Source organism: Bariatricus sp. HCP28S3_A4 (assembly GCF_052066395.1).
Classification (GTDB): domain Bacteria; phylum Bacillota; class Clostridia; order Lachnospirales; family Lachnospiraceae; genus Allocoprococcus.
Genome location: NZ_JBQHSE010000002.1, coordinates 57,672 through 115,140 on the forward strand (window position 1 = coordinate 57,672; position 57,469 = coordinate 115,140).

The following is a 57,469-nucleotide window of genomic DNA, read 5'->3' on the forward strand; positions in this document are numbered from 1 at the left end:
AAAAGCTATCTATGATGAAATCTCAGGAGAGCTTTTCCCGACGATGTGTTCACGCCTTCTTGCACGGGCAAAGGAGAATCTGAATGAAAGCAATTATGCAGATGCAGTCACGAATCTGGAGAAGGTCGTCAGAATGGAGGCAGGTTATAGCGATGGTGAGGCTATGAAACTTCTGGGAGATGCATACGCCGGCAGCGGTGATGCTGATAAGGCGAAAGAAGCATATGGGAAGGTCGTATCAGATTATTCAGGAACACAGGCTGCGACAGATGCCCAGAGTGCTCTGGATGCAATGAATACAGCATCGTCACAGAATGACGGACAAAATACAGCAGATGGCAGCCAGACGGGAAATACAGGAACAGAATAGAGGAAAATCATTATCATAATATACGAGAGAGAAGGATATGCGGATGTGCATATCCTTTTTCTTTTGGTTCTGTGGTAAGGCATATGACAAAAGCGTCCGTTGGGCGTGAATTAATAAAAGGAGGAGTATCTATGCAGTATCAGGTTGAAGAAAATTGTCTGACGATTTTTCTGCCAAAGGAGGTGGATCATCACAATGCGGAAGAAATCAGAAAAGAGGCCGATCAGGTCATTGCAAAGAAGCATATTAAGCATGTGATATTTGATTTTAGCAGTACGAATTTTATGGACAGCTCCGGGATTGGAGTCATTATGGGAAGATATAGGCAGATCTATCTTCTCGGAGGTGAAGTCTGGGCAGTTCATGTGGGAGAACGCATGAAGAAAATCCTGAATATGTCAGGGGTAACCAAAATTATGCAGCTTTATGAGGAGGATATGGAGTAATGGAATATGCAGCAGAGGGAAAGAAAAATGAGATGGAGCTGGTATTTGACAGCCTGTCAGAAAACGAAGGATTTGCAAGAGTTGCCGTGGCGGCATTTATGACACAGATGAATCCGATTCTGGAGGAAGTGTCCGATGTGAAAACAGCAGTTTCCGAAGCCGTTACAAATTCGATTATTCACGGCTATGAGAAGGAAAAAGGCAAAATACGAATTTATTGTTGTGTTTCAGGAAGGGAACTTTACTTAGAAGTGGAAGATTATGGAATCGGAATTGAAGATGTTCAAAGAGCGATGGAGCCACTTTATACTTCGAAACCGGAGCAGGATCGTTCCGGTATGGGGTTTGCATTTATGGAAGCGTTTATGGACAAAGTAGAAGTAGAATCCATTCCCGGCGAAGGGACGATCGTTAAAATGAAAAAAACAACAGGAGACAGTAATCAAATATGGAACACACGCTCGCTTTAATCCAAAAATCTCACGAAGGAGATGAAGAAGCGAGAGCACAATTGGTGGAAGAGAATACCGGACTAATCTGGTGTGTGGTAAAACGATTTTATGGAAGAGGCGCAGAAGCGGAGGATCTGTTTCAGATTGGAAGTATCGGTCTTTTAAAAGCAATTGATAAATTTGATCTGTCTTATGATGTGAAATTTTCAACTTATGCAGTTCCAATGATTTCAGGAGAGATCAAACGTTTCTTGAGAGATGACGGAATGCTCAAAGTAAGCAGGTCTCTAAAAGAGCTGGCATACAAGGCTTTTGCATGTCAGGAGGAATTACAGAGAAAATGGGGAAGAGAGCCAATGCTCCATGAACTTGCAGAGTGTATGGGGGTAGAAAAGGAAGATCTGGTCATGGCTATGGAAGCAAATGCAGAAGTGGAATCGATTCACAAAACGGTTTATCAGAAAGATGGGCAGGAGATTCAACTTCTGGACAAGCTGAAAGAGCGGGAATCTGGAGAAGACCGGGTACTGGAACGAATTTTGCTCAGAGAACTGCTAGAGCAGCTCGGAAAGGAGGAAAGACAATTGATCTATCTTCGATATTTTGCGGACAAGACTCAGACAGAAGTTGGAGAACAACTGGGAATTTCTCAGGTTCAGGTGTCAAGAATGGAGAAAAAGATATTGGAAGAACTCAGGAGACAACTATAAAAAAATAAGAAAACTGCATATTTTACAAAAAAGATGACATACTACCAGCAGAAAGAGAGGTGTGTGGATTATGGAAAAAACAAAAAGAAGGATCCGCATCTTACTGCTGGCAGTTTTGATGTTTGCGGTCATTATCGGAGCAGTTTACTATTTTCAGACCATGGAATACTCGGACGATCGGACAGAGGGGACTCTGGTTGCAAAAATGTATGGATGGGAAGGGGACAACTGCTATGGCATCCGGAAATGATATTTTGTATATAAAAGGGGAAAAAAACACAGAGGTATCAAAGCTGGAAGTGACGTTGGGAGATTTACTTTCTATGGAATGCAGTAATCAGAATGTGCTGAATAAGGTCAAAACTCTGCGGATTCTGAAAATTCCCGAAAAAGGGCAGCATCGTTTTGTTATATCGGTTCTGAAAGTGATTGAATGCATTCATAAGGAATATCCGAACCTGACGATTCAGAATGAAGGAGAGATCGATCTTATCATCACATATGAAAACCCGAAAAAGCAAAACCGGTTGTATCATCTGGCCAAAGTCTGCGTTATTTCGGGGATTACATTTCTGGGAGCTGCTTTTTCCATCATGTCGTTTAATAATGATGTCGGAATAACGAAAATGTTCGGTCAGATCTACAGTCAGGTAATGGGGCATCCGTCAGACGGCTTTTCTCTGCTGGAACTCACATACAGTATTGGCCTGATTATAGGGATACTGGTATTTTTCAATCATTTTGGAGGAAAGAGGTTCTCTGTAGATCCGACGCCTATGGAAGTGGAAATGCGGCTCTATGAAAACGATATACAGTCAACTCTGATCGAGGCATACTCCAGAAAGAAGATGGAGCTGGATGTGGGGAAAACAGATTCTTCTGGGAATACTGGGGCTTAGTGCCGGAATGGGAACGGCAGCAGGACTGTTCTCATTTATCATCGGATTAGGAGTTGTTTCGGATTTTGCCGATCGAACCCATACAGGAGAAAAGATTCTGTGGTATGAGGACTGTATAGCAGCCGGAGGAATTCTGGGAAATCTCTTCTGGGTCTATCAGATCTGGATTCCGGGGGGAAGATGGCTGCTGTCTGTGTTCGGATTATTCTCCGGAATCTTCGTGGGCTGCTGGTCTATGGCACTGGCGGAGGTGCTGAATATTTTTCCTATTTTTGTGCGAAGAATAAAATTGATAAAGTGTATTCCGTTTCTGATTCTGGGGATGGCACTCGGAAAAGGAATCGGAGCAATCTGGTATTTCTACATGAGATGGTAAAAAAGAATGTGGTTGGAGGATGCAAATGAAACAGAATGGTTATGAAAAGTATGTAAAAGAAAGAACTCCAGTAAGAAAGCTGGGACCGGATATGGCAAAAGCTTTTGTGACAGGAGGAGTGATCTGCGTGATAGGGCAGGGGATTCTGAACTATTGTGAAATGCTGGGATTGGATCAAGATACGAGTGGAGGGTGGTGCTCTATGATTTTGGTGCTTTTGAGTGTGATCCTCACCGGAATCGGAGTGTATCCGAAGATTGCAGACTGGGGAGGAGCAGGTGCGCTTGTGCCGATTACGGGATTTGCCAACTCAGTAGCTGCACCGGCAATCGAGTATAAGAAAGAAGGACAGGTCATGGGAATCGGATGTAAGATCTTTACGATAGCCGGACCGGTCATTCTATATGGAATCTTTACAAGCTGGGTATTAGGAATCATATATTGGATCGGAACAGTGACCGGAGTGGTGTAAGCCACTCCTTTATTAGTTTCGTGTGTAAAAATGGAAAAAGTGCTCATGTTTATCTAGTAAAACACAGCATATTTTGGTGAAATGAAACATATAGCGGCATTTTGGGCAATCATGCTGCTGAAAGGAGTATTGTATCAAAGATATGAAAGGACAAAAGATCGGGGAGGGGTACTGTGAAAACGGGAAATAGAATGCAAAGTGAAAGAACGCATAACAATGAGTGCGATCATCTTACCGGGCTTTGCAGCAGAGAAGCGTTTTACTTGCAGGTCTCAGACATTCTGGAGAAAGATCCGGATACGCAGTATGATATGGTCGTAGCAGACGTAGAGAACTTTAAAGTGGTCAATGAACGTTTTGGAATCAAAAATGGAGATAAAGTGCTTTGCTACCTGGCGGATAAGTATCAGAGACTTCTGAATGGAGAAGGAATCTGTACCCGTATGCATGGAGATGTATTTGCTATGCCGATCCGGCATGGTGACGGAAGCTGGAAGGAACGGATTCTATGGCAGTTTGGAGAAAATGAGAATGAGATGGAATTTCGAAATCTGGTGATCAAATATGGAATATATGAGCATGTAGATCGCAGAATCGTACCGTCCGGGATGTGCGACAGAGCTGTACTGGCGCTGAACCGTATCAAAAAGATGTACGGTAAAAATGTAGCTATGTACGATGACTCTCTTCGTGCAACACTTCTTCGTGAATAGCAAATCCTTGATACGATGGAAAGAGCGTTAAAAGAACGCCAGTTTCAGGTTTATTATCAGGCAAAATATGATATCAATACAGAGAATATCATCGGAGCAGAGGCATTGGTGCGATGGATCCATCCGGAAATGGGATTTATGTCTCCGGGGGAGTTCATTCCGTTATTTGAAAAAAATGGATTTATTGTAAAAGTAGATTATTATGTGTGGGAGGAAGCATGTAAAATACTGAGAAAATGGAAAGAGGAAAACAGAACGATGATTCCAATCTCTGTCAATGTTTCTCGGGTGGATTTTGAATTGCCGGGACTCGTAGAAAGGATCACCCATCTTGCAGATCAGTATGAGATTGAACGAAAATATCTGCATCTGGAAATCACGGAATCGGTTTACACCGATGAACCGCAGCAGATCATACAGATGGTGAACAAACTTCGCGAGAATGGATTTAAGATTGAGATGGATGACTTTGGATCAGGATATTCTTCGTTAAACATGCTCAGTGAACTCTCTGTTGATACTTTGAAGCTGGATATGAAGTTCATACAAAAGAACTCCAATGACCGGAAAAATATTCTTGGGTTTATCATTAGCTTGTCAAAATGGCTGAATCTGTCTACGATTGCAGAAGGCGTGGAGACGAAAGAGCAGATTGAAAAGCTGAAAAGTTTCGGCTGCGATTATGTGCAGGGATATTACTACGCAAAACCTGTACCGTATGAGGAGTTTGAACAGCTGTTGGATAAAAAGACAGAAAGCAAAGCATCGGTTGATGTGATTGCGAAGGAAGAAGAAATATTGAAAATATGTAGTGGAGAAAAATATTCGATTCTGATTGTTGATGATAATGAAATGAACAGAGAACTACTGAAATCAATGCTGGAAGAGTATTACACTGTGCATGAGGTTTGCAATGGTCAGGAGGCAATGGACTATCTTTTGGAGCATCCTGGAAAGATTTCCCTGATAGTTCTGTATGGTGAAATTCCGCTGGATGATATGGAACTGTTTAATCAGATTCTGGAGGAGAAACAGGCTAAATATTTATTCCTGCTGGACAGCGATGGTAATTATATCGTCAGATATGGAATTACACTAAAAGAAAAGAGTTTGATAGAAACGTTGGATATGGTCCGATTTGATAAGGACAATCCACAAGTACATAACAGCACACAGGTGCTGGAAAAAATGAAGAAAAAGGAAGAGATTCTGTATGCAATCAACCGTGGCCAGAACGAGGAGATTGGAGTGCTCACGCCGATTCCTGACAGCTCCTCGGTCGGAGTGGCGCTGATGCCGGATCATGGAATAGATTGGATAATGTTTCCAGCTTAGAAACGAAAGATATGAGTTATACTATGCAGGTAAGAAAATCATTTTAGAAGATGACTTAAAAGATTATCTGATTTATCAGGATGAAATGACAGGAGAAAGAAGTATGGAAGAAAGAAATGTAAGAGAATTGCCGATCGGTTTTACAATGAATCTGGCAATGAATGAGAAGGCGATGAAAGCATTTTCCAATATGGATGAAATGCAGAAAAGGAGTGTAGAAGAAGAAAGCAGACGAGTGAAATCTAAAAATGAAATGGAGAATCTTGTGAACCGTCTGGCACAGGAAGAAATGGGGTGCCGGCAATGAATCACATGAAAGGGATGCAGAGCATTTTATTTGGAGAATCTCCGTTTCTTACCAGCAGCGGCTCGGTAGTTGGAAAGAAAGAGAGTGAAGGTCCGCTGGGAAAAAAATTTGATATTGCGTCAGACGACGATCTGTTTGGAGAGCAGACATGGGAAGCGGCGGAAAGCACGATGCAGACTATGGCCTGTCAGCTTGCGATGAAAAAGGCAGGAGTTATGCCGGAAGAGATTCGGTATCTCTTTGGCGGTGATCTGCTTCGCCAGGGAATTGCAACTTCAATGGGTGTGGAGGAGCTGAAAATACCCATGTTCGGACTTTTTGGAGCTTGTTCTACCTCCGGGGAGGCGATTGCACTTGCGTCAATGACGGTAGCAGGAGGTTACGCAGAGCAGGTTCTGGCAGTAACCTCCAGTCATTTCGGGAGTGCGGAAAAAGAGTTCCGGTTTCCGCTTGGATATGCGAATCAGAGGCCGCTTTCCGCGTCTTGGACTGTGACCGGAAGCGGGGCATTTCTTGTGGGCAAAAAGAAGAGTCATGTGCGAATCGGTGGTGTGACAATTGGAAAAATAGTGGATTACGGTATGAAGGATTCACAAAATATGGGAGCCTGTATGGCGCCTGCGGCCTGTGATACGATTTTGCAGAATCTTGCGGATTTCGGATATCAGACAAGTGATTATGACCGGATTATAACCGGAGATCTGGGATATGTAGGACAGACGATATTATTTGACCTGATCCGTAAAAACGGAGAAGATATCAAAGAAAATCATATGGACTGCGGAATGCTGATCTTTGACCAGAAAACACAGAACACCAATGCCGGAGGAAGCGGCTGCGGATGTGCGGCGGCAACACTGTCTGCATATATTCTTCCAAAACTGGAAAAGGGTGAGTGGAAGCGAATCTTATTTGTACCGACCGGCGCACTGATGTCTACCGTCAGCTATAACGAAGGAGAAAGCGTACCGGGAATCGCACATGGAATCATTCTGGAACACTGTTAGAAGGAAAAAGCAGATTGGATGAGGCATAAGAAAATGTAACAGAGACAGGAGGAGAGACAAATGGATTATGTGAATGCATTCTGGGTAGGCGGGCTGCTCTGTGCACTGGCACAGATTCTGCTGGATCGTACGAAGATGATGCCCGGAAGGGTTATGGTGTTTTTGGTTGTGACAGGCTGTATTCTGGGATTTACCCAGATTTTCAAACCCTTGCAGGAATATGCGGGTGCCGGTGTGAGCGTGCCGCTTCTGGGATTTGGAAATACATTGTGGAAGGGCGTAAAAGAGGCAGTCGATCAAAACGGATTTATCGGAATCTTCATGGGAGGATTTAAGGCCAGCGCGGTAGGAATCTGTGCTGCTCTTGTATTCGGATATCTGGCATCCTGGATTTTTGAGCCGAAGATGAAGAAATAAAAAACTTCATTGTGTTCTCGTATAAAGAATGATACAATCAAAATTGACGGAAAATGTCTGAAATGAGGACGGAACAATGGTATTAACAACACTATGCTATATTGAAAATGAAGATTCTTATCTGATGCTTCATCGTGTCAAAAAGAAAAATGATGTAAATAAAGATAAATGGATTGGAGTCGGTGGAAAGTTTGAGCCGGATGAAAGTCCGGAAGAATGTCTGCTGCGGGAGGTATGGGAAGAGACGGGACTGCGTCTTACTTCCTACCGCCTGCGCGGTGTCCTGACTTTTTTGAGTGAAGGATGGGAATCAGAGTATATTTTTTTGTACACGGCAGATGGTTATACCGGTGAGATCGGTGAGTGTCGGGAAGGTACACTGAAGTGGGTGAAAAAGCAGGATGTTGAAAAACTGAATCTGTGGGAAGGAGATAAGATTTTCTTCCGGCTTTTGAATGAAAATGCTCCGTTCTTCTCTATGAAGCTCTGTTATTGTGGTGACGTATTAAAAGAGGTTATCCTGAACGGACACCGAATCATACCGGAATGTACGGAAACAGGGCAGTCTGACATTTCAAACAATCATACATAAGAGGAGAAAAAGCATGGATTATGTAAGTATTATCATCCCCTTTGTCGGGGGACTGGGAATGTTTATCTATGGAATGCAGATCATGGCACAGGGACTGGAGAATGCTGCCGGGGACCGCATGAAATCACTGTTGGGAGTCTTGACGAAAAATAAGTTTTTCGGTGTGCTTCTAGGAGCATTTATCACGGCAGTAATCCAGAGTTCTTCCGCCACAACGGTCATGGTGGTCGGTTTTGTCAATGCCGGAATCATGAATCTGCAGCAGGCCATGGGTGTTATCATGGGAGCCAATGTAGGTACAACGATCACCGGCTGGCTGGTGTCCAGTGTGGAATGGGCCGAGTTCCTGAGTCCGTCTACGCTTGCGCCGCTTGCGATCATGCTTGGTGTTATCATTATGCTGACCGGAAAGCGGCGTTCATCAAAAGATGTTTCCAGTATCGTGATCGGGTTTGGACTTCTGTTTGTCGGAATCTCAACGATGTCCGCATCCGTTGCACCACTTAAGGATTCAGAGGCGTTCTGCAGTATTTTTGTGAAATTGGGACACAATCCGATACTTGGTATTATTGCAGGCGCGGTTGTGACGGCTGTCATCCAGAGTTCTTCTGCATCGGTCGGAATCCTGCAGAGTCTTGCTGCAGCGGGACTGGTACCTTTCGGTGCTGCAATCTATATCATCATGGGTCAGAATATCGGTACATGTGTGACTGCGATCCTTTCAAGTATGGGAGCGAAGAAGAATGCCAAGACAGCAGCGCTGATGCATCTTCTGTTTAATATTATAGGAACCGTCTTATTCAGTATTGTGGCAATCATTTACTTGAAAACAGTAAACCCCGCATGGGCAACAGGAACAATAACGCAGACACAGATCAGTATGGTGCATACGATATTCAATATTGCGACAACTGTAATGCTTTTCCCACTTTCCGATTATATTATTAAACTTGCGAAGAAGATCGGTAAAGTCGAGGATGGTGAAAAAGATGACAGTATGGTACTCCTTGATGAACGTATGATGGAGACGCCGAGTCTTGCACTTCAGTCTCTGTTTTCAGAAGTTATCAGAATGGGACATATTGTTGAAAAGTCACTACAGGTGGCCAAAGATGTCTTGTTCTCATTGAATGAAGACGAAATTCAGCTTCTTAGGGAGGATGAAGAGACTGTCGATAAGCTGAGTGCCGGAATTACATCTTATGCGATCAAATTGACTTCACTGCAGATCAGTCAGAGAGAACATCAGGATGTTGCCCACATCCTTCAGGTCGTATCTGATATGGAACGTATCAGCGATTACTGTGAGAATATTTCCGAATTTGCAGAAGCTCTGGCTGAGAAAAAGGTGATGTTCTCAGAAGTGGGAAGAGAACATCTGACAGAGATGATAGAGGTTTGTACAGATAGTTATCTGAACGCGTTGAAGGCGTTTGAAGAAAACGACAAGGACAGCGCACTTAAGACAATTGAGAAAGAGACGGAAGCGGATGGAATGGAGATCTCGCTTCGCGCAAAACATATCGAAAGGCTGACGAACAACCAGTGCAATACAGAAGCAGGTATTGTATTTCTGGATACGCTTGTATGCATGGAACGTATTTCCGATCATGCAAGAAATATTGCGGAAGAAGTGTTGGAAGCACATAATTAATCGATCAGACTTTGTAAAACAGGCGGGATTTCTTTGAGAAAAGCTGTCTGTTTTTTCTTCTCGTGATTGCGGCAAAAGATAGAATATTGTATAATATAATCAACTATTTTCAGATAAAATGGGAGGCGGTCAGTATGAAAAAAAATGTGATTATTACTATTGGAAGGCAATTCGGAAGCGGTGGACACGAAGTCGGGAAGCGTTTGTCCGACAGACTCGGCATACCCCTTTATGACCGCAACCTGATTCAGATGGCAACCAAAGAAATGGGGCTTTTGCCGGATCAGTCCGATGAAGGGCAGCTCAGTAAAGAAGTCTTTCAGATACAATCTGATCTGATCCGTAAGCTGGCAGATAAAGAGCCCTGTATCATTATCGGGCGATGTGCGGATTACATTCTGGAAGGGCGGCATACCTGCCTGAATGCTTTTGTTTATGCGGAGATCAGGGACAGAATTCACAGAATCATGAGAATCTATAATCTGAATGAAGAAGAAGCATGGGAAAAAATCAAGAAAACCGATGCGGAACGAAAAGAATACTATGAGAAGCATACCGGAAATACATGGGGGAGCATTGAATCTCACCAGATGTTATTTAATGTTAGTCTCATGGATATTCAGGACGTGGTGGATACGCTGGCAGCTATGTATCGGGCAAGAAGATAGTCTCTCTGTTCCTTCTGCGGAAAATTAAGATAATCTTAACTAATTTCACCGTTTTTATGTAGAATTATCCGATATACTGAGTACATAACTTTGTGAGAGGAGGAGTTTCATGGAGAATGTTATCGAAGTACATAATCTGTATAAACTCTACCGCGTCGGAGACAGTGTGGTTCGTGCGCTGAATGGTGTTGACTTTGAGATCCATCAAGGTGAATTCTGTGCGATAGTCGGGACATCCGGATCCGGAAAATCCACACTTCTGAATATGCTGGCAGGACTTGAAAAGCCCACAAAGGGAGAAATCATCATAGGCGGTCAGCATATTGAAAAGCTAAAGGAAGACGAACTGGTCAGTTTCCGGCGGGATAATGTAGGATTTATCTTCCAGTCTTTTCACCTCATCGGTACAATGAATGCTCTGGAAAATGTGGCGCTGCCACTTACTTTCAGAGGGGAGGGAAGGACGAGTAGATTGAAAAAGGCAGATCAAATGCTGGAGCTGGTCAATCTGAAGAAACATAAGAAACATCTTCCGAACCAGATGTCGGGCGGACAGCAGCAAAGAGTCGGGGTCGCCAGAGCACTGGTCGTGAACCCGAAGATCATATTTGCGGATGAACCGACAGGCAATCTGGATTCGCACACCTCCGAAGAGGTGATGAAGCTGATGCAGGATGTGGTACGCAAACAGAACAAAACCCTGGTTATGGTTACGCATGACGATCATCTTGCCACTTATGCGGACAGAGTCTTTCACATTATTGATGGAGAAATTGTACGAATCGAGGATAACAGAGGCAGGAAAGAGGCACTTCAGACGCTGAAGGAAGAGAAGAAAGAGAAAAAAGCAGAAAACAAGGAGCAGAGAGTATGAAAAAATTGAGAAAACTGGGAGCAATCATGATTTGCCTGGCAGTTCTGATGGGAGTGGTGCCGGCAATTCCGGCAAGAGCGGAAGAAACTTCTGTGGGGATTCCCATGCTGAGCGTGCAGGCAGCCGATAATACGATTTTAAGTTATAAGTATTCGGAAACGAAGAAACTGAAACTGACTGCCCAGAATACGGGAGGTGTGAATCTGAAAAATATACGGATTACACCAAGGGTCAGTGAAAAGATTGAAGAATGGCCGTTTGAGATTGAGAACAAAGATTATACTTATGGTATCGATCATATGGAACCGGGTGAGAAACTGACGGTAGAATTTGAGTTCACTGCCCGTGAAAATGTCAGCCTTACATATTACAAACTTCCGTTTGATTTTACGGCAGAAGCGGATGATGAATCCGGAAGAAAAATTGACGGCGAATATGGAATTTATGTAAAGACGATTGCGAAGGAAGAAGAAAAATCACAGGACAATCAGTCCGGTCAGAATAATCAGGGCGGACAGACGACACAGGAACCGTCCGGAAATACTGGAACGAGCGTTGACGACCTTCCAACAAACTATGGGGATGCAGGCGGTATCACAAATATAGACGGAGGATCCTCCGGAGGCGGAAACGTATCAACTCCGCGTGTGATCGTGACCGGATTTTCAACGAATCCGGCAGAAGTGAAGGCAGGAAGCGATTTCCGCCTGACGATTCATTTGAAAAATACTTCCAAGAAGACGGCGGTCAGTAATATGCTGTTTGATCTGAGTTCGCCTACAGAGGGAAGTGATGAGACGGCTTCCCCGGCATTTCTCCCATCTTCCGGTTCCAGTTCCATTTATCTGGAGAAGATCAAGGCAAACGGAACACAGGATATTTCGATTGAACTGAATGCAAAATCAGATCTGGTACAGAAACCGTATAGTGTGGAAATATCGATGAAATATGAAGATTCGGAAGGCGGACAGTACGAGAGTATGTCTTCGGTTTCTATTCCGGTCAAGCAGGATGCAAGATTTGAATTCAGTGAGTTCGAGATCAATCCGGCAACGATTTCTGTCGGGGAAGAAGCCAACATTATGTGTGAGCTGTATAACCTCGGAAGAGTCAAATTATACAACGTGAAAGCAAGGTTTGAAGGAAACGGTATTAAGACGGAAGAAATTTTTGTGGGAAATGTAGAATCCGGAGCAACGGCGAGCATCGACGGAATGCTGCTGGCGGAAGAGGCGACAGCCGGTTCGGAGACGATGAAAATGATACTGAGCTATGAAGATGAATCCGGAAATGTGACGGAATCCGAGAAAGAGTTTCAGCTTGAGATTATGGAAGCAATCATGGATGATATGAATATGGACGATACCATGATGGAAGAATCGAAATCATCTCTTCCAATCATACCGATTATTGTAGGACTTTTGATCATTGCGGCGGTGGTTGTAGGAATAATGATCATGAAAAAGAAGAAAAAACGCAGACTGGAAGAAGAGGAGGAAGGCTTAGTCGATGAGTATCATAGACTTATTGAGGATGAGCATCGGGAATCTTAAGAGACGGAAGCTCCGGACATTTCTGACAGTTCTGGGCGTGATTATCGGTACAGCCTCTATTGTTGTTATGATTTCTCTGGGAATGGGACTTCAGCGTTCGCTGTATGAAGAGGTGGAACAGTCGGGTGGTCTTACGATGCTCACGGTTACCGGAAAAAGCGCCGGTGATGCCATGACGTATTATGGCGGTGAAGAAGATGATACGACCAAGTACATTACCGATGATACAATCAAGGAAATTGCGGGTGTGGAACATGTAACCCTTGCTGCGCCGGTCTATGAGATGAGTGCCTATGCGTTAAAGGGAAAATACATGGGCTATATCAATCTGATCGGAACCACCAAAGAAGCAATGGAAGCACAGAATATGCCTCTGAAGGAAGGCGGAAGCTTTCCGAAGGAGGGAGGCAATGTATTGGAGCTGGTCTATGGAAACGGTGTACTGATGCAGTTTTATGACAAAAACGGAGGAAGCGGATACTGGGAAACAGGTGAGCTTCCGGATATTGATCTGGAGAAGGATTCACTGTTCCTGATTCTGGATGTGCAGTCATATGATGATATGAGGTACGGTGATGGTTCGTCCGGAACTACGCATACTGCAAAAAAGCATGTCGTCAAGGCAAGTGGTGTGGTGGATGGAGACGTGGAAACATATACACCATTTTACTATAGTGCTTATTGTGATGTGACAACGTTGAAAAATATGTTGAAAAAAGAGTTTTCCGGAAGAGTGATTCCGGGGCAGCCATCAACAAAGACGGGTAAGCCATATAAATTCTTTGCTTACTCTTCTGCCAGAGTGAAAGTGGATGATCTGGATCATGTAGAAGAGGTTTCCAATACGCTTCGGGAACTGGGATACAATGTAGACAGCAACATCGAATATATGGAGAGTATGAAGAAACAGTTCGCTATTGTTCAGGCGGTTCTTGGGGGAATCGGAGCGGTATCTCTGCTGGTCGCAGCAATCGGAATTGCCAATACAATGATGATGTCTATCTACGAACGCACAAAAGAAATCGGTGTATTTAAGGTTCTGGGCTGCAGCTTAAAGAATATCAAGCAGCTCTTCCTTCTGGAGGCAGCATTCATCGGTTTCCTTGGAGGAGTGATCGGAAATATCTTAAGCTTCGCAATATCCGGTGTGATCAACTTTGTTGTAGGAAGTGCCGGAGATGCGATGGGAATGAGTAGCGGAATCTCTTATATTCCGCCCTGGCTGGCACTTGCATCTATAGGATTTGCGGTACTGGTCGGAATGGTAGCGGGGTATTTCCCTGCACTAAGGGCAATGCGGTTAAGCCCGCTGGCGGCTATTAGAAATGAGTAAATAAGAGGGCATCGATCAATCATCAAATTAGATGATTGATCGATGCCCTCGCTCTATATGTGCAAAAATCCGGAAGGAATCTCTTGATTGGTTGTTTCATTATATCCCATATTTTCACGTTTGCTGATATCCTGCTTGAAACTGCGTTTTTCCATTTTTCATAGGTCTGAGGTTTAATATACGGTTTTTGTTTCTGCTCCCGCAGGTATGTATAACCCTCTTCGCTTTCATAACCGGAATCCGCTGCAACAATATATTCGCTGTCTACACCGATCTGCACGTTATATCCCGGTTTTAACTGGGCGTTTCTCATGTGATTGTCTTTCATATGCATGAACGTAGCATCCGGGTCTGTTTTACAACGGCCCCCTTATTCTTCAATCACATGAATCTCCAAATAATCAAAATCAATAGAATCCACAAAATTATCCTGATAAAATCGTGCCTTTGCATGCCGCTTAAATTCATTTATCGTAGAATCCAGCCAGATCGGCTTGCTGAGATCAAATTCATAACAGACCTCGTCCAATGCACGAAAAATCTTATGTGTTCTTGTATCATCGCTGTCGTCACAGATGGTAGTATCTCTTAACATACGGTTATCTTTAAATTCTTTCGCCCATAATCGGAACATCACTTACACTCCTTATCAATCAATCTTTTCTCAGTATATCGAATTCAAAAGAGAAAGTAAATCCTTTCATAATGGAAATATTTTGTGTAAAATAGAATAGTTATAAAGTAAGAAAGCGCGGTGGACAAATTGCATGAGACAGATTATAAATAGGCTGGAAAAAAGATTAGGCAAAAAGAATGTACAGATATTGATCGCAATACTGGTGATGGCATTGGTATGCGGAGCTATGCTTTTAGAACAGAAGATTCTGAATAGGTTCGACAACAAAGTGAAAATACAGCAGACAGAAAAGTTTGAATGTACGCCGGAGAAAGAAGACGAAAGGGTTGGAACAGAAGAAAACAGTGTGGCAGAGACGGGGGGCAGTGAGGCGGAAGCGATAGAGGCGTCGATTGTTCCCGGACAGTATCCGATCATGGGGGAAAGCAGCATCCAGACCTGGCAGATGGTGGAATACTTTGAAGAGAGTGGAGAAAGCTATCCGGCGGATGCGCTTGCCAAGGGAGGAGCTCCCGATATCGAGACGTTTTGCCGGATATATTATGAAGAAGCGGTTCAGGAAGGAGTAAGGCCAGAGGTTGCATTTGCACAGACAATGAAAGAGACAGGATGGCTTCAATATGGTGGTGATGCGAAGATCACGCAATATAATTTTGCAGGGATCGGTACAACAGGCGGAGGCGTTCCGGGAAATAGTTATCCGGATGTGCGTACGGGAGTCAGAGCCCAGATCCAGCATTTGAAAGCATATGCGACAACAGAAGCGTTGGCTGAAGAATGTGTCGATGATCGTTATGATTATGTGACGAAGGGATGTGCGCCTTATGTAGAATGGCTGGGGCAAAAAGAGAATCCGCAGGGATATGGATGGGCGACCGGTGAAAACTATGGTTACGATATTGTGGAAATGATCCATGATATGTGGAATACGAAAATTTTTATTAAATAACTCTCAAAGCAATGCAGAGGGAAGTCAGAGTATGATACAATATGTATAGAGATGTCTCGCACGTTAAATATTCATGATGATAGGCGAAAGGACGCTCTCGAATAAAAGAATTATGTGTTAAGGGGGCTAAGTGAAGATGAAGAAATTACTGGTTGTCGTTGATATGCAGAAGGATTTCGTTGATGGCAGTCTCGGGACACCGGAGGCCGTGGAAATCGTACCGGGCGTAGTGGAAAAAGTGAAAGATGCGAAAGAAGAAGAGACGGATATCGTATTTACCAGAGATACACACGGAGAAGATTATCTAAAGACACAGGAAGGAAGAAAGCTTCCGGTTGTACATTGTGTAGAAGGAACTCCGGGATGGGAGATCCTTGGGGCTTTGAAACCATATGCCGAGAAGGTAATCGACAAGCCTACATTTGGAAGTACACAGCTTGCACATTTTGCAGCACAGAGAAAATATACGGACATCGAATTGGTAGGGCTTTGCACGGATATTTGTGTTGTGTCCAATGCGTTGCTCTTGAAAGCAGCATTGCCGGAGGCAAATATCAGCGTAGATGCATCCTGCTGTGCAGGGGTTACACCGGAAAGTCATAAGGCAGCTTTAGAAACGATGAAAATGTGTCAGATTGATATTCTATAATGTATTTTGGATTTCGGGGTTATATGAAAAGAGGGGAAATCCGCATGCATTATAGCAGAAAGAAGTATAAGAAGTAAAGGAGAGAACTACATGCAAGCAGCACTTAAGAATTATGACGATGTGGACAGTTGGAAGACCGTCATGTTTCTTTATAATGCCGCACTGAAGGAAGTTGGAACGAAGCTGGAAATATTGAATGACGAATTCCAGCATGTTCACAGCTACAATCCGATCGAACATATTAAGACCAGAATCAAGACACCGGAAAGTATTGTCAAGAAGCTGAAGCGGAACGGGCACGAGACTTCCATTGAGAATATGGTGCGATATGTCAATGATATTGCGGGAGTAAGGCTGATCTGTTCGTTCACATCGGATATTTACCGCCTCGCGGAGATGATTGGGAAACAAAGTGACCTGAAAGTTTTATCCATTAAGGATTATATTAAGAATCCGAAGGAAAGCGGTTATAAAAGTTATCACATGCTGGTGTCTGTGCCGATTTTTCTTTCGGACAGTGTGGTGGATACGAAGGTTGAGATCCAGATCCGGACCATAGCTATGGATTTCTGGGCAAGTCTGGAGCACAAAATCTACTATAAATTTGAAGGAAAGGCACCGGACTATATCAGTCAGGAATTACGGGAATGTGCGGATATGGTATCTGCACTGGATGATAAGATGCTTTCGCTGAATGAAGCAATCACCGCATTGGCTGGAGAACGCTATACTACCTGAAATGAATAAGAAATCTGCAGAGAGTTTTCCCGCAGAGTTATATATAGAAAGACATCCGACTAAAATACGGCCGGATGTCTTTTTGTGCTGCCATGCATACGTCTAAAAAGATCCGGAGACGCTTTTAAATCCCGGAAAACTTTACAAACACTTTACATACTCTCCGTTTTGGATTTTACATTACTCCTATATGATATCACCTGTAAAGAAAAAACAGGAATAACCAAATGGAGGAAAGTGGTAATTATGAAACTGAGAAAGTTATTAGCAATGACATTAGTAGTGGCAATGACCGGAGCTCTTGCAGCCGGATGTGGAAGCAAATCAGAAGAGACTGGAGCAGAAGGGGAAGGAGAACAGCAGACAGCAGAATGGGATGCTTCCAATGATATTACGGTAGTTTCCAGAGAAGACGGATCCGGTACAAGAGGAGCATTTATCGAACTTTTCGGAATCGAGCAGAAAGATGAAAACGGAAATAAGGTAGACCATACAACAGAGGATGCCAATATTACAAACAGTACAGAAGTTATGATGTCAACCGTAGCAGGCAATGAATATGCAATCGGATATGTTTCACTGGGATCTCTCGGAGACAGCGTGAAAGCGGTGAAGATCGACGGTGCGGAAGCAACAGAGGAAAACATCAAAGCCGGTACATACAAAGTATCAAGACCGTTTAACATTGCAACAAAAGATGAGATTTCAGACATCGCACAGGATTTCATCAATTTCATTCTGAGCGAAGAAGGACAGAAGGTTGTGTCTGAGAACGGATACATTTCACTTGATGATGTAAAACCATATGAATCAAACGGAGCAACCGGTAAAGTAGTTGTGGCAGGATCTTCTTCTGTAACACCGGTTATGGAGAAATTAAAAGAAGCATATCAGAAAGTAAATTCCGGAGCTGAAATTGAAATCAACCAGAGTGATTCTACAACCGGTATGACTTCCGCAATGAGCGGCATCTGCGACATCGGAATGGCATCCCGCGAACTGAAGGATGAAGAAGCACAGGAACTTACTTCTATCGTAATTGCGACAGACGGTATTGCAGTAATCGTAAATAATGACAGTCCGGTAGAGGAACTGACAAGTGATCAGGTGAAAGCAATCTTTACCGGTGAAACAGTTGCCTGGGATGAAATCGTTAAATAAATAATATGAGGTACTTCATATGAATGCATGGAAAGAAAAACTCATGCAGGGTGTGTTCTTTATTGCCGCCTGCACTTCGGTGCTGGCGGTAGCACTCATTTGTGTATTTTTATTCATAAATGGTGTCCCTGCAATGAAAGAAATAGGATTTGTAAAATTCCTGACAGGTACGGTATGGCGTCCGAATAATGACATATACGGAATTTTCCCGATGATCATGGGTAGCATTTACGTCACAGCCGGTGCAATCCTGATCGGTGTACCGATTGGAATTCTTACATCCGTGTTTATGGCAAAATATTGTCCGAAACAGATCTACCCGGTGTTGAAAGGCGCAACAGAACTTCTGGCAGGAATCCCTTCGGTCATTTATGGATTTTTTGGGCTTGTGGTCATGGTTCCGGCAATTCGGGAATTCGGGAAAACACTCAGACAGGCAGGAATTTTGCATAAGGGTGGAGACGGGAATTCGATCCTGACGGCATCTCTTCTGCTTGGAATGATGATTCTTCCGACGATTATCGGTGTGACGGAATCCAACATCCGCGCGGTTCCGTCACAGTATTATGAAGGCTCTCTGGCGCTGGGAGCAACACACGAACAGAGCATTTTCAAGGTTGTGCTTCCGGCTGCGAAATCCGGTGTGATTGCCGGTGTAGTTCTGGGAATCGGACGCGCAATCGGTGAGACGATGGCAGTAATCATGATAGCCGGAAACCAGGCGCGTCTTCCGGAAAGTATTTTCGAAGGAGTACGAACCATGACTGCAAATATCGTCCTGGAAATGGGATATGCGTCAGGACTTCACAGAGAAGCGCTGATTGCTACAGGCGTCGTGCTCTTTGTATTCATTCTGATCATTAACTTCAGTGTAGCGTTATTGAACAGGAGGGGTGAGAATGAGTAAAAAAAAGATCAAACAAAAATTGATTTCTTACAAGAATGCACCCGGCTCCGCAGTGCTCGCACTTCTGGTTCTGCTTAGCGCGTTCCTGACTTTTGCGGTACTGTTATTTCTGATCGCGTATATTTTGATTCATGGAATCCCTTATATTTCCGCAGATTTATTTGCGCTGGAATACAATTCGGATAATGTTTCCTTATTCCCGGCGCTGGTCAACACGGTTGCAATGACGCTGCTTTCGCTGATCATTGCGGTACCTTTGGGAATTTTCTCTGCCATTTTCCTTGTGGAATATGCAAAAAGAGGCAACCGGTTTATCGGAGTTATCCGTCTTACTACAGAGACCTTATCGGGAATTCCGTCAATCGTATACGGACTTTTCGGTATGTTGTTTTTTGTGACGACATTAAAATGGGGATTATCGCTGCTTGCCGGAGCATTTACCATGGCGATCATGATTCTTCCGCTTGTCATGCGTACGACGGAAGAGGCATTGAAATCTGTCCCGGATTCCTATAGAGAAGGAAGCTTCGGACTCGGAGCAGGAAAACTGCGTACGATTTTCCGAATCGTACTTCCGAGTGCGGTACCGGGGATTCTTGCAGGTGTGATCCTGGCAATCGGACGTATCGTCGGTGAGACGGCAGCGCTCATGTATACATCAGGAACCGTTGCACAGGTACCAAAGAATGTAATGGGATCCGGACGTACCCTGGCACTTCACATGTATGTGCTTGCAAATGAAGGCCTTCATACGGATAAGGCTTATGCTACGGCAGTGATTCTGCTGATTCTGGTTATTGGTATTAACATGTTATCCGGAGTGATTGCGAAAAAGATTACGAAAGGAAATGGAAATGGCGAAAATTAGTGTGAAAAATCTGGATTTATATTACAGCGATTTTAAAGCGCTGAAAAATGTAAATCTGGACATAGAAGAAAATAAAATCACAGCATTTATCGGACCCAGCGGTTGTGGAAAATCTACTTTATTGAAATCTCTGAACCGAATGAATGATCTGGTGGAAGGCTGCCGCATTGAAGGAGAGATCCTTCTGGATGGCGAAGACATTTACGGGGATATCGATGTGAATCATTTGAGAAAGCGGGTCGGAATGGTATTCCAGAAACCGAATCCGTTCCCGATGAGCATCTATGATAATATAGCTTACGGACCGAGAACGCATGGAATCCGTTCCAAGGCAAAACTAGATGAAATTGTGGAAAAATCCCTTCGGGATGCGGCAATCTGGGAGGAATGCAAGGACAGACTGAAAAAGAGCGCACTGGGAATGTCAGGCGGACAGCAGCAGAGACTCTGTATCGCGAGAGCACTTGCGGTACAGCCGGAGGTTCTGCTGATGGATGAGCCGACGTCGGCACTGGATCCGATCTCGACATCAAAGATAGAAGACCTTGCGATGGAACTCAAAAAAGATTATACTATTGTCATGGTCACGCATAATATGCAGCAGGCGGTCCGCGTGTCCGACAATACGGCATTTTTCCTCCTGGGTGAAGTAATTGAATATAATGATACAGAGAAGTTGTTCTCAATTCCTGCTGACAAACGGACAGAAGATTATATTACAGGGAGGTTTGGTTAAAATGCGGAACAGATTTGACAGACAGCTTGAAATGCTGAACCAGATGCTGATACATATGGGAGAGCTTTGTGAGACAGCGATCGAAGAGGTTACCGGAGCACTGGAAGAGAATGATATGGGCCGTGCGAAAGCGGTGATCACAGCAGATGAGGAAATCGACCAGATGGAAAAAGACATTGAGAATCTTTGCCTGAAACTGCTTCTTCAGCAGCAGCCGGTTGCGAGAGATCTGCGGCAGATATCGGCGGCGCTCAAGATGATTACGGATATGGAGCGAATCGGAGATCAAACGGCAGATATTGCAGATATTGTTACTTCAGCGGAGTTTAATGGAGATGAAAACCTGAAAGATATCGGGCGTATGGCAGAAGCAACGATGAAGATGGTGAGAAACAGTGTATCCGCTTACGTGCAGAAAGATCTGGAACTGGCAAGGAAAGTCATGGATGCGGATGATGTGGTGGATGAACTGTTTGACAGAATCAAAAAAGAGCTTGTAGATACCATTGCGGAACAGAAAGGCTGCGGCGGTGATACAGCGATCGATCTGATCATGATCACGAAATATCTGGAGCGAATCGGTGACCATGCGACGAATATTGCAGAGTGGGTTGAATTTTCCATCACAGGTATTCATGCGGGAAATGTCCGTATCTGACATGGAATGAAAGCGGCATGTCCGGAAAAATGGATCTGGGAGCCTTTGATCTGTAAAGAAGGAGAAAACAAAATGATTTTTTGTGTGGAGGATGAGGCAAACATCCGTGATTTAGTAGTGTATACACTGGAAACTACAGGAATGGAAGCAAGAGGCTTCGAAGATGGTCCCGCTTTTTTTAAAGCTTTGGCAGAGAATCTGCCAGAGCTTGTTCTGCTTGATATCATGCTTCCAGGTGAGGATGGAATGTCCATTCTGAAAAAACTGAAAGCGGCGCCGGAAACAAGGCATATTCCGGTCATCATGCTGACTGCCAAAGGCGCAGAATATGATAAAGTGCTGGGACTGGATTCGGGAGCAGATGATTACGTAACCAAACCCTTCGGCATGATGGAGTTGGTGTCAAGAATCAAGGCAGTACTTCGAAGAAGCGGTGTGAAGACCGAAGAGGCGGAAGAACTTGTTGTCGGACAGATCCGGCTGAACAAGAAGAAACATGAGGTGTATGCCGCAGGAGTGGATGTGACGCTGACCTTGAAAGAATTTGAATTGCTTAGAATGCTCATGGAGAACCGGAATATCGTTCTCACAAGGGATCGCCTTCTGGAGGAGATCTGGGGATATGAATTTGGCGGTGAGACCCGGACCGTGGATGTCCATGTAAGAACTCTGCGCCAGAAGCTTGGAGAAGAAGGCGAACGGATTGAGACGGTACGCGGAGTCGGATATAGGATACGGGGAGAGAAAGATGAAAAATAAAATTCAGCGAAGTATGATCCTGATCGTGACGCTGGCACTGCTCTGTTCTTATAGTCTGATGACGATTGTTATCTATCGGCAGACACTTGGCATCATGGAAACGGAACTGGCGCAGGAGGCAGATTATATCCGGACAGCTATCCGTATTTCGGGCGAACAGTATATGAAGGATATGGATGAGGCGCGCAAGGAGACCCGCGTGACCTGGATCAGTGCAGAAGGCAAGGTCCTTTACGATTCGACAGGAGAACAGAACGCACTGGAGAATCACAGCAGCAGAAAAGAAATTAAAGAGGCAAAAAAGAGCGGAACCGGGCAGGACATCCGCCTGTCGGATACAGTCGGAAAGGAAATGCTGTATTATGCAGTGAGACTGGATGACGGAACGATTCTGCGTGTGGCGAAGAATATGGACACAGTATGGCGGACGGCTCTTAAAGTTCTTCCGTATATGATCCTGATCGGGATCGCAATGGCTCTGATTTCCTGGTTTGTGACGAACATACAAGTCGGATGTCTGATTCGGCCGATCAATACACTGGATCTGGAAAAACCGTTGGAAAATGATGTATATGAAGAAATCTCGCCGCTTTTGGAGAGGATCGACAGGCAGAACAGAGAAAAGGAAAAGATGGAACAAATGCGAAGAGAATTCTCTGCCAATGTGTCGCATGAACTGAAGACACCGTTGACTTCAATCTCCGGATATGCGGAGATCATGATGGACGGTCTTGTACGTCAGGAGGATATGAGAGAGTTTTCGCGCCGGATCTATAATGAAGCCAGTCGTATGATCACATTGATCGGCGATATCATCCGGCTTTCCAAGCTCGATGAGGGAACAATTGAACTGGAAAAAGAAGATGTAGATCTGTATCGGCTGGTCCGTGATATTGTAAGCCGGCTTTCCGTACAGGCCGAGAAACAAAATGTGCGGATCGAGGTAGTGGGAGAGCATGTGACCTGCCACGGAATCAGGCAGGTTCTGGATGAGATGATCTATAATATGATTGAAAATGCAATCAAATATAATGTACCAAACGGAAAAGTCAGTGTATGGGTCGGAAATACGCTGAATGGAAAAAAAGTGATCGTGAATGATACCGGAATCGGAATTCCGAAAGAACACCAGGACAGAATCTTTGAAAGGTTTTACCGGGTGGATAAGAGTCACTCACGGGAAACCGGCGGAACCGGGCTTGGACTTTCTATCGTGAAGCATGGAGCGCTCCTGCATGGGGCGGATATACATGTGGAGAGTGAAGTCGGCAAAGGAACCAGGATGGAGTTGATCTTCCATGAAGAACAAAACACGTCGGAATGTACATAATTCTATTCATAAATAAAGAAAATTCGTTTATTATTAATATGAATTGACTGAAAGCTAAATGAGTACTAGAATAGCCGTTAGATAAAGAAAAAATAAAGCATTAACTCGGAGGTAACTATTATGACATCATTGGCGATTGCAGAAATCTTATCAACTTGTGCCGCTTTTGTTCTTCTCGGAGGAGTTTCGTACTGGTATAAATATGGAAAGAAGAGAGATAAGGCAGAACGGAAGGAAATGAAAGAAAAGTTCGAAAAATCTGTTACTTTGCATAATCCGGCATATATTATTTATGAAAGATAAGACAAAATAGTAAGAGGGGGCACGGCGATGAAAGCCGTGCTCCCTCTTTGTTGCTATGCAAATGAGAAAATGATTTTGGAGTCGATAAAAAATTCACAAGAATATAAGTTTTGTTTGCACTTTTTGATAAAGGCGTACATAATGTTATTACGGTGTTTGAAAATAAAAGGAATCGGATGGTGCTGAAGAAAGAAGAGAATAATGAGATGAGGATATTGATAAAAGGTGCAGGAGATCTGGCAACAGGGATTGCATATGAATTATGGGAAGCAGGACATGAGGTCGTGATGACGGAAATCCCGATTCCGCTTGCAGTTAGAAGGATGGTGTCATTTTCGCGTGCGGTATACGAAGGGGAAGCACAGGTTGAAAAGGCGAAAGCAGTTCTGGTCAGCAATCTGGAAGAGATCGACTTGGAAGTGGAGAATGGGAATATTCCTGTTCTTGTAGATAAAAAAGCTAAAATAATTGGTGAGTACCTTCCAGATGTGTTGGTGGATGCAATTATGGCAAAAAGAAATCTGGGCACTTCGATTCAGGATGCGCCTCTTGTGATTGGAATCGGTCCGGGATTCCATGCAGGAAAAGATTGTCATTATGTGATTGAGACTCTAAGAGGAGATGAGCTTGGAAGAATTATTACAGAAGGAACTGCGGCTCCGAATACGGGGATTCCCGGAGAAGTCGGAGGCTATACCCGGGAGAGACTAGTAAGTGCGTCGGCGGATGGGATCATGGAACCATTAGTACAGATTGGCGATCTGGTTCAGAAAGGGCAGATTGTCGCAAAGACTGGGGGAATATCGGTGACCGCAAAAATGTCGGGAATCGTAAGAGGAATGCTTCAGAAAGGAGTAGAAGTAAAGAAAGGACTCAAAATTGGTGATATCGATGCAAGACCTGACCGCAGGAACTGTTTCCTGATCTCAGATAAAGCCAGGATAATCGGAAAGAGCGTGTGCAGCATTGTAGAGACGAAAAAAATAAAAGAACATAAGAAGTAAAGGTCATCGGTCGTGTCAGATGACCTTTTTTCGCTACTATGTATACTTTCAAAATGTCCAGTGGTCTTGTTTTAGTACTGTAAAATGTCACAAAAATAACTTACTTGTCTAGAAAATAACTTTTCTTGAAATCTGGTTATATCTCTTATACAATAATATTTACAAATAGAATTATTAAAATAATTGATAAAAGGGAGGAGAAAAGAAAATGAATTTATTTTCACCGGCTGAAATAGCCAAAAACTATATCAATATCGGAAAAGGAAAAGTAAATACACCGATTCCGAAGATGCTTCTCATGGCAGTCATGGCCGGAACATTTATCGCGCTCGGAGGTGTGGGAGCAACGACGGCGGCAGTAGGCGTGAAGCCCGCATCGGTCGGAAAACTGATAGGAGCATGCATTTTCCCGGGAGGGCTTACGATGGTGCTTCTTGCGGGAAGTGAACTGTTTACCGGAAACTGTCTGCTTACGATCCCGCTTCTGGAGAAGGAGATCAAGATATCCGGTATGCTGAAGAACTGGGTGGTTGTATATCTTGGTAATTTTATCGGAGGACTTCTTGTGGCAGCTGGCGTGGTGTTTTCTCACCAGATCAGTCTTTTCGATAACGGAATGGCGGTTTCTGTGCTCTCTACTGCAGCGGGAAAATGTACGTTAAGCTTTGGAGATGCATTTATCAGAGGAATTTTCTGTAATTTCCTGGTATGTCTTGCTGTATGGATTTCCTTTGCTGCAAAAGATGTGGCAGGCAAAATCATCGGTCTGTTTTTCCCAATCATGATCTTTGTGGTCTGTGGATTTGAGCATAGTGTGGCAAATATGTATTATATCGGAGCCGGTATTTTTGCCAAAGGAGTTCCGGCATATGCGGAAGCGGCAGCGGCGGCAGGCGTAAATCTGGATGTGATCACATGGGGGAATTTCCTGGGAACGAATCTGATTCCGGTTACGCTCGGCAACATTGTCGGCGGCGGTATCTGTGTCGGATGTGTTTACTGGTTTATTTATCTGAGAAATAATCAGAAATAGAAAGATGAAAGAGAAAGAAGGGAAGGAAATGAGTAAGATTTTTCTTGCGGATCCAAAAAGCTGTGACGTAAAAATCGGCAGGCTGTTGGAGAAATTTGAGACAAAAGTAAAAGTATATCCGCCGGGAACCTGTCCGCTGACCGTACAGCTTTCACTGCTTACGGCTTCAAAGAACCAGACTTGCGGAAAATGTGTTCCCTGCCGTGACGGGCTTCCGCAGCTCGAAACATTACTGAAGAGCATCCTGGAAGGTGATGCTACCATGGAGACGCTGGAGCATATGAGACGGCTGGCTACCATGATCCGGGATACGGCGGATTGTGCGATTGGCTATCAGTCAGCTATTGAAGTGCTGCAGGGACTGGATACATTTCGGGAAGAATATGAGAGCCATATTAAAGACCATGTCTGTCCCGGCGAGATGGGACAGAAGGTGCCGTGCATCAATCTTTGTCCGGCGCATGTGGATATCCCGGCATACATTGCGCTGATCGGGGAGGAAGACTATGCGGGGGCGATCAACATGATCCGTAAGGACAACCCGCTTCCGACGGCCTGTGCCATGATCTGCGAACATCCTTGTGAGCAGAGATGCCGGAGAAATCTGATTGACGATTCCATCAATATCCGCGGACTCAAGAAATATGCGGTGGATCAGATTGCGGCAGATAAAGTTGCGGTTCCGAAAGCGAATAAGTCAACCGGTAAAAAGGTGGCAGTCATCGGAGGCGGTCCTGCCGGTATGACTGCAGCATATTTCCTGGGACTTATGGGACATAAAGTGACGATCTTTGAACGCCAGAAAGCTCTGGGGGGAATGCTTCGGTATGGAATCCCGAATTACCGCTTCCCGAAAGACCGGCTGGATGAAGATATCCGTGCGATTTTGTCGGCAGGAGATATTGAAGTCAAGTACGAAGCAAAAGTCGGAACCGAGATTCCGATTGAAGAAATACATAAAGAATACGATGCGATGTTCGTGGCGATCGGTGCACAGGCAGGCAAGCGTCTTCGTCTGGAAGGCAGCGATGCGGGAAATGTGGAATCCGCAGTGGAGATGCTGGATCGGATCGGGAATGGAAATATTCCGGATTATACCGGCAAAAATGTAGTGGTCATCGGTGGAGGAAATGTGGCGATGGATGCGGCGAGAAGTGCAGTGCGATGCAACGCCGAAGATGTGCGTATCGTTTACAGAAGACGTCAGGATGACATGACGGCGCTGGATACGGAAATTGAATCGGCTGTAATGGAAGGCATCGAGCTTTTGACGCTGAAATCTCCGAAGAGCATTGAAAAAGATGCCGAAGGAAACTGTTCGGCACTCATCGTGCAGCCGCAGATGATCGGACCGTATGACCGTGCGGGACGCCCGAGTCCGGTCGATGCGAAAAAAGATCCGGAGAGAATTCCGTGTGAAGTTATCCTGATCGCGGTAGGACAGGATATCGTGAGCCGTCCGTTTGAAGAATTCGGAATGGAGGCAGAACGCGGTGTATTTAAGGCCGGCCTGGATACGGCAGTGGAGAATCTTCCCGGAGTATTTGTCGGAGGAGACTGCGCAACCGGGCCTGCTACGGCAATCCGGGCTATAGCAGCCGGAAAAGTTGCGGCACATAATATTGATGAATACCTCGGTTATCATCATAAACTGAACTGTGAAGCCACAGTGCCAAGTCCAAAAGAAAACAATCGAATTCCGACCGGACGTGCCAACATTACTGAACGTCCGGCATATGAGAGAAAGCATGATTTTGAGCATGTGGAAAATCCGTATACTCATGAGGAGGCAATGCAGGAGGCCGGAAGATGTCTGCGCTGCGATCACTTCGGATGCGGTGTACTGAAAGGGGGACGTGACGAATGATTAATCTGAAAATTGACGGAATTCAGGCAGAAGTGCAGGAAGGAACAACGATCCTTGAAGCAGCAAGATCCGTTGGAATCAGGATTCCTACACTGTGTTATCTGAAAGAAGTAAATGAGATCGGTTCCTGCCGTCTGTGTGTAGTAGAAGTGGAAGGTATGGATAAACTGCCGACCTCCTGCAATACACTTGTCAAAGAAGGCATGGTCGTTCAGACCATGAGTGAACGTGTGGTGGAGGCCCGGAAAATAGTACTCGATCTGCTTCTCTCCAATCACCACAGAGGATGTTTTTATTGCCCGCAGAACGGAAGCTGTGAACTTCAGGATGTCTGCAACGAATATGGAATCGAGGAAACCTCTTATCTTGGAACAAGAAAGAAGATTGAACGTCCGGCTAAAGACAGCCATCCGTTCTTAAGCTACCAGCCGGAACTTTGTATCCACTGTCAGAGATGTGTAAATACCTGCGCAAAGATGACAGGCAGACATGCAATTACTTTGGGAAAGACAGGAATGTTCAATATCATCGAGGCTCCGTTCGGAGAAGACTGGGATATGACATTATGTGAATCCTGTGGAAACTGCGCTCAGGCATGCCCGACAGGAGCAATCACAGAGAAAAGAAAGAAAAAATACCGGACATGGGAGACGAAAAAGGTCCGTACAACCTGTCCGCACTGTGCGACAGGATGCCAGTTGGATCTGATCGTGAAGGATAACAGGATTGTTGATGTAGAGGGAGCGGACGGTCCATCCAATCACGGCCTGTTATGCGTAAAAGGAAGAAGTGCTTCTTTTGATTTTGTGGATTCTCCGGAACGGATCCGTTATCCGCTGATCAAGAATAAAGAGACGGGAGAATTTGAGCGTGCAACCTGGGATGAGGCACTTGACCTGGTTGCCGGAAAGTTTACCGAAATCAGAAATAATTACGGAGGTGAGGCACTGGCCGGTTTTGCCTGCTCACGTTCCACCAATGAAGACGTCTATATGCTTCAGAAAATGGTGAGAACCGCATTCCAGAGCAACAATACCGATAACTGTGCGCGTGTTTGACATGCTCCTACTGTTGCCGGGCTGGCAACCACATTAGGCTCAGGAGCCATGACAAATACGATTTACGATGTCACACACGAATCCGATGTGATCATGCTCGTTGGATCGAATCCGGAACATGCACATCCGGTCATCGGTATGCAGATCCGCCAGGCGGTGGAGAAAGGAACCAGGCTGATCGTAGCTGACCCGCGTGAGATCGATCTTGCAAAGAAGGCGGATATCCACCTGAAATTAAGACCGGGAACAAACGTTGCGTTTGCGAACGGAATGATGCATATTATTATTGAAGAAGGCCTGACGGATGAGACATTCATCAAAGAGAGGACCGAGAACTTTGAAGCAATGAAAGAAGCTGTGAAGGAATACACTCCGGAGCGTGTGGCAGAAATCTGCGGTATTGATCCGGATCTTCTGCGAGAGGCGGCAAGAATGTATGCAACGGCAGATCGCGCACCGATTCTTTACTGTCTGGGAGTTACAGAGCATCATACCGGTACAGAGGGCGTTATGTCACTCTCCAATCTTGCGATGATGGTCGGAAAGATCGGGCGTCCGGGATGCGGTGTAAATCCGATCCGCGGACAGAATAACGTACAGGGTGCCTGCGATATGGGCGCCGCTCCGAATCAGTTCCCGGGTTATCAGAATATCGCTGCACCGGGTATTGTGGAGAAGTTTGAGAAAGCATGGAATACGAAACTTAACCCGAACGTCGGAATCAAAGCGACCGACTGTTTCCCGAAGATGATCTCGGGAGAGATCAAAGGACTCTTCATTTTCGGTGAAGATCCGGTCAGAACAGATCCGAATACCAGTCACGTGATCCATGCGCTGGAATCTCTGGATTTCTTCGTGGTGGATGAACTGTTCATGACGGAGACCGCAAAACTTGCGGATGTAATTCTTCCAGGACGTTCTTATACGGAAAAAGAAGGAACATTTACCAATACAGAACGCCGTGTACAGCGTGTCAGAAAAGCTGTTGAGATTGCAGGCGAGACCAGACCGGATACCTGGATCTTTACGGAGATCATGAACCGTATGGGATATCCGCAGCCGCACCTGACACCGGCAGAGATCATGGACGAGATCTCTTCTGTTACCCCGTCATTTGGCGGTATCAGCCATGCACGTCTGGACAGCGAAGAGGTCGGAGGGCGAGGGCTTCAGTGGCCATGCCCGAATCCGGAACATCCGGGTACTCCGATTATGCATGTGGGTAAATTCGCAAGAGGTTTCGGATATTTCAGGCCGGCAGAATACAAACCATCCATGGAACTTCCGGATGAAACTTATCCGCTTGTACTGATGACCGGACGTATCCTGTATCACTACAATGCATGTGCCATGACAGACAAGACCGAAGGAATCAATCAGATTGCAGGTGAGTCCTTCATTGAACTGAATACTGCTGATGCAGAAGAGCTGGGAATCATGGATGGAGAGATGGTATCCATCTCATCCAGACGTGGATGCATTCAGGCAAAAGCAAATGTGTCCAAAAAGACCCGAAAAGGTGAGTGCTGGATGCCGTTCCACTATCTTGAAGGAGGGGCAAACTGGCTGACGAACGACGCGCTGGACGGAATTTCCAGTACACCGGAATATAAAGTATGTGCTGTGAGAGTAGAAAAAATCAACTGTTGTAATTAGATGAATAGGGACCGGTACCGGTATGGTGCCGGTTTCCTTTCCAATTGCTTGAGAAGGAGGACACATGAGAGTAGAAAATCTGTTTGAACAGGCAGAACTTACAACAGATTCGGTGTGCCTGTACATTGGCCGCGATGGAAAGAAAAAGCAGGAAAATACCCGTGTACTCAAAGAACACAAGATGAGAATCGTCATAAATGAGATTTATACTTTGCATATAATGTGCACTCCTCAGTATCTTACAGAGGCAGTTCTTGGAAGACTTTGTACAGAAGGAATTTCTGATAATATAGAAGACATTGAATCGGTTTATATTTGTAAGGATGGAAGTCTGGCGAATGTAAAAATGGCGGATCCCGAATGGAATATGCCTATAAGCAGAGAAATGCAGCCTGTTTCCCCTTCAAAGTGGAAAGAAGAATGGGTGTTCCGACTTGCGGACATACTGGCAGAAGGAATGCCTCTCCATAAAGAAACCTGGGGAACGCACAGCTGTTTTCTTGCAAAGGAAGGGGAAGTATTGTTCTCCTGTGAAGATATCGGTCGGCATAATGCAATCGATAAAGTGGTGGGGTATGCTCTGCTGAAAGGAATCAATCTCAAAGAATGTATGCTGTATTCCAGCGGAAGAATGCCTTCGGATATGGAAGAAAAAGTCATACGGGCAGGTATACCAATAGCAATCTGCAAAGCAGTTCCGACAGCGGAGGCGGTGGAGCTAGCAGGAAAGTATCGTCTCACACTGATCTGTGCGGCTAGACCGGACCGAATCAGAGTGTATCATGCGTAGAATTGAAGATTCCAGCCCCCAAATTAAAAGAACGATGGAGTGAAGAAATTATGGATGGCCTATTACTAGCCGGCGGAAAGAGCAGCCGTATGGGCGGGCGGCATAAAGGCGAGTTGATATACGAGGATAAGACATTCACAGAACGAATGATAAATGAGTTCGCGAAAGAAGCGGAGACAATCTGGATTTCTTATGGTGATAGAATCCATTACACCGACGACAGATGCCGGATTGTGAGGGATATTTACCCCGGATGTGGTCCAATTGGCGGGATCCATGCGGGGCTTACCGCATGTAAGACAGACGAAATGATGGTATCGGCCTGTGATATGCCCTTTTTGAAAATTGAGCTGTTTCGTTTTTTGAAGAAACGGATAGAGGATGCAGAGGGGCAGGGTCAGAGCGCATACGATGGAGCAGTGCCGTTTTTTAACGGACGTATCCATCCGCTTTCGGCAATTTACAGGAAGGAAAACGTGCTGAAAGTGATGGAAACGCAGATCATTGCGGGAAACTATCGCATTCGGGATGCGCTGAATCAACTGCATGTTCTGTATGTGGATGTGAGTACCAACATGGAATTTGCCAAAATGCTGCAGAATGTAAATACAGTTGAGGAATATCAGAAACTGGTCAACAATAGTCGGTATCGAGAGATTTAGGAAGAAATGGTATTTATAACAGAATAATGATATAATGAAACTGTTCTTTGAGCGAAAGCGTCTAAGTCGAAGAGATATGATGCTAAGCCGGGATGAATCTATCATCCCCGGGGTCTGAATAGAAATGTGAGGGCCTTCCTTATTTGAAAAAAAGAACATGAAGTGGTCGTATTGCGTCTAAATGGCAGTAGGGGGACTTTGTGTCTTTCTGCTGCCTTTTCGCTTTATAACTTTACAGGAGAAAAGGAGAATGATATGGAGCGATTGTCATTGGAAAAAGCCTCCGAAGTATTAATGAATCATGCAGGTAAAATAGAAGAACGGGAAGAAATCTCCCTGTGGGATGCGGTGGGAAGAGTTCTTGCGGAGAATGTGTATGCGCAAAGAAACCAGCCGCCATTTCCCAGATCACCGCTGGATGGATATGCGGTGAGAAGTGATGATATCAAAGGAGCTGCCCATGAACATCCGGTTACACTTCGCGTAATTGATGAGGTAGATGCGGGGCATGTAACGGATAAAAAAGTAGAGCCGGGCGTGGCTGTGCGGATCATGACCGGTGCACCGATCCCCGAAGGGGCTGACTGCATTATCGGGCAGGAGGACACTGATTACGGAGAGAAAACTGTAGCGGTCTACGCGGAAATTCGAGCTTATCAAAACTACTGTTTTGAAGGAGAAGACTATAAAGCGGGAGCAAAACTTCTGGGGAAGGATATGCTGATCGGGGCTGTAGAAGCGGGAGTTTTGGCAAGTCTCGGAAGAGAAAAGGCGGTCGTATACCGAAGTCCGCGTGCGGCGGTATTGACGACCGGAGACGAGCTGATGCTTCCGGGAGAAGAACTTCTTCCGGGGAAAATCTATGATTCCAATCTCTACACATGTGTGACAAAGCTGCAGACCTGGGGTGTACAGGTTACATATAAAGGAAGGGCAGAAGATGATGCAGGAGTGGTTGCAGAACAAATCTGTGAAGCCGCAAAGGACGCGGATATTCTGATCACGACCGGAGGGGTATCGGTTGGGAAAAAGGATATCATGCACGAAGTACTTATACGTTTGCAATGTGAGAAGCTGTTCTGGGGAGTGGCGATTAAACCCGGGATGCCGACGCTTTGTGCGCTCTATCGGGGCAAGCTGCTGATCTGTCTCTCCGGTAATCCGTATGGTGCTGCCGTGAATCTGGAACTTCTGATCCGGCCGGTTCTGGCTAAAATGGCAGGAAGAGAAGATCTAAAGCTTCATCGTCAAAATGTGGTATGTGAAAGTGAGTTTTTGAAGCCAAGCCATGTCACCCGGTACGTCAGGGCAAAATATGCGGATGGACATGTCCGGATTGCAGATGGTTCGAATGATTCCGGAATTCTAAGTACGATGTGCGGGTGTAACTGTCTGATCGAGATTCCGGCAGGAACTTTGAAGGTGGAAAGAGGAGAAACGGTATGTGTTGTGATGATGTAAAAAAATCACCCTTTGTTGCAGCGGTATGCGGTGTGAAAAATTCGGGCAAGACGACACTTCTCATCCGGTTAGTAAAGCTGCTTTCAGACAGAGGAATCCGCACGGCGGTCATTAAGCATGACGGACATGATTTTGAGTGTGATGTGCCCGGAACGGACAGCTATCGGATTCGGGAAGCGGGAGCATATGGAACGGCTGTGTTTTCAAAATATCGTAGTTTTGTATACAAAGAAAACTGCCGGGAAACGATCGAAGAGATGATCGACAGGTTCCCTGAAGCGGATCTGATTTTGGTTGAGGGAATGAAGGACAGTACCTATCCTAAAATAGAAGTAGTCCGCCGGGAAATATCAGATAAGCCGGTTTCAAATCTGGAGGGAAGATTTCTGATTGTCAGTGACTGGGAGAGCGGACATTTCAGAGGGGAACAGTCGGCAGGACTGGATGAAGCAGAAAAAATACTGAAAATTCTATTGGAAAAAGCAAAGATTGAATAAAAAGTTGTTTGGACAACATAATTCCCGTGCTATTTTTGATATACTGTTTCCAGCAAATGGGAACGCAAATGTAGATTGAGGAGATAGATAAATATGAAACTGATAAGAACAGAAGATGCCGTAGGACAGGTTTTATGCCATGATATTACACAGATCATAAAGGGAGTAACCAAAGATGCCGTGTTCAGAAAAGGGCATGTTGTGCGGGAAGAAGATATACCAGTCCTTCTCTCGGTCGGGAAAGAGAATCTGTATATCTGGGAAAAGACAGAGGGAATGCTGCATGAAAATGAAGCGGCTGAAATATTAAGAAAAATCTGCCAGGGAAACGGCATGCATCCTTCCGAGGTCAAAGAAGGAAAAATTGAGCTGATTGCAGATATAGAAGGTGTACTTAAAATTGATGCAGAGAAGCTGAACCGGATCAATTCGCTTGGCGAGATTATGATTGCCAGCCGCCATGGCAATTTCCCGGTCAAAAAAGGGGATAAGATTGCAGGAACCCGAGTGATTCCGCTCGTGATCCATGAGGATAAGATGAAAGAAGCAGAAGCAATCGGCGGGGGCGAACCCATTTTCCAGATCAGGCCATATGAGAAGAAGAAAGTGGGAATTGTAACAACAGGAAGCGAAGTGTATCGTGGAAGAATTCAGGATACGTTTACTCCGGTGATCCTGGAGAAAATAGCAGAATACGGAATTGAAGGAGCCGAGCACGTTATATGTGACGATGATCATACTATGATCACCAAAGCGATTCAGGATATGCTGGATTTGGGTTGCAATATGGTAATCTGTACGGGTGGTATGAGTGTGGATCCAGATGACAGAACACCTCTTGCAATCAAGAATACCGGAGCAGATATTGTGACATACGGGGCACCGGTCCTTCCTGGCGCGATGTTTATGCTTGCTTATTATCAGGGAGAGATTCCGATCATGGGGCTTCCGGGATGTGTAATGTACTCAAAACGGACTATTTTTGATTTGGTACTCCCGAGAATCATGACTGGGGAAAAATTGCAGGCAAACGATCTGAATCTGCTCGGACAAGGAGGCCTGTGCCTTTCATGTCCGGTGTGTACGTTCCCAAATTGTGGATTTGGAAAGGCAATGTAGGAAATGAAAGCGTTATTTGAGGCGATACAGAGAACAGATACAAATCGATTCAATATGGTACTGACAGTTCTGGACGGAGAGAATATCGGAGAAAAAGTCTTGACGTCAGACGGAAGTATTCTGTGGGAAAGTCAGGAACACGGGTTTTTTCGGGGATTTCAGGATGAGATAAAGGCGCTGGATGACAGTGGTGTGATCCGGCTTGGCGGTCACGAAGTCTTTTGTGATGTTCTCGGGAATGAGAAACAGATTGTAATATGTGGAGGCGGACATGTATCGATCCCTGTCATTACACTGGGGGTCATGATGGGATGTGAAGTGACTGTGTTGGAGGACAGGCCGCTGTTTGCGGACAATGCAAGGCGTGCCGGGGCGACAAAGGTCATCTGTGCACCATTTGAAGAGGGATTGGAACAGGTGAAAGGCAATGCGGATACCTATTTTGTGATCGTGACCCGGGGACACCGGTACGATCAGATCTGTCTGGAGAAGATTGCCCGGAAAGAACATGCCTATATCGGCATGATCGGAAGCAGACGGAGAACGACATTGGTAAAGCAGATCCTTGCAGAAAAAGGAATCGACAAGAACGTGTTGGACAGCGTTTACACGCCAATCGGACTGGATATCGGGGCGGAGACTCCGGTGGAGATTGCAGTTGCGATCATGGCTGAGATCATCGAAGTAAAAAATAAAAAGAAACGCACCTGCGGATATACGAAGGAAATTATGCAGGCGGTTCTGAATCCGGAAAGCGGTTCGGAAAGTAAAGTTATGGCTACCATTGTGAAACGGAAAGGTTCTGCTCCGCAGGGAGTCGGGATCAAGATGCTGGTTTTGAGAAGCGGAACGTGTATCGGCACGATCGGGGGCGGATGTATGGAGGCAAATATCATGCAGAAAGCGCTTTTGATGGCGTCGGGAAATGGGCCGGAGGCTGTTATTTGCAAAGTGGATATGACAGGCGCGGACGCTGAGGAGGAAGGCATGGTCTGCGGAGGAGTTGTCAGCGTACTTCTGGAGAGGGTGAAGTAGAACGAAAAGGAGGAAGCTTGGTTGAAAGACAGCTTTGGCAGAGAAATAGACTATATGAGGATATCCATTACGGATCGATGCAATCTGCGCTGCCGGTATTGCATGCCGGACGGGATTTCCTGGATCCCGATGGAAGAGATATTAACATATGAAGAAATAAAAGTCGTTGTGGAAGAAGCGGCAAAACTTGGAATTAAAAAGATCAAAGTGACAGGCGGCGAACCGCTTGTAAGGCTCGGATGTCCGGCACTTGTGGGAATGCTGAAGGAAGTTCCGGGGATTGAGCAGGTTACACTTACAACGAATGGCGTATATCTGGCAGAGTATGCAGAAGAACTGAAGCGAAACGGGCTGGATGCAGTCAATGTAAGCCTGGATACGCTGGATGCGGAGCGGTTTGAGAAAATTACGGGAAGAGATGGCCTGGACGCTGTGCTGGAAGGAATTCAGGCGGCACTTGATCATCAGATACCGGTGAAAGTGAATGTGGTATTGCAGAAAGAAGAAAATGAGACTGAATGGAAGGCGCTTACAGAGCTCACCCGTAATCGGAAACTGGATGTGCGTTTCATTGAAATGATGCCGATCGGGTACGGTAAGCGGTTTGAGCCGGTTTATAATGAAGTGCTGCTTAAAAAATTAAAAGAAGAATACGGAGAATTAGTGCCTGACACGCGGAAACACGGAAACGGACCGGCAGTCTATTATCAGATTCCGGGATTTGAGGGAAGTGTTGGCTTTATCAGTGCGATCCACGGAAAATTCTGTGATCAATGCAACCGGATCCGTATGACTTCAACAGGAGATATCAAAGCATGTCTGTGCTTTGAAGAACGCATATCTGTCAGGGAAGCATTAAGAGTTGGAGACAGGGAAGAGGTGCGGCGGCTGATTGAGGCAGCCATCAGCAGTAAGCCGGCTGCACATCAGTTTGAAAAGAAAGAAATGATTACAGAAAAGCGTGAAATGGCTTCAATAGGAGGATAAAGAATGGGAGAGATTAAAGCAATCTGCATCAGCGAAAGGCGAGGAACGCAGAAAAAAGAAATCCCGGAAGCGCAGATTCTTGAAGACTGGGGAATCGAAGGAGATGCTCACGGTGGAAAGTGGCACCGGCAGATCAGTCTTCTTGCGGTGGAAAAGATCGAGGAGTTTCGCGCAAGGGGAGCAGAAATCGATTACGGAGCATTTGGAGAGAATCTGATCGTAGAAGGTTATGATCTGAGAACACTTCCGGTGGGCACCAGATTCCGAATCGGAGAAGTTCTGCTGGAGCTGACGCAGATTGGAAAAGAATGTCACAGTCACTGTGAGATTTACAAGAAGATGGGGGACTGCATTATGCCGCGGGAGGGCGTATTTACAGAAGTTCTCCATGGCGGTCATATACAGAAGGGAGATCAGATTGAAATGATCCCGCCGGAACCGGACAGACCGTTTACGGCAGCAGTGATCACTCTGAGCGATAAAGGTTTTGAAGGAAAGCGGGAAGACAAAAGCGGACCGCTGATCTGTGAAATGTTAAATAAGGCCGGATATCGTGTGATAGAGACGCAGCTTCTTCCGGATGAAAGGGTGGGGCTGGAACGCCAGATGAAGCGGCTTGCAGACCAGAGACAGGTCAGTCTGATCCTGACGACAGGCGGCACCGGATTTTCATCGAGAGATATCACACCGGAGGCAACAATCGCTGTGTGTGATCGCATGGCAAGAGGAATAGCTGAAGCGATCCGGGGATACTCCATGACGATCACCAAAAGGGCCATGTTAAGCAGAGCCGAATCGGGAATACGAAAAGGAACGCTGATTGTGAACCTGCCGGGAAGCCCGAAAGCAGTGAAAGAATCGCTTGAATTCATTTTACCGGAGCTTGCTCACGGACTTGGAATCCTGAGAGGAAGCGAAGGCGAATGTGCAAGAAAATAAAAAAGAAACCATAGGAGAAAGACAGTTATGAAACTGAGAAAACTGGGTATGAAACTGGCAGCAGTATCGCTGGTGCTTGCAATGGCTGCAGGACTTGTGGCATGTGGTGCAAAGAATGAAGCAGAACCCGAAACTGTGGAAAATGAAGAGACAAAGCGGGAAGAAGAGGCAGAACCGGTAGAAATTCAGGTATTTATTGCGGCAAGTCTGAATACGGTTATGACTGAACTGGCAGAAAAGTATAATGAAGAACATCCGGAAGTGAAGATCACGTTCAATGCTGACAGTTCCGGAACTCTGCTCACACAGATTGAAGAAGGGTATGAATGCGATATTTTCTTCTCTGCCGCACAGAAACAGATGGATCAGCTGGAAGCAGATGGTCTCGTAGTAGAAGGAACGAGAAAAAATGTAGTAAATAATCAGGTCGTTGTTCTTACATTAAAGGACAGTGGGACAGAAGTAACCGGCCTTGAGACTCTCAATAAGGCGAAGAGCATTGCCCTCGCAGGCGGAAGTGTTCCGGTTGGTAAATATACCCGTCAGGCACTGGTGAACCTGGGAATTCTGAATGAGGTCGATGATGTATCTGCAATCACCACAGAAGAAGTGGCAGAGGCACTTGGCGGAGTTGAGATCAGTGAGCAGGCAAATGTTAGCAAGGTGCTTATTGCTGTGACAGAAGGTGCATGCGAAGTGGGAACAACTTACTATTCTGATACATACGGTTATGAAGATAAAGTGGAAATTCTGGAAAAAGTAAGCTATGATCTGACAGGAAATGTTATCTATCCTGTTTGCCAGGTTGATAACAAAGAAGCAGATGACGTACAGAAGAAAGCAGCGGAAGAGTTCCTTGCGTTCATCACATCAGATGAAGCAAAAGCGATATTTGACAGCTACTATTTTGACACAAATGTAGAATAAAAGGAGCAGATGCATGGGAGAAATAGGAAACATACTGGCTTCTCTGGACTTTAGTCCTTTATTCATTTCACTGAAGACCGGAGTTGCCGCAACGATCCTTTCCTTTTTTCTTGGAATCTATGCGGCTCGGAAATGTATGTATGCAAAGGCGGGAGTGAAAGCGGTTCTGGATGGAATCCTTACACTCCCATTGGTGCTTCCGCCTACCGTTGCGGGATTCATTTTATTATTGATCTTCAGTACCAGAAGACCTGTCGGAGCATATCTTTATACGACATTTGACATTAAGATCGTACAGTCCTGGGCCGGATGTGTCATTGCGGCTACGGTGATCGCTTTTCCTCTGATGTATCGGAATGCCAGGGCTGCATTTGAACAGGTGGATGTGAATTTGATCTACGCGGCAAGGACACTTGGAATGCCGGAACGGAAGATTTTCTGGAAGGTTGTCATTCCGGCAGCAGGGCCGGGTGTGGCAGCAGGAACGGTACTGACTTTTGCAAGGGCTATGGGAGAGTACGGTGCGACCTCCATGCTGGCAGGGAATATCCCCGGCAAGACGGGAACCATTTCCCAAAAAATCGCTATGGTCATTCAGGACGGAGACTTTCTGACTGCGGGGGTATGGGTCGTGGTCATGATGGTGATCGCATTTGCGATCGTTGTACTTATGAATCTGATATCCGATAAGAAAATGAAGAACGTCAGACACTGGTAGGAGGAGAAAGAGTGGCAATTGATGTAGAAATCAGGAAACAATTAGGAACGTTCTGTCTGGACGTTCATTTGAAAAGTGCAAGCAGAAGAATCGGAATTCTGGGAGCATCCGGATGCGGTAAAAGTCTGACACTGAAAAGTATTGCAGGAATTGAACGCCCGGATGAAGGATATGTAAATATCAATGACCGCATCCTGCTGGATACGAGAAAGAAGATCGATTTAAAACCACAGCAGAGAAGAGTCGGATATCTGTTCCAGAATTATGCTTTGTTCCCCACGATGACGGTGGAAGAGAATATTGCAGCAGGCCTTACCGGTAAAAAGGCGGAAAAAATGGAGAAAGTGCATCGGATGATGGAACGCTTTCAGATCCGGGGACTGGAGAAACATCTTCCCGGGCAGCTCTCCGGCGGACAGCAGCAGAGAGTGGCGCTGGCAAGAATTCTGGTGTATGAACCGGATGTGATCCTTCTGGATGAACCATTTTCCGCCCTTGATGCACATCTCAGAGACCGCATGTTAAGAGAACTTCTGGAGCTCTTGGAGGATTACGAAGGAACAGCCATTCTGGTATCTCACAGCCGGGATGAGATATACAGCTTCAGTGAAGAGGTCCTGATCATGGAAAACGGAAAAGGAATCTGCATGGGAAAGACAAAAGAATTGTTCGACAATCCACAGTGGGAGGTGGCTGCAAGGCTCACCGGATGTAAAAATATTGTCAAAGTATGCATAGAAAATGGTAGATTTATCGTTCCCGACTGGGGGATTGCATTGGAAGGGAAGATACCGGAGCAGATAAAGTCGATCGGCATTCGTGCGCATGACTTTATTCCGGTCTGGGATGAAGTGCCGGACAATGCGATTCCGGTAGAAGAATGGAACCGCGTTGATTGTCCGTTTGAACGGAAATACTTTATCAAGGCAAAAGCCGGGGAAGAGGATATTTGCTGGTTTGTGCAGCGGGATCTGTATGATGAGATCGATGAAAAAGGAATGCCGAAAGCACTGATCGTGCCGGAGGAGAAAATATTGGTTTTGGGGACGATCATCATGCCATGATACCGGGGCCAAAAGCCCCGGCATCATAGAATGACAGTATAGATATTTTTGATATCGCGATAGCTGAACCGTTTTTCTTCTCACTCTTAACTCGCTTGTATTGGCGAAGAAGCAGATCGGCGGAGTAGCAGGCGCATCGCTGTCCTGGGAATGCATACCCAATTTTCTGTACCTCAACATTCGCGATGCTTCTAGTGGATAGTTCAACCACAATATCCATGATCAGTAGTGAACTTTCATCTGCAATGCGGGTAGAATCATTCTGACATAGGCAAATCCTCCTTGGTAAAAAAATAGTGTTGTTTGTTTCATCATTAGCGGGTTATTGCCTCGAAAGGGAAGCACCGAAAATGAGACGCCTTACGGCGAGAAAAATAGCAGATAGAATCCTGCTGTGTTATGATAAAGTCAGAATGACATGAGTAGATGAAAAGTGCAAGATCAAGGCATGAATCGATATGATAATCTTGAAAAAGGATTGAGGGTATCATAAAATGGAAGACAGGATCAGTATGAAAGCTCAGAAATCGGCTAAGAGGGTATTTGAATGATAAAAGAGAAGAATAAGACGGAATGTAAAAAAGAAATACTTCAGAGTATATTATTCCGCAATATGGAAAGAGAACGTGTTGAACGCACGCTATGCTGTTTGAACGGTAAAATGCGCCAATACAAGAAAAGAGAAATGATCATTTCGGAAGAACAACTGGTTCAGGAAATCGGAATTCTCATTTCGGGTGAGTTATGCAAAGTTCAATATTATTCAGATGGAACAGAACAGATGGTTCAAATGCTTCTTCCATCTTATATGGTGGGACTGGAAATAGCTGTCAGCATGAAAAAAACAAGCCCGTATTCGGTGTATGCTTCTGAGAATTCTATAATATACTGGTTCCCGGTCAGATATTTAGAGCAGGAAGGCTATCTTCCGGAAAGTGAACGCATTTTTCTGTACCAGCAGACAGTTCAGTTTCTGGCAAATGAGGATATTCGCAAATATAGAAAGATTGAGATTTTGTCTGCAAAAAGTGCGAGAGGCAGAATTGAGAAATATTTGAGGATTCAGATGATCCGATACAAAAGCCGGGAGTTTGATATCGATTTCAATAGAGAGCAGCTGGCCAGTTATCTGGGATTGAATCGCAGCGTGTTGTCGCATGAATTAAAGAAGATGGAAAATGAAGGGATTCTTACGGTAAGGAAGAACCATTTTGTGATACATGAGGAGACGTGATAAAGAATTCATATAGGGCAGCAGAACGCTGCCCTGCTAAAAAAATAAAATGATTACTGTGTTGCCGTAATCTCACTAAGATACCGGTAAACAGTTGCTGTTGAACAGGAGAATTTTCTGGCGACAAAGGAGATAGCACCTTTAAGTTTGAAAAGTCCCTGTTCATTTAATTTACTGATGATCTCTTTACGTTCATGTTGATTTAGCCGATCAACAGGAGTTCCAAGTGTGGAGGTGCAGTCGTCAAAGATTTTTTGCATTAGCGAACTGATATCCATAGGAAAGCTTTCCATAATCTGGACAGGTTCTTCGGGAGCAGTTGTGTCAGATACAGATAAGGTTTTCTGGAAAACAGGTGTATTTCCGCGGAAAGAGGCAGGATGTATGATGGAAAGCATTCGTTCATGAAGTTCGTTGTAACGGCTGTCATCAAAATTGATGCATAACATACCGATTGGTTTGCCGGATTCGTCCTTGATGAACATCGTAGAAGAACGGAGGACATGACCATTTTCTGCTATCCCTTTATAGTTGGATAAATAATTCCGGTCTTCGTAGAGCTTGGAAGAAAGCATCTGAAGTGCGGCATTGGTAAGTGGGCTTCCTACGGACCGCCCGCTGATATGTCCGTTGGCAATGGCGATGATAGATCTGTTGTCAGAAGATAGATCCTGTAGGACGACTTCGTAATCCGGTCCAAGAGTCTGCCCGAGAAATTCAACCAGAATCTTGTATTGTTGTAATATATCTGATGTCATAAATTCATTCCCTCGCTTTGTTTTCCATGATTTATTCCATAGCGGTCATGCTATATAGAAAATGATTCTAATAATATTATGGCACGCAGAGTAATTTTTTTCAACACTCAAAAAAATTTGTGGGATTATCTGAAAACGGTTGACACGAAAAAAATATAGTGATAAATTATTCTTATAATAATAAATTAAATTTAAATCAATGAATCGAAGAAAAGGAGAAAAAACAATGAAAACTATTTTAAGTACAGACAAAGCACCTCTTGCAATTGGTCCATATTCACAGGGAATCAATACTGGAAATCTTCTTTTCCTTTCCGGACAGCTTCCGATATGTCCGGAAAAAGGGGAAATTGTTGCAACTGATATTGAAGGACAGACAAGACAGTCTTTGGAGAATGTAAAGGCAATACTTGCATCTGCAGGATGTACAATGGATGATGTAGTGAAGACAACGGTATTTTTACAGGATATTGCTGATTTTGCTAAGATGAACGGGGTTTATGCAGAGTTTTTCAATGAGGGAAATTATCCTGCAAGATCTGCATTTCAGGTAGCGGCTCTTCCGAAAGAGGCATTGGTAGAAATCGAAGTAGTTGCCCTGAAAGCAGAGTAGTAGAAAGCGATGAATAAAGCTGTGAGGCTTACCAGAGAACTGATTCGGATTGACAGTACGAATCCGGGAGCTGGTGAGCAGAATGTAGCAGAGTTTATTAAAGATTATTTAGCGATTCCTGGAATCGTAATAACAGAAGACGAGGTGTCTGATAAACGGAATAATCTTGTAGCTGAGATTGAAACAGAACAATTTGGAACGGAGGTTCCCGGATTGGTTCTCATCTGCCATATGGATACGGTGGTAGCCGGAAAGGGCTGGAATAGAGATCCTTTTGGGGCGGAACAGGAAGAGGGACGAATCTATGGTCGTGGTGCCTGTGATATGAAGTCCGGTCTGGCCTGTGCACTTGCAGTATTTAAAGAAACAGCACAGGCTGTAGAGCAGGGAACAATCAGACTGAAGCGCCCGATTCGACTTATCTGTACGGTTGACGAGGAAGGTGATATGAATGGCGTAGAATGCGCTGTCAGACTTCACCGGGTACATAAGGAAGATTGGGTCATGGATTTGGAACCAACAAATGGACAGATTCAAATGTCTCATAAAGGCAGATTCTGGATGGAAATCAGTGCCCACGGGGTGACAGCACACGCCAGCAAACCAGAGCAGGGAGCAGATGCGATTGCTGCAATGGCCGAATACATCAGTTATATGAGAACAGCATTTACGCAGTTTCCTGCTCACTTAGAACTGGGTAGGACAACGATAACATTTGGTCAGATCCAAGGTGGTTATCAACCCTATGTTGTACCAGACGAATGTAAACTGTGGGTGGATTGTCGTCTGACACCGCCGACGACTGACACGAAAGTCATAGAAATAACAGACAGAGCAATTAAATATGCAGAACACGCGGTACCAGGCGTAAAGTTCGAATATAGGGTGACCGGAAATCGTCCTTATATTGAAAAGAATGATGAGTCAGGTCTTTTAAGAGCACTGAAAAAAGCTGTCAGTACAGTTGCGGGACAAGAACCTCTTATACGTCCATTTCCAGGATATACCGATACTGCAGTCATAGCAGGCATGCTAAAGAATAGAAATTGTCTGTCTTACGGCCCGGGTGATTTGAAATATGCACACAAACCGGATGAATTCGTGAAAATAGCGGACATCGAACGGTGCGAAAACGTGCTTAGACAATTAATTTTACAAATTCAAGAGGAGACGTAGTGTTGCCCTGCGTCTCCTTTTCATATTCTACGTTGCCCCACTCCTCGGCGGACCAATCCGGTTCGCATTCCGCCACTCTCTTGGCGATACCCCGTAAACATTTTTAAACGCACGTGAGAAATGCAGCTGATTCGGGTATCCGACTGCATTTCCAATATCACCGATACTGAGCTGAGTCAGCTTCAGAAGCTCTGTTGCTTTCTGCATACGATAGCTCATCAGAAACTCCTGTGGTGATTTCCCAATGGTATCGTGAAAAATCTTCCCAAAATAGCTGCGGTTGAGCCCGCAGAATGCGGCGATATCTTCGACAGAAATATCATTCTGGAAATTCTGTTCAATAAAGGAGAGCGCTTCTTTTATATAAAAATCCCGCAGGCGCCCGCCCTGTTTCAGCCGCATCGTTTCAGCAGATCGGGTCATATAATCCAGAAAGAGATATAAATGCCCGATCAGGTGAAGAGGGGATTTGTCTGCATTTTTTACGATATACAGCATTTCTTCCATCATATTCTGGCGCAGATCCTTAGAATTTGCATGATAGATCGGACTGTCTTTGGTGATTCCGGCAATTTCGATCATTTCGCGCACTTTCAGACCGTCAAACTCCAGCCAGGCATATTCCCAGGGGAGGTTTTTGTCGGCAACATAGGTGCTGATCTGACCTGGAAAGAGCATGAAGCCCTGTCCGCTTTTGATCTGATAGGTCTGGGTCACTCCTTTGGAATCATCCGCCATCAGAGTTCCGGTTCCGGAAATAACATAATGGAATAAATAATGATTTCGCGCGGCAGGACCGAACGAATGCGCAGGGGTGCATTGTTCCCAGCCAAACTGATAAAGATCGAGATCGACAAAATTTTCATTCGGAAAAACGGAAAACAATAAATCACTCATAGGGGCATTCTCCTGACTTTGAAACTATAAAACTCTGGTATCATTATATATCAAAATGCGTCATTATTTCAAATATTAGGAATAAAAACTGCATTTTGGCATAAAATCCCCAAAATACAGCTATTTATGATAGCATTTTGAAATGTTATAATGAACTTACAAACAAACACCGGAGCACGGAAGTTATGAGAAAGGAGCAAAATGAGAGATGCGAAGAAAAGGAAAAGCATTAGTAAGCGTACTTTTGAGTGTTACAATGGTTGCGGCGATGATGTTGACAGCCTGTGGAAACAAGGAGGGAGACGGCAAGATTGAAATCAATCTGGTGCAGTACAAACCAGAAGCTGTCGACGCGTTTGAGGCAATTGAACAGAAATTCAATGAGACGCATGATGACATTCATCTTACCATTGAATCTCCAAGTGACGCAATGACAATTTTAAAGACCAGATTCATCAGAGAAGATAATCCGGATATCATCGGAATCGGAGGAGATGTCAACTTTTCATCTTTTGTTGATTCAGACATGCTGATGGATATCTCCGATTTTGAAGGCCTGAATGACATCAAACAGGCGTACAAAGATATTGATAAGGCGCTTGAGTATGTTCCGGAAGAAGGTATCTACGCAGTGCCGTATGTAGCAAATGCTGCCGGAATCCTGTACAACAGAGGGATGTTCGAAGAATACGGATGGAAGATCCCGGAAACATGGGATGAATTTATCGCACTCTGCGATGAGATTCAGTCGGAAGGTATCCTGCCGCTGTATTTCGGATTTAAGGACACCTGGACCACACTGGCACCATGGAATGCAATGGCAGTAGGTCTTTGCGAGCCGGATGTATGCCGTCAGGTAAACAAAGGTGAGACGACATTTACCGATGAGTACCGTGAAGTGGCTGAAAAAATGCTGGAGCTTCTGCCATATGGACCGGACGATCCGTTTGCCTACGATTACAACGGAGCATGTACTGCTTTCGCAAATGGAGAATCTGCGATGTATACGATCGGAAGCTATGCAGTTCCACAGATCAAATCTGTAAATCCGGATATGGATATCGATTCTTTTGTATTCCCGGTCAATGACAGGGAAGAGGACAATGTGCTGAACTCCGGTATTGACCTTCAGTTCTGTGTGATGGCAGACTGCGAGAATAAGGAAGCAGCATATGAAGTACTTCGTTTTCTCCTGGAAGATGAGAGTATCCAGGAGTACCTTGACAACCAGAATGCAGTACCGTGTAAAGAAGGCGATTTCGAACTGCCGCCTATGCTGGATGGCATGAAATCTTATATTGATGACGGAAGAATGGCCGATTATCAGGATCATTACTATCCGGCCGAAATGTCGGTGGATGCACAGATCCAGACCTTCCTTATGAAGCAGGATGTCGATGCTTTCCTTGCGAAATTCGATAAGGACTGGGTACGTTATAACAGGGATATTATCCGGAAAGTAGAAGCATATGAAGCAGAACATCCGGATGAAGACTAGAGAAAGGGGAACCGGAACATGGATAAAAAAGGAATGACAGGACGGAAACGCACGTTTCTTATGATTACAATCCCGATTGTGTTATTATTCTTCTGTTTTAATACACTGCCTCTGATTCAGGGCATTATTTACAGTTTTACAAATTTCAAAGGTTACGGCAGCTATGACTGGGTAGGACTTCGAAACTACATTGACCTGTTCCAGGATTCGCGGGTAGGCAACTCCTATCTGTTCACCTTCAAACTTGCAATCTGTGCAACGATCGTGGTAAATGTAATCAGTCTTGTACTTGCATTGGGGCTGAACAGTAAAATCAAATTCAAGAGTGCGCTTCGCGGAGCATACTTTGTACCAAATATTCTTGGTGCATTGGTTGTTGGTTACATCTTTAACTATTTCTTTACATATATTCTTCCGGCATTCGGCAAGATGATCGGAAGCGGAACGCTTGGTTCCAGTATGCTGTCCAATGAGAAGCTGGCATGGGTTGCGGTTGTAATTGTATGTGCATGGCAGTCCATTGCGATGAACACGATTATTTATATTTCCGGTCTGCAGACAGTGCCGGAGGATGTATACGAGGCCGGTTCCATCGACGGAGCGACAGGCTGGAAGAAATTCAAGAATCTGACCTTCCCTCTGATCCTTCCGTTCTTTACTATCAACATGGTGCTCTGTGTGAAGAACTTCCTGATGGTGTTCGATCAGATCATGGCATTGACGAAAGGCGGCCCTGCACAGAGTACAGAATCCATCTCCTACCTCATTTACCAGAATGGTATGGGCGGCGGACAATTTGGATTTCAGAGTGCCAACGCGGTAATCTTCTTTATAGTAATCGTTGGAATTTCCGTATTCCAGCTTGGAGTATTAGGTAAGAAGGAGGAGCAGTTATAATGAAGAAAAAAGTAAATCAAAAAGTAAACTGGCCGGTTACGATTTTGCTGATCCTGGGGCTGATTACAGTTGCATTTCCGCTTTATATGACAATTGTGATCGCATTCAAACAGCCGTCAGAAATGACGAACAGTATCAGCGGAATCCTTTCTCTTCCTAAGAGCTGGAGTCTCTCCAACTTCGCGGAAGCCATGAGAGTCACCGATTTCTGGCATTCTTTATTTAACAGTATCCTGATCACTGTACTGACGGTTGTGATCTCCATTGTGATCCACTCCCTCATCGGATACGCGATTGGTAGAAATAAAGGACACAGCAAATTTTATAATTTTGCATATCTCTACATCGTCAGCGGTATGTTCGTACCCTTCGCAATCCTGATGATGCCTCTGGTAAAACAGACTGCGCGTCTCGGGCTTGCGAACTGGGTTGGCGTGATCATCCTTTATGTGGTATTCTATATGCCGATGAACGTACTTCTTTATTCCGGCTATCTGGTAAATATTCCGATGGCACTGGAAGAAGCCGCTTATGTGGACGGCGCGACAACATGGCAGACTTATTGGAAAATCATTTTCCCGATCATGAAGCCAATGCATGCGACTGTTGCAGTTCTGACCGCACTCGGAACATGGAATGACGTTATGACTCCGCTTGTCATTATGTCAGGTTCCGGTATGACAACCCTCCCACTGGCACAGATGACATTCCAGACGCAGTTCGGAACCAATTTTAATCTGGCATTTGCGTCCTACTTGCTGGCACTTCTGCCAATTCTGATTTTCTATCTGATCTGTCAGAAACAAATACTAAATGGTGTAGTAAATGGGGCTGTAAAATAAGAATCAAATGTATATAATATAAGGTGAAAGTAAGGGTCAAAATTAATTTTGGCCCTTGCGTTGTAACAACAAAAAATATGGCAATTACAAATGGAGAGACAGCATGAGCATTATTTTTGAAGAGAAGACAAGAATATTTACATTAGACACAAAAGAAACGACATACCAAATGCAGGTAGATGCATACGGATATCTTCTTCATCTTTATTATGGAAGGAAAGCAAAAGGATGTATGGATTACCTTATTACTTGCGCTGACAGAGGCTTTTCGGGAAATCCGTATGAGGCGGGTGAGGATCGTACCTATTCGATGGATGCGCTCCCGCAGGAGTATCCCTGCAGAGGAACGGGCGATTATCGGAGTACGGCATTGATTGTCCGTGACGGCGCGGGAATCACGGGAAGTGATCTTAAGTTTCGTGGATATGAAATAAAAGATGGAAAATACAGTCTTCCGGGGCTCCCGGCAGTCTATGCTTCGGAGAAGGAAGCCGAAACTTTGGAAATTGATCTTGTGGATCCGGTAAACGGATTGGAAGTGACTTTATTATATGGTGTTCTTCCGGAGGAGAATATCATTACCAGAAGTGTCATAGTCAAAAATGCGGGGAAACATAAGCTTTATCTGGAAAAAGTGCAGTCTGCCTGTCTTGACTTTGTAGGAGGAAGATATGATGTAATCAGCTTCTATGGGCGCCATGCGATGGAACGAAATTTCCAGAGAAGTGAAGTGCTGCATGCAAATACAGTGATCGGAAGCCGCAGAGGCACATCCAGCCATCAGTACAGTCCGGTAGTCATTCTTGCAGGACACGAGACAACCGAATCACATGGAAGCTGCTATGCGATGAACTTTGTTTACAGTGGTGAATTTAAGGCGGAAGTTGAGAAAGATCAGTATAATCAGACGAGAATGCTGATGGGGCTTCAGGATGAAGCATTCTGTTATCCGCTCGACGTGGGTGAAAGTTTCTTCGCACCGGAAGTAATCCTTACTTATACGGATCAGGGACTGAACCGTCTTTCTCAGAATCAGCACGCATGTATCCGGAAACATATTTGCAGGGGAAAATATAAGAATCAAGTGCGGCCGGTGCTTCTGAACAGCTGGGAAGCCTCTTATTTTGATATTACAGGCGAATCTCTCTGCCGGCTTGCCAGACATGCCAAAGAAGCCGGAATCGAAATGCTGGTCATGGATGACGGATGGTTCGGCAAACGGAACGATGACAACAGTGGTCTGGGAGATTGGTATGTCAACGAAAAGAAACTGGGAATGCCATTAAGTGAACTGATTCAGAAAGTCAATGCAGAAGGCTTGAAATTCGGAATCTGGGTGGAACCGGAGATGATAAGTGAAGACAGTGATCTGTACCGCGAGCATCCGGATTGGGCTTTTGCGATACCAGGCAGAAAGCCTGTTCGAAGCAGAAATCAGCTTGTACTTGATTTTTCACGTAGGGACGTGGTAAATTATATCTATGATAAAATCTGTGAGGTACTTGATCAGGGAAATATAGAATATCTGAAATGGGATTACAACCGTAGTATTGCAGAGGTCTACTCGGCAGCGGCAGGTGAGCAGGGAAGAGTCCTCTATGATTATATACTTGGACTTTATGATTTCCTGGAGCGTCTTGTGAACCGCTATCCGGATATGCTGATTGAAGGATGCAGCGGAGGAGGCGGCAGGTTTGATGCGGGGATGTTATATTATACACCGCAGATCTGGTGCAGTGATAATACCGATGCGGCAGACCGGATTCGGATTCAATATGGAACTTCATTCGGGTTCCCGGTTTCAGCGGTGGGTTCTCATGTATCTGCAGTTCCGAACCATCAGACAGGCAGAACGATGCCGATGAATACAAGAGGCGTTGTGGCAATGGCCGGAACCTTTGGATATGAGCTTGATCTGGGCAAACTCGGCAGTGAAGAAAAAGAAGAAATCCGCAGACAGATTCAGGATTATCATAGATATGCAGATCTGATTCAGAACGGAACCTATTTCCGCCTGACCAATCCCTTTGAAGATGAGACGGGAGCATGGGAGTTTGTCTCAGAGGATCGAAGTGAAGTCCTGTTAAATATCGTGATGCTGGAGATGCATGGAAATATGACTGCTTCTTATGTCAGACTTCAGGGGCTGGACGAAGATGCCATGTATAGGAATCAGACTACAGGTGCGCTTTATAGCGGGGCGGCACTGATGGATGCGGGAATTCCGGTTCTGGCAAGTATGAGTGAGTACCAGGCGATACAGATTTATCTGGTGAGAAACTGATAGAGAAAGGACGTTAATATTATGGTTAATGCAGATACAGTATTTCAGAAAAGGATGAATAAACACCACGATGAATTAAAATGGCTCTATATGGAGTTGTACCATAATGAAGATATGTTCGCAGAATTATGTTCTCAGATGTATGAATATTATACCAACCGGCATGAATCTCTGAAAGAGAGAGATCTGATCCGGGAAGAGAATCCGGGATGGTTCAAGAAGAACGATATGCTGGGAATGATGATGTATATCGATAATTTTGCAGGCAATCTGAAAGGTGTGCAGGAGAAGCTTTCCTATCTGGAATCATGTAATGTAAACTGTATTCATCTGATGCCGTTCCTGGATTCTCCGAAAGGAAAATCTGACGGAGGATATGCGGTTGCCGATTTCCGCAAGGTGAAGCCCGAGCTTGGAACCATGGCGGATCTGGCGGATCTGGCGGAGGATTGTCATAAGAGAGAGATGAATCTCTGCATGGACTTTGTAATGAATCACACTTCCGAAGATCATGAATGGGCAGTAAAGGCAAAGAACGGCGACGGAGAATATATGAGCCGTTATTTCTTCTATAACAATTATGATATTCCGAGAGAATTTGAAAAAACGGTTCCGCAGGTGTTCCCGACAACCGCACCGGGGAATTTTACATGGGTACCGGAAGCCGGACATTTTGTAATGACGACATTTTACCCGTATCAGTGGGATCTGAATTATCGGAATCCGCGGGTATTCAACGAAATGATGTATAATTTCCTGTTCTTCGCAAATCAGGGAATGGACATCATCCGGATCGATGCAGTTCCTTATATCTGGAAACAGCTCGGAACCCCGTGCAGAAACCTTCAGCAGGTACATACCATTGTCCGTATGATGCGCATGATCGGTGAGATCGTCTGCCCGAGTGTGGCACTTCTCGGTGAAGTAGTCATGGAACCGGAGAAGGTAGTTCCGTATTTTGGTACGGTAGAAAAGCCGGAATGTCATATGCTTTACAACGTAACGACCATGGCAACCACATGGAACAGTGTCGCAACCAAGGATACACGCCTGTTGAAGAAGCAGCTTGATATCGTAAACAGCCTTCCGAGGGAATATACATTCCTGAATTATCTCCGTTGCCATGATGATATAGGATGGGGACTTGATTTTGGCACTCTGAGATCATGGGGAATGAAAGAAGTGGAACACAAACGGTTCCTGAATGATTATTTCACAGGTAAATTCGAGGGAAGTCCGAGCCGCGGAGAACTCTACAACGATGATCCTGTCACACAGGATGCAAGATTCTGCGGAACAACAGCTTCCATGTGCGGAGTAGAAAGCGCCGGATTTGAACAGAATGCTCAGAAAATGGAAGAAGCTATCCGCATGGACCTGATGCTTCATGCCTATATGCTCTCCCAGTCCGGTATCCCAATGCTGTACAGCGGAGATGAAATCGGACAGGTCAATGATTATACTTATAAGAAAGATCCGGATAAATGCGTAGACAGCCGCTATATTCACCGCGGCGCGTTCCGGTGGAATCTTACAGAAAACTGCCAGAATCCGGATACTGTCCAGGGAAAGATCTTCCGGGCATTGTCGAAACTGGAACAGATTCGTAAAAACGAAGCAATTTTCGATGCTTCCGCCAATGTATATACTTACGACGTTCATGATACCGCGATTCTTGGCATCATGCGTGAAAAAGATGGTGAGAAATTCTACAGCTTCTACAATTTCAGTGACCAGGAAAGAACTGCATGGATGTACGAAGAAGGGGAATATGAGAACCTGATGACCGGAGAAAAAACAGAGCTCAAAGATATCAGGATTCCGGCACATGACTTTATCTGGGCGATGACTGCGAAGGATAAAGATGAGATGGAAGAAGATGTGGCGGAAGAAGCTATAGCGGAAGCAGTTGTGGCGGAAGACGTTATAGAGGAAGAGCCGATCGCGGAAGAAAGTGTAATAGGTGACGCGGCAGAAGAATCTTCGGAAACAGTGACTGCGCCGTTAGAAGAAAAAAAAGAACCTGTGAAGCCGGTTTCAGTTCCGAACAAGAACAAAAAGATCAGAAATGTAAGTAAAAGAAGAGCGGCAAAAAAACATAATAAAGTATAGTAATGTCTAAATGAACAGCCAGTCTGCAAACTTGCCGGCAGATTGGCTGTTTTTTGATTGCTGTAATCTAATGACTATAAAATTGACACATCCATCTTCATTATTTACCTATCAGCATCAAAAGAAATTAAGTAAAATATAATTGAAAATTATGTGGATATGAATATCTGGGCTGTACCTATGTCGGTACGTTGGAAAAAGGGGACAATTTTGGTATTCGGGTTATGGATGGCGACAATCTTTCAAAGATGTTGAAACCATATGAAGAAATGGGAATGCTGTCCGACGAAGTGAAAGCTGATTTGAAACAATTTTACAGAGAACATAGAAGATAGATAGAGTGCGAAGGGAAGCGTTACTTTATTATGAAAATTGTAATATTACACGGGTAAAGTCATAAAGGAAGTACATACATGGTGGCGAGAGAATTGGCAGGCAAGGTCGGCGGCGAGATTGATGAGTTCTTTTTGCCGCGAAATTTCAATAAGCACTGCACGGGGTGTTTTACCTGCTTTCAGACAGAATTATCAAAATGTCCGCATTACAAAGAACTGGAGCCATTAGAAAAGGCAGTTCTCAGCGCGGATCTTATCATCCTGGCAAGTCCGGTTTATGTATACCATGCTTCCGGTCAGATGATGAGTTTCCTGGATCATTTCGGAACCTGGTGGATGATTCACAGACCAAGGCCGGAAATGAGCAGAAAGCAGGCAGTTGCGATCAGCACGGCTGCCGGAGGCGGAATGAAAAGTACGGTGAAGGATATGGCGGACAGTCTTGAAATGTGGGGTATTTCAAAAGTGTACCGTCTGGGAATCGGTGTTCAGGCAGCGAGACCGGATGAAATTCCGGACGGGATTAAGAAGAGTATCCATAGGAAAACGGATAAGATGGCTGGGCAGATTCGGGAAAATGCAGGAAAACAGGGATGCAACAGGCGCGCAAAAATGTGGTTCTATTTGATGCGCATGGCTCATAAGCATTTTGCGCCGATGGAACCGGATTACGGATATTGGGAAGAACGGGGCTGGCACGGAAAGAAGCGGCCCTGGAAATAAAAGATCAAGTCAGCGGGAGGATGGAATTGGACCGAAAAGTATATTGGTGCGAAAACAGCAGTTTGTATTAAAACGGTAATAATTGTGTAAAATGATTTACAGAAACGTAAAAATAGTATAGCAGGTATTGCTAATTCGGAAGTTGATTGGTAAAATAACAGAGAAAACGATATCACAGAAAAGAGACATTAGAAATGAGGTAAAGAATGAACAGTCTGAATGAATGCAATGATAAGAAGATTCCGGGAAGCATTATTCCGGACCTGTTTTTGTCCTTTTTTAAAATAGGTTTATTCACTTTTGGCGGCGGTCTTGCGATGCTTGCACTGATCGAGGAACAGTGTGTAGAAAAGAAGCATTGGATTACGCACGATGAAATGATGTATGTGACAATCATAGCAGAATCAACACCTGGACCGATTGCAATAAACTGTGCAACCTTTGTGGGATATCAGCAGGCGGGACTATCAGGAGCCCTTGCCGCAACAGTCGGAGTCGTTTTACCTTCATTTTTCATCATTTATCTGATATCCATGTTTCTGAACCAGTTTTTGGAAATCAAAATTATCGCAAATGCATTCAAAGGAATCAAGGCTGCAGTCGGAATCATCATTCTGGATGCGGCAGTCATGATGATACGCAAGATGAATAAAGACAGGATCACGCAGGGAATCATGCTCGTGTCGTTTGCGGCCATGTTTCTGATCCAGATATTCTCCTGGAACTTTTCTTCGATCAGCCTGATGATTATTGCGGCAATTTTCAGTCTTGCGCTTTATCAGATCAATGTGATACGCCATGGAAAGGAGAAAAGAGAAAAATGATTTATTTTGAGCTTTTCCTGGCATTCTTGAAAGTGGGATGTTTTTCTTTCGGAGGTGCATATGGTGCGATTTCTCTGATACGTGACGTTGTTCTGACGCATGGCTGGCTCAGTGAAGAAACGCTGACCTATATGATTGCCGTCAGCGAAAGCACGCCTGGTCCGATCATGGTGAATCTTGCGACCTATATCGGCCTCAGCCAGGCTGGCATATCGGGAGCAGTTTTGGCAACATTTGCAGTCGTTCTCCCTGCATTTGTGATTATTCTGCTGTTTGTAGCTGCCTTAAAGAGAGTATGGAATCATGGCTGTGTACAAGCCGTCATCGGAGGCCTGAAGCCCTGCGTCATCGGAATCATCCTCGCAACAGGAGTAACCATGATCCTGGGAAACTGCATCCGGTTGGAGGAAAATGTGACGGCAGACATACGTTCTGTCATCGTCACGGTCATTCTCGGAGCTGTTCTTTTTATCTTTAAATATCTGTTGAAGAAAAAGATTTCTCCAATGTGGATCATTCTATGTTCTGCGATCCTGGGAATTATAATATGGGGAATCAGGTGACCGCGTCAGCCAGTCACCCGTCCCGTCAGTCAATATACCGGAACAACCAGGTGTCTCACAAGACCGTGGAAAACGCCGGCACTTAATGGCAGCAGCCGCATAAGCGGCGCCCTGGCATTTAGTACCGCTGCGTTTTCCCCCGAGCGAAAGCGGGTCTTGTTAGACACCTGGTTGTGGATAATTTTCGATACAATCCCATTTCCCCATTCCCATTCCCCCAAAAAAGTGATACAGTATAAGAAAAAGAATTGTAAATGTTTTCTCAAGGAGGAAGAAATAATGGCAAAGAATATTTTCGAGCCTATGATGGCAAAATTGAAAGCAGATCCGAAAAAGATCGTATTTACCGAAGGAACCGATGAAAGAATTCTGGAAGCATCTTCTCGCTTACTTCAGGACGGTTTCCTTACACCTGTTCTGGTTGGAAAAGTTGAAGAAGTAAAAGCCGCTGCTGAAAAATTCGGATTTGATATCACCGGAGCAGAGATCGTTGATCCGGATAACTTTGATAAATTCGATGAGATGGTTGAACTGTTCTGCGAACTTCGTAAGAAAAAAGGCGTGACACCGGAGCAGGCAAAAGAAGTATTAAGCCATGCAAACTACTTCGGAACCATGCTGGTTAAGATGGGACTTGCTGATTCTCTTCTTGGAGGAGCAACCTACTCTACAGCTGATACCGTTCGTCCGGCTCTTCAGGTTATCAAGACAAAACCGGGCAACAAGATCGTTTCTTCATGCTTCATTCTTGCGCGTCCGACAGCAGACGGAGAGAATGAGATACTTGCAATGGGAGACTGCGCGATCAACCTGAAACCGACCGAAGATGATCTGGTTGAGATCGCCGGAGAGACCGCTGCATGCAGTAAATTATTCGGCATCGATCCGAAGGTTGCATTCTTAAGCTACTCTACACTCGGATCCGGAAAGGGAGAAGATGTAGACAAGATGCGCAATGCTACCGCAAAAGCAAAAGAACAGTTCCCGGATCTTGCAATCGACGGAGAATTACAGTTCGACGCTGCTGTTTCACCACGTGTAGCCCAGACAAAATGCCCGGACAGCAAAGTGGCAGGACATGCAAACGTATTTATTTTCCCGGATATCAATGCAGGAAATATCGGATACAAGATTGCGCAGCGCCTCGGCGGATTTGATGCATACGGACCGATCCTTCTCGGACTGAATGCCCCGATCAATGACCTGTCCCGCGGATGTAACGCAGACGAAGTTTACGTAATGGCCATCCTGACAGCCGCACTTGCTTAATTTTCAAAAGTACGCGAATCGAGCTCTCTTTCTGATGAGGAAAGGGAGCTTTTCTTCTACTGGGATTCCGAACAATGGTATTCTACTCTGTTATTATATTTTCTAATAGTGATAGCGTAACACAGATGAACATGTTAAAATATAAACAAAGATTCTCTGAAATACAAGTCTAGAAAAGAGGTAGAAAATGAGTAAAGAGTCATTATTACTGCAGCCATTAAAAGTAGGAAATCTGACATTAAAGAACCGTATCATGTTCCCGCCGCTTACTACCGGATATGAAGAGCGGGACGGATCGATCGGGGAGCGGAGTTTTCATTTTTATGAAAGACTGGCAAAAGGGGGAGCTTCTTATGTCGTGATCGGAGATGTAGCTCCGGTCAATACTGCATCGCCGACGCCGAAGCTGTTTGATGACCGTCAGATTCCGGCATTCAGAAAACTGGCAGATGCAATGCACGTATATGATTGTAAGCTTGCATTGCAGCTATTCCATCCGGAATACGATGTGCCGGGTGTAGGAAAGATGATCCAGGGATCCATGATGGCAATGAAGGTGGCTGAGGCTGCCAAAGCACAGGGGGACATGGAGACTTTTGGAGTTAAGATGAAAGAAGCGGGACAGCTTCGCGATGATGCCTATGCGAAACTGCATCATGACATGCAGCATTTTGTTTCGGAAGCGACTGTAGAACAGTTGGAAGAGATCAAGAAATCCATTGCAGCATCCGCAAGAAGAGCGGCTGAGGCCGGA

At 44.9% G+C, this 57,469-nt stretch carries 61 protein-coding genes, 2 pseudogenes and 1 riboswitch (2 of these 64 only partly in view); of the genes and pseudogenes, 58 read left to right on the forward strand and 5 right to left on the reverse strand.

Features of this window, described 5'->3' with window-relative positions; translation table 11 throughout:
• The 19 genes from ACTNBF_RS01250 to ACTNBF_RS01340 all read left to right on the forward strand — a co-directional run.
• Positions 1-370, forward strand: the end of a protein-coding gene (locus ACTNBF_RS01250; protein ID WP_427806264.1) for a tetratricopeptide repeat protein. Its footprint begins 1,013 nt before the window's first position; only the last 370 of its 1,383 coding nucleotides appear in the window; its start codon lies off the left edge, out of view; the stop codon is at positions 368-370.
• A gap of 131 nt (positions 371-501) precedes the next feature.
• Positions 502-816 (forward strand): STAS domain-containing protein, encoded by a 315-nt coding sequence (locus ACTNBF_RS01255; protein WP_427806265.1) that lies wholly within the window; start codon positions 502-504, stop codon positions 814-816.
• Entirely contained in the window at positions 816-1,286 is a 471-nt protein-coding gene (gene spoIIAB / locus ACTNBF_RS01260) for an anti-sigma F factor (RefSeq protein ID WP_427806266.1), read from the forward strand. The genes ACTNBF_RS01255 and spoIIAB overlap by 1 nt, the downstream gene beginning before the upstream one ends.
• On the forward strand, positions 1,265-1,978 hold the full coding sequence (gene sigF, locus ACTNBF_RS01265) for an RNA polymerase sporulation sigma factor SigF (protein ID WP_441088622.1): 714 nt from the start codon (positions 1,265-1,267) through the stop codon (positions 1,976-1,978). The genes spoIIAB and sigF overlap by 22 nt, the downstream gene beginning before the upstream one ends.
• 70 nt (positions 1,979-2,048) lie before the next feature.
• Complete coding sequence (locus ACTNBF_RS01270) at positions 2,049-2,228, forward strand: hypothetical protein (protein ID WP_427818870.1); 180 nt, start codon at positions 2,049-2,051, stop codon at positions 2,226-2,228.
• On the forward strand, positions 2,212-2,877 hold the full coding sequence (locus ACTNBF_RS01275; RefSeq protein WP_441088623.1) for a stage V sporulation protein AA: 666 nt from the start codon (positions 2,212-2,214) through the stop codon (positions 2,875-2,877). Before ACTNBF_RS01270 ends, ACTNBF_RS01275 begins: the two co-directional genes overlap by 17 nt.
• Entirely contained in the window at positions 2,837-3,253 is a 417-nt protein-coding gene (locus tag ACTNBF_RS01280; protein ID WP_427806270.1) for a stage V sporulation protein AB, read from the forward strand. Before ACTNBF_RS01275 ends, ACTNBF_RS01280 begins: the two co-directional genes overlap by 41 nt.
• Positions 3,254-3,272: 19 nt before the next feature.
• The gene (locus ACTNBF_RS01285) at positions 3,273-3,725 is read left to right on the forward strand and encodes a SpoVA/SpoVAEb family sporulation membrane protein (RefSeq protein ID WP_427806271.1); all 453 of its coding nucleotides are present in this window, start codon (positions 3,273-3,275) and stop codon (positions 3,723-3,725) included.
• A gap of 173 nt (positions 3,726-3,898) precedes the next feature.
• On the forward strand, positions 3,899-4,438 hold the full coding sequence (locus tag ACTNBF_RS01290; RefSeq protein WP_427818871.1) for a diguanylate cyclase domain-containing protein: 540 nt from the start codon (positions 3,899-3,901) through the stop codon (positions 4,436-4,438).
• A gap of 15 nt (positions 4,439-4,453) precedes the next feature.
• Positions 4,454-5,773, forward strand: a complete 1,320-nt coding sequence (locus ACTNBF_RS01295) for an EAL domain-containing protein (protein ID WP_441088624.1) — start codon at positions 4,454-4,456, stop codon at positions 5,771-5,773.
• A 103-nt stretch (positions 5,774-5,876) separates the two neighbouring features.
• Entirely contained in the window at positions 5,877-6,080 is a 204-nt protein-coding gene (locus ACTNBF_RS01300; protein WP_427806276.1) for a hypothetical protein, read from the forward strand.
• The gene (locus ACTNBF_RS01305; protein WP_427806277.1) at positions 6,077-7,087 is read left to right on the forward strand and encodes a stage V sporulation protein AD; all 1,011 of its coding nucleotides are present in this window, start codon (positions 6,077-6,079) and stop codon (positions 7,085-7,087) included. The genes ACTNBF_RS01300 and ACTNBF_RS01305 overlap by 4 nt, the downstream gene beginning before the upstream one ends.
• A 60-nt stretch (positions 7,088-7,147) precedes the next feature.
• Complete coding sequence (locus tag ACTNBF_RS01310; RefSeq protein WP_427806278.1) at positions 7,148-7,504, forward strand: SpoVA/SpoVAEb family sporulation membrane protein; 357 nt, start codon at positions 7,148-7,150, stop codon at positions 7,502-7,504.
• A gap of 76 nt (positions 7,505-7,580) precedes the next feature.
• Positions 7,581-8,096, forward strand: a complete 516-nt coding sequence (locus tag ACTNBF_RS01315) for an NUDIX hydrolase (RefSeq protein ID WP_427818873.1) — start codon at positions 7,581-7,583, stop codon at positions 8,094-8,096.
• A 13-nt stretch (positions 8,097-8,109) separates the two neighbouring features.
• A complete protein-coding gene (locus ACTNBF_RS01320) occupies positions 8,110-9,750 on the forward strand; it encodes a Na/Pi cotransporter family protein (RefSeq protein ID WP_427806280.1) in 1,641 nt (546 codons plus the stop codon).
• Positions 9,751-9,884: 134 nt separating this feature from the next.
• The gene (locus ACTNBF_RS01325; protein WP_427806281.1) at positions 9,885-10,418 is read left to right on the forward strand and encodes an AAA family ATPase; all 534 of its coding nucleotides are present in this window, start codon (positions 9,885-9,887) and stop codon (positions 10,416-10,418) included.
• A 109-nt stretch (positions 10,419-10,527) separates the two neighbouring features.
• Entirely contained in the window at positions 10,528-11,292 is a 765-nt protein-coding gene (locus ACTNBF_RS01330) for an ABC transporter ATP-binding protein (protein ID WP_427806282.1), read from the forward strand.
• Positions 11,289-12,845, forward strand: a complete 1,557-nt coding sequence (locus ACTNBF_RS01335; protein WP_441088625.1) for a COG1361 S-layer family protein — start codon at positions 11,289-11,291, stop codon at positions 12,843-12,845. Before ACTNBF_RS01330 ends, ACTNBF_RS01335 begins: the two co-directional genes overlap by 4 nt.
• The gene (locus ACTNBF_RS01340; protein ID WP_427806284.1) at positions 12,802-14,178 is read left to right on the forward strand and encodes an ABC transporter permease; all 1,377 of its coding nucleotides are present in this window, start codon (positions 12,802-12,804) and stop codon (positions 14,176-14,178) included. The genes ACTNBF_RS01335 and ACTNBF_RS01340 overlap by 44 nt, the downstream gene beginning before the upstream one ends.
• A gap of 22 nt (positions 14,179-14,200) precedes the next feature.
• Here the strand turns inward: ACTNBF_RS01340 and ACTNBF_RS01345 are convergent, their stop codons facing one another.
• The gene (locus ACTNBF_RS01345; RefSeq protein WP_427806285.1) at positions 14,201-14,506 is read right to left on the reverse strand and encodes a hypothetical protein; all 306 of its coding nucleotides are present in this window, start codon (positions 14,504-14,506) and stop codon (positions 14,201-14,203) included.
• Between the two features lie 42 nt (positions 14,507-14,548).
• A complete protein-coding gene (locus ACTNBF_RS01350; RefSeq protein ID WP_427806286.1) occupies positions 14,549-14,812 on the reverse strand; it encodes a hypothetical protein in 264 nt (87 codons plus the stop codon).
• Between the two features lie 133 nt (positions 14,813-14,945).
• On the opposite strand from ACTNBF_RS01350, the gene ACTNBF_RS01355 reads away from it, so the two are divergent.
• From ACTNBF_RS01355 to ACTNBF_RS01480, 26 genes are all read left to right on the forward strand, one after another.
• Positions 14,946-15,764 (forward strand): glucosaminidase domain-containing protein, encoded by an 819-nt coding sequence (locus ACTNBF_RS01355; RefSeq protein ID WP_427806287.1) that lies wholly within the window; start codon positions 14,946-14,948, stop codon positions 15,762-15,764.
• Positions 15,765-15,900: 136 nt separating this feature from the next.
• Positions 15,901-16,413 carry a cysteine hydrolase family protein gene (locus tag ACTNBF_RS01360; RefSeq protein WP_441016659.1) on the forward strand — a complete coding sequence of 171 codons (513 nt, stop codon included), beginning with the start codon at positions 15,901-15,903 and terminating at the stop codon, positions 16,411-16,413.
• A gap of 90 nt (positions 16,414-16,503) precedes the next feature.
• Positions 16,504-17,151 carry a GTP pyrophosphokinase gene (locus tag ACTNBF_RS01365; RefSeq protein WP_427806289.1) on the forward strand — a complete coding sequence of 216 codons (648 nt, stop codon included), beginning with the start codon at positions 16,504-16,506 and terminating at the stop codon, positions 17,149-17,151.
• Between the two features lie 246 nt (positions 17,152-17,397).
• Positions 17,398-18,312, forward strand: coding sequence for a substrate-binding domain-containing protein (locus ACTNBF_RS01370; RefSeq protein ID WP_427806290.1), 915 nt, complete (start codon positions 17,398-17,400; stop codon positions 18,310-18,312).
• Between the two features lie 19 nt (positions 18,313-18,331).
• Positions 18,332-19,219, forward strand: coding sequence for a phosphate ABC transporter permease subunit PstC (pstC, locus tag ACTNBF_RS01375; protein WP_427818877.1), 888 nt, complete (start codon positions 18,332-18,334; stop codon positions 19,217-19,219).
• Positions 19,212-20,087 carry a phosphate ABC transporter permease PstA gene (gene pstA / locus ACTNBF_RS01380; RefSeq protein WP_441028682.1) on the forward strand — a complete coding sequence of 292 codons (876 nt, stop codon included), beginning with the start codon at positions 19,212-19,214 and terminating at the stop codon, positions 20,085-20,087. Before pstC ends, pstA begins: the two co-directional genes overlap by 8 nt.
• Entirely contained in the window at positions 20,074-20,823 is a 750-nt protein-coding gene (gene pstB, locus ACTNBF_RS01385; protein ID WP_427806293.1) for a phosphate ABC transporter ATP-binding protein PstB, read from the forward strand. The genes pstA and pstB overlap by 14 nt, the downstream gene beginning before the upstream one ends.
• Before the next feature lies 1 nt (position 20,824).
• Positions 20,825-21,481, forward strand: a complete 657-nt coding sequence (phoU, locus tag ACTNBF_RS01390; protein WP_427806294.1) for a phosphate signaling complex protein PhoU — start codon at positions 20,825-20,827, stop codon at positions 21,479-21,481.
• Between the two features lie 72 nt (positions 21,482-21,553).
• Positions 21,554-22,240 carry a response regulator transcription factor gene (locus ACTNBF_RS01395; RefSeq protein ID WP_427806295.1) on the forward strand — a complete coding sequence of 229 codons (687 nt, stop codon included), beginning with the start codon at positions 21,554-21,556 and terminating at the stop codon, positions 22,238-22,240.
• Positions 22,230-23,570, forward strand: a complete 1,341-nt coding sequence (locus ACTNBF_RS01400; RefSeq protein WP_441088626.1) for an ATP-binding protein — start codon at positions 22,230-22,232, stop codon at positions 23,568-23,570. Before ACTNBF_RS01395 ends, ACTNBF_RS01400 begins: the two co-directional genes overlap by 11 nt.
• 120 nt (positions 23,571-23,690) lie before the next feature.
• Entirely contained in the window at positions 23,691-23,873 is a 183-nt protein-coding gene (locus tag ACTNBF_RS01405) for a hypothetical protein (RefSeq protein ID WP_427806297.1), read from the forward strand.
• 110 nt (positions 23,874-23,983) lie between these two features.
• Positions 23,984-24,877: a selenium-dependent molybdenum cofactor biosynthesis protein YqeB gene (yqeB, locus tag ACTNBF_RS01410; protein WP_427818880.1), complete on the forward strand. Its 894-nt coding sequence runs from the start codon at positions 23,984-23,986 to the stop codon at positions 24,875-24,877.
• A 208-nt stretch (positions 24,878-25,085) separates the two neighbouring features.
• Positions 25,086-25,910 carry a formate/nitrite transporter family protein gene (locus ACTNBF_RS01415; protein WP_427818881.1) on the forward strand — a complete coding sequence of 275 codons (825 nt, stop codon included), beginning with the start codon at positions 25,086-25,088 and terminating at the stop codon, positions 25,908-25,910.
• Between the two features lie 28 nt (positions 25,911-25,938).
• On the forward strand, positions 25,939-27,777 hold the full coding sequence (locus ACTNBF_RS01420) for an NAD(P)-binding protein (protein WP_427818882.1): 1,839 nt from the start codon (positions 25,939-25,941) through the stop codon (positions 27,775-27,777).
• Entirely contained in the window at positions 27,774-30,491 is a 2,718-nt protein-coding gene (gene fdhF, locus ACTNBF_RS01425) for a formate dehydrogenase subunit alpha (protein ID WP_441088627.1), read from the forward strand. Before ACTNBF_RS01420 ends, fdhF begins: the two co-directional genes overlap by 4 nt.
• Positions 30,492-30,555: 64 nt before the next feature.
• Positions 30,556-31,281 carry a formate dehydrogenase accessory sulfurtransferase FdhD gene (locus ACTNBF_RS01430; RefSeq protein WP_320813193.1) on the forward strand — a complete coding sequence of 242 codons (726 nt, stop codon included), beginning with the start codon at positions 30,556-30,558 and terminating at the stop codon, positions 31,279-31,281.
• A 50-nt stretch (positions 31,282-31,331) separates the two neighbouring features.
• Positions 31,332-31,943 (forward strand): molybdenum cofactor guanylyltransferase, encoded by a 612-nt coding sequence (gene mobA / locus ACTNBF_RS01435; protein ID WP_320813192.1) that lies wholly within the window; start codon positions 31,332-31,334, stop codon positions 31,941-31,943.
• 33 nt (positions 31,944-31,976) lie between these two features.
• Positions 31,977-32,113: riboswitch (molybdenum cofactor riboswitch) on the forward strand.
• A gap of 85 nt (positions 32,114-32,198) precedes the next feature.
• Positions 32,199-33,404 (forward strand): molybdopterin molybdotransferase MoeA, encoded by a 1,206-nt coding sequence (locus ACTNBF_RS01440; protein WP_441088628.1) that lies wholly within the window; start codon positions 32,199-32,201, stop codon positions 33,402-33,404.
• A complete protein-coding gene (mobB, locus tag ACTNBF_RS01445; protein WP_441088629.1) occupies positions 33,386-33,901 on the forward strand; it encodes a molybdopterin-guanine dinucleotide biosynthesis protein B in 516 nt (171 codons plus the stop codon). Before ACTNBF_RS01440 ends, mobB begins: the two co-directional genes overlap by 19 nt.
• 93 nt (positions 33,902-33,994) lie before the next feature.
• A complete protein-coding gene (locus tag ACTNBF_RS01450; RefSeq protein ID WP_320813189.1) occupies positions 33,995-35,020 on the forward strand; it encodes a molybdopterin-binding protein in 1,026 nt (341 codons plus the stop codon).
• 3 nt (positions 35,021-35,023) lie between these two features.
• Positions 35,024-36,055: an XdhC family protein gene (locus tag ACTNBF_RS01455; RefSeq protein ID WP_320813188.1), complete on the forward strand. Its 1,032-nt coding sequence runs from the start codon at positions 35,024-35,026 to the stop codon at positions 36,053-36,055.
• Positions 36,056-36,076: 21 nt separating this feature from the next.
• Positions 36,077-37,042 carry a GTP 3',8-cyclase MoaA gene (gene moaA, locus ACTNBF_RS01460; protein WP_320813187.1) on the forward strand — a complete coding sequence of 322 codons (966 nt, stop codon included), beginning with the start codon at positions 36,077-36,079 and terminating at the stop codon, positions 37,040-37,042.
• Between the two features lie 3 nt (positions 37,043-37,045).
• On the forward strand, positions 37,046-37,981 hold the full coding sequence (locus ACTNBF_RS01465; protein ID WP_441088630.1) for a molybdopterin-binding protein: 936 nt from the start codon (positions 37,046-37,048) through the stop codon (positions 37,979-37,981).
• A gap of 27 nt (positions 37,982-38,008) precedes the next feature.
• Complete coding sequence (gene modA / locus ACTNBF_RS01470) at positions 38,009-38,908, forward strand: molybdate ABC transporter substrate-binding protein (protein WP_320813185.1); 900 nt, start codon at positions 38,009-38,011, stop codon at positions 38,906-38,908.
• Positions 38,909-38,921: 13 nt separating this feature from the next.
• Positions 38,922-39,626: a molybdate ABC transporter permease subunit gene (gene modB, locus ACTNBF_RS01475; RefSeq protein ID WP_441088631.1), complete on the forward strand. Its 705-nt coding sequence runs from the start codon at positions 38,922-38,924 to the stop codon at positions 39,624-39,626.
• A gap of 11 nt (positions 39,627-39,637) precedes the next feature.
• Positions 39,638-40,690 (forward strand): sulfate/molybdate ABC transporter ATP-binding protein, encoded by a 1,053-nt coding sequence (locus ACTNBF_RS01480; protein WP_441088632.1) that lies wholly within the window; start codon positions 39,638-39,640, stop codon positions 40,688-40,690.
• Positions 40,691-40,716: 26 nt separating this feature from the next.
• Here the strand turns inward: ACTNBF_RS01480 and ACTNBF_RS01485 are convergent.
• Positions 40,717-40,952 (reverse strand): annotated as a pseudogene (locus tag ACTNBF_RS01485) (PD-(D/E)XK nuclease family transposase); the annotation flags it as partial.
• 285 nt (positions 40,953-41,237) lie between these two features.
• Between ACTNBF_RS01485 and ACTNBF_RS01490 the strand changes: the two are divergent.
• Positions 41,238-41,924, forward strand: coding sequence for a Crp/Fnr family transcriptional regulator (locus ACTNBF_RS01490; RefSeq protein ID WP_441088633.1), 687 nt, complete (start codon positions 41,238-41,240; stop codon positions 41,922-41,924).
• 53 nt (positions 41,925-41,977) lie between these two features.
• Here ACTNBF_RS01490 and ACTNBF_RS01495 read toward each other — a convergent pair whose 3' ends face one another.
• Entirely contained in the window at positions 41,978-42,682 is a 705-nt protein-coding gene (locus tag ACTNBF_RS01495) for a helix-turn-helix transcriptional regulator (protein ID WP_320813181.1), read from the reverse strand.
• Positions 42,683-42,908: 226 nt separating this feature from the next.
• Between ACTNBF_RS01495 and ACTNBF_RS01500 the strand changes: the two genes are divergently transcribed.
• Complete coding sequence (locus ACTNBF_RS01500) at positions 42,909-43,295, forward strand: RidA family protein (protein ID WP_320813180.1); 387 nt, start codon at positions 42,909-42,911, stop codon at positions 43,293-43,295.
• A gap of 9 nt (positions 43,296-43,304) precedes the next feature.
• Positions 43,305-44,471: a M20 family metallopeptidase gene (locus ACTNBF_RS01505; protein ID WP_441088634.1), complete on the forward strand. Its 1,167-nt coding sequence runs from the start codon at positions 43,305-43,307 to the stop codon at positions 44,469-44,471.
• 27 nt (positions 44,472-44,498) lie between these two features.
• Here ACTNBF_RS01505 and ACTNBF_RS01510 read toward each other — a convergent pair whose 3' ends face one another.
• Positions 44,499-45,368, reverse strand: a complete 870-nt coding sequence (locus ACTNBF_RS01510) for an AraC family transcriptional regulator (protein ID WP_320813178.1) — start codon at positions 45,366-45,368, stop codon at positions 44,499-44,501.
• A gap of 208 nt (positions 45,369-45,576) precedes the next feature.
• On the opposite strand from ACTNBF_RS01510, the gene ACTNBF_RS01515 reads away from it, so the two are divergent.
• From ACTNBF_RS01515 to bilR, 10 genes and pseudogenes are all read left to right on the forward strand, one after another.
• Entirely contained in the window at positions 45,577-46,866 is a 1,290-nt protein-coding gene (locus ACTNBF_RS01515) for an ABC transporter substrate-binding protein (RefSeq protein ID WP_320813177.1), read from the forward strand.
• 18 nt (positions 46,867-46,884) lie between these two features.
• Positions 46,885-47,763: a carbohydrate ABC transporter permease gene (locus ACTNBF_RS01520; RefSeq protein ID WP_427806307.1), complete on the forward strand. Its 879-nt coding sequence runs from the start codon at positions 46,885-46,887 to the stop codon at positions 47,761-47,763.
• Positions 47,763-48,605, forward strand: a complete 843-nt coding sequence (locus tag ACTNBF_RS01525; protein WP_427818904.1) for a carbohydrate ABC transporter permease — start codon at positions 47,763-47,765, stop codon at positions 48,603-48,605. Before ACTNBF_RS01520 ends, ACTNBF_RS01525 begins: the two co-directional genes overlap by 1 nt.
• Positions 48,606-48,708: 103 nt before the next feature.
• Positions 48,709-50,889, forward strand: coding sequence for an alpha-galactosidase (locus ACTNBF_RS01530; protein ID WP_441088635.1), 2,181 nt, complete (start codon positions 48,709-48,711; stop codon positions 50,887-50,889).
• A 21-nt stretch (positions 50,890-50,910) separates the two neighbouring features.
• Complete coding sequence (locus ACTNBF_RS01535) at positions 50,911-53,001, forward strand: alpha-amylase family protein (RefSeq protein WP_441088636.1); 2,091 nt, start codon at positions 50,911-50,913, stop codon at positions 52,999-53,001.
• 407 nt (positions 53,002-53,408) lie between these two features.
• Positions 53,409-54,059, forward strand: a pseudogene (locus ACTNBF_RS01540) (flavodoxin family protein); the annotation flags it as partial.
• A gap of 206 nt (positions 54,060-54,265) precedes the next feature.
• Positions 54,266-54,883, forward strand: a complete 618-nt coding sequence (locus tag ACTNBF_RS01545; RefSeq protein ID WP_441016581.1) for a chromate transporter — start codon at positions 54,266-54,268, stop codon at positions 54,881-54,883.
• Entirely contained in the window at positions 54,880-55,446 is a 567-nt protein-coding gene (locus ACTNBF_RS01550) for a chromate transporter (protein WP_441088637.1), read from the forward strand. Before ACTNBF_RS01545 ends, ACTNBF_RS01550 begins: the two co-directional genes overlap by 4 nt.
• 279 nt (positions 55,447-55,725) lie before the next feature.
• Positions 55,726-56,715: a phosphate acetyltransferase gene (gene pta / locus ACTNBF_RS01555; RefSeq protein WP_427806315.1), complete on the forward strand. Its 990-nt coding sequence runs from the start codon at positions 55,726-55,728 to the stop codon at positions 56,713-56,715.
• Positions 56,716-56,902: 187 nt separating this feature from the next.
• Positions 56,903-57,469: the 5' portion of a bilirubin reductase, long form gene (bilR, locus tag ACTNBF_RS01560; RefSeq protein WP_441088638.1), read on the forward strand. 1,458 nt of this gene lie beyond the right edge of the window; only the first 567 of its 2,025 coding nucleotides appear in the window; the start codon lies at positions 56,903-56,905; its stop codon lies beyond the right edge, outside the window.

Excerpts from the sequence above, each read along its gene's own strand:
- pstA (WP_441028682.1), top strand. The coding sequence starts at position 19,212 with ATGAGTAAAAAAAAGATCAAACAAAAATTGATTTCTTACAAGAATGCA.
- ACTNBF_RS01300 (WP_427806276.1), top strand. The coding sequence starts at position 5,877 with ATGGAAGAAAGAAATGTAAGAGAATTGCCGATCGGTTTTACAATGAAT.
- ACTNBF_RS01255 (WP_427806265.1), top strand. The coding sequence starts at position 502 with ATGCAGTATCAGGTTGAAGAAAATTGTCTGACGATTTTTCTGCCAAAG.
- ACTNBF_RS01490 (WP_441088633.1), top strand. The coding sequence starts at position 41,238 with ATGATAAAAGAGAAGAATAAGACGGAATGTAAAAAAGAAATACTTCAG.
- ACTNBF_RS01420 (WP_427818882.1), top strand. The coding sequence starts at position 25,939 with ATGAGTAAGATTTTTCTTGCGGATCCAAAAAGCTGTGACGTAAAAATC.
- ACTNBF_RS01315 (WP_427818873.1), top strand. The coding sequence starts at position 7,581 with ATGGTATTAACAACACTATGCTATATTGAAAATGAAGATTCTTATCTG.
- ACTNBF_RS01325 (WP_427806281.1), top strand. The coding sequence starts at position 9,885 with ATGAAAAAAAATGTGATTATTACTATTGGAAGGCAATTCGGAAGCGGT.
- ACTNBF_RS01405 (WP_427806297.1), top strand. The coding sequence starts at position 23,691 with ATGACATCATTGGCGATTGCAGAAATCTTATCAACTTGTGCCGCTTTT.
- ACTNBF_RS01280 (WP_427806270.1), top strand. The coding sequence starts at position 2,837 with ATGTGGGGAAAACAGATTCTTCTGGGAATACTGGGGCTTAGTGCCGGA.
- ACTNBF_RS01355 (WP_427806287.1), top strand. The coding sequence starts at position 14,946 with ATGAGACAGATTATAAATAGGCTGGAAAAAAGATTAGGCAAAAAGAAT.
- ACTNBF_RS01350 (WP_427806286.1), bottom strand. The coding sequence starts at position 14,812 with ATGTTCCGATTATGGGCGAAAGAATTTAAAGATAACCGTATGTTAAGA.
- ACTNBF_RS01450 (WP_320813189.1), top strand. The coding sequence starts at position 33,995 with ATGAAACTGATAAGAACAGAAGATGCCGTAGGACAGGTTTTATGCCAT.
- modB (WP_441088631.1), top strand. The coding sequence starts at position 38,922 with ATGGGAGAAATAGGAAACATACTGGCTTCTCTGGACTTTAGTCCTTTA.
- ACTNBF_RS01510 (WP_320813178.1), bottom strand. The coding sequence starts at position 45,368 with ATGAGTGATTTATTGTTTTCCGTTTTTCCGAATGAAAATTTTGTCGAT.
- ACTNBF_RS01505 (WP_441088634.1), top strand. The coding sequence starts at position 43,305 with ATGAATAAAGCTGTGAGGCTTACCAGAGAACTGATTCGGATTGACAGT.
- ACTNBF_RS01275 (WP_441088623.1), top strand. The coding sequence starts at position 2,212 with ATGGCATCCGGAAATGATATTTTGTATATAAAAGGGGAAAAAAACACA.
- ACTNBF_RS01365 (WP_427806289.1), top strand. The coding sequence starts at position 16,504 with ATGCAAGCAGCACTTAAGAATTATGACGATGTGGACAGTTGGAAGACC.
- sigF (WP_441088622.1), top strand. The coding sequence starts at position 1,265 with ATGGAACACACGCTCGCTTTAATCCAAAAATCTCACGAAGGAGATGAA.
- ACTNBF_RS01330 (WP_427806282.1), top strand. The coding sequence starts at position 10,528 with ATGGAGAATGTTATCGAAGTACATAATCTGTATAAACTCTACCGCGTC.
- ACTNBF_RS01305 (WP_427806277.1), top strand. The coding sequence starts at position 6,077 with ATGAATCACATGAAAGGGATGCAGAGCATTTTATTTGGAGAATCTCCG.
- ACTNBF_RS01535 (WP_441088636.1), top strand. The coding sequence starts at position 50,911 with ATGGTTAATGCAGATACAGTATTTCAGAAAAGGATGAATAAACACCAC.
- ACTNBF_RS01295 (WP_441088624.1), top strand. The coding sequence starts at position 4,454 with ATGGAAAGAGCGTTAAAAGAACGCCAGTTTCAGGTTTATTATCAGGCA.
- ACTNBF_RS01500 (WP_320813180.1), top strand. The coding sequence starts at position 42,909 with ATGAAAACTATTTTAAGTACAGACAAAGCACCTCTTGCAATTGGTCCA.
- ACTNBF_RS01360 (WP_441016659.1), top strand. The coding sequence starts at position 15,901 with ATGAAGAAATTACTGGTTGTCGTTGATATGCAGAAGGATTTCGTTGAT.
- ACTNBF_RS01285 (WP_427806271.1), top strand. The coding sequence starts at position 3,273 with ATGCAAATGAAACAGAATGGTTATGAAAAGTATGTAAAAGAAAGAACT.
- ACTNBF_RS01270 (WP_427818870.1), top strand. The coding sequence starts at position 2,049 with ATGGAAAAAACAAAAAGAAGGATCCGCATCTTACTGCTGGCAGTTTTG.
- ACTNBF_RS01455 (WP_320813188.1), top strand. The coding sequence starts at position 35,024 with ATGAAAGCGTTATTTGAGGCGATACAGAGAACAGATACAAATCGATTC.
- pstC (WP_427818877.1), top strand. The coding sequence starts at position 18,332 with ATGAATGCATGGAAAGAAAAACTCATGCAGGGTGTGTTCTTTATTGCC.
- ACTNBF_RS01530 (WP_441088635.1), top strand. The coding sequence starts at position 48,709 with ATGAGCATTATTTTTGAAGAGAAGACAAGAATATTTACATTAGACACA.
- pta (WP_427806315.1), top strand. The coding sequence starts at position 55,726 with ATGGCAAAGAATATTTTCGAGCCTATGATGGCAAAATTGAAAGCAGAT.
- ACTNBF_RS01520 (WP_427806307.1), top strand. The coding sequence starts at position 46,885 with ATGGATAAAAAAGGAATGACAGGACGGAAACGCACGTTTCTTATGATT.
- ACTNBF_RS01465 (WP_441088630.1), top strand. The coding sequence starts at position 37,046 with ATGGGAGAGATTAAAGCAATCTGCATCAGCGAAAGGCGAGGAACGCAG.
- ACTNBF_RS01340 (WP_427806284.1), top strand. The coding sequence starts at position 12,802 with ATGAGTATCATAGACTTATTGAGGATGAGCATCGGGAATCTTAAGAGA.
- ACTNBF_RS01400 (WP_441088626.1), top strand. The coding sequence starts at position 22,230 with ATGAAAAATAAAATTCAGCGAAGTATGATCCTGATCGTGACGCTGGCA.
- ACTNBF_RS01370 (WP_427806290.1), top strand. The coding sequence starts at position 17,398 with ATGAAACTGAGAAAGTTATTAGCAATGACATTAGTAGTGGCAATGACC.
- ACTNBF_RS01440 (WP_441088628.1), top strand. The coding sequence starts at position 32,199 with ATGGAGCGATTGTCATTGGAAAAAGCCTCCGAAGTATTAATGAATCAT.
- mobA (WP_320813192.1), top strand. The coding sequence starts at position 31,332 with ATGGATGGCCTATTACTAGCCGGCGGAAAGAGCAGCCGTATGGGCGGG.
- ACTNBF_RS01345 (WP_427806285.1), bottom strand. The coding sequence starts at position 14,506 with ATGAAAGACAATCACATGAGAAACGCCCAGTTAAAACCGGGATATAAC.
- ACTNBF_RS01415 (WP_427818881.1), top strand. The coding sequence starts at position 25,086 with ATGAATTTATTTTCACCGGCTGAAATAGCCAAAAACTATATCAATATC.
- ACTNBF_RS01515 (WP_320813177.1), top strand. The coding sequence starts at position 45,577 with ATGCGAAGAAAAGGAAAAGCATTAGTAAGCGTACTTTTGAGTGTTACA.
- ACTNBF_RS01495 (WP_320813181.1), bottom strand. The coding sequence starts at position 42,682 with ATGACATCAGATATATTACAACAATACAAGATTCTGGTTGAATTTCTC.
- ACTNBF_RS01550 (WP_441088637.1), top strand. The coding sequence starts at position 54,880 with ATGATTTATTTTGAGCTTTTCCTGGCATTCTTGAAAGTGGGATGTTTT.
- ACTNBF_RS01545 (WP_441016581.1), top strand. The coding sequence starts at position 54,266 with ATGAACAGTCTGAATGAATGCAATGATAAGAAGATTCCGGGAAGCATT.
- phoU (WP_427806294.1), top strand. The coding sequence starts at position 20,825 with ATGCGGAACAGATTTGACAGACAGCTTGAAATGCTGAACCAGATGCTG.
- pstB (WP_427806293.1), top strand. The coding sequence starts at position 20,074 with ATGGCGAAAATTAGTGTGAAAAATCTGGATTTATATTACAGCGATTTT.
- spoIIAB (WP_427806266.1), top strand. The coding sequence starts at position 816 with ATGGAATATGCAGCAGAGGGAAAGAAAAATGAGATGGAGCTGGTATTT.
- modA (WP_320813185.1), top strand. The coding sequence starts at position 38,009 with ATGAAACTGAGAAAACTGGGTATGAAACTGGCAGCAGTATCGCTGGTG.
- ACTNBF_RS01320 (WP_427806280.1), top strand. The coding sequence starts at position 8,110 with ATGGATTATGTAAGTATTATCATCCCCTTTGTCGGGGGACTGGGAATG.
- ACTNBF_RS01335 (WP_441088625.1), top strand. The coding sequence starts at position 11,289 with ATGAAAAAATTGAGAAAACTGGGAGCAATCATGATTTGCCTGGCAGTT.
- mobB (WP_441088629.1), top strand. The coding sequence starts at position 33,386 with ATGTGTTGTGATGATGTAAAAAAATCACCCTTTGTTGCAGCGGTATGC.
- ACTNBF_RS01395 (WP_427806295.1), top strand. The coding sequence starts at position 21,554 with ATGATTTTTTGTGTGGAGGATGAGGCAAACATCCGTGATTTAGTAGTG.
- ACTNBF_RS01430 (WP_320813193.1), top strand. The coding sequence starts at position 30,556 with ATGAGAGTAGAAAATCTGTTTGAACAGGCAGAACTTACAACAGATTCG.
- ACTNBF_RS01310 (WP_427806278.1), top strand. The coding sequence starts at position 7,148 with ATGGATTATGTGAATGCATTCTGGGTAGGCGGGCTGCTCTGTGCACTG.
- ACTNBF_RS01525 (WP_427818904.1), top strand. The coding sequence starts at position 47,763 with ATGAAGAAAAAAGTAAATCAAAAAGTAAACTGGCCGGTTACGATTTTG.